The organism is Polaromonas sp. AER18D-145, from assembly GCF_002379095.1.
Classification (GTDB): Bacteria; Pseudomonadota; Gammaproteobacteria; order Burkholderiales; family Burkholderiaceae_C; genus Polaromonas.
On the sequence record NZ_NBZV01000029.1, the window covers coordinates 1 to 54450 of the forward strand.

The 54450-nt window shown below is 65.8% G+C and carries 57 protein-coding genes (1 of these 57 only partly in view); 19 read left to right on the top strand and 38 right to left on the bottom strand.

Annotated elements, in window-relative coordinates:
- Positions 1 to 302: 302 nt before the first annotated feature.
- Positions 303 to 635: a hypothetical protein gene (locus B7G52_RS14645; protein ID WP_096698295.1), complete on the bottom strand. Its 333-nt coding sequence runs from the start codon at positions 633 to 635 to the stop codon at positions 303 to 305.
- Between the two features lie 187 nt (positions 636 to 822).
- Complete coding sequence (locus tag B7G52_RS14650) at positions 823 to 1674, bottom strand: M14 family murein peptide amidase A (RefSeq protein ID WP_096698296.1); 852 nt, start codon at positions 1672 to 1674, stop codon at positions 823 to 825.
- Positions 1675 to 1747: 73 nt separating this feature from the next.
- On the opposite strand from B7G52_RS14650, the gene B7G52_RS14655 reads away from it, so the two are divergent.
- Both B7G52_RS14655 and B7G52_RS14660 read left to right on the top strand, forming a co-directional pair.
- Complete coding sequence (locus B7G52_RS14655) at positions 1748 to 2266, top strand: flavin reductase family protein (RefSeq protein ID WP_096698297.1); 519 nt, start codon at positions 1748 to 1750, stop codon at positions 2264 to 2266.
- A 28-nt stretch (positions 2267 to 2294) separates the two neighbouring features.
- The gene (locus B7G52_RS14660) at positions 2295 to 3191 is read left to right on the top strand and encodes a DMT family transporter (RefSeq protein WP_096698298.1); all 897 of its coding nucleotides are present in this window, start codon (positions 2295 to 2297) and stop codon (positions 3189 to 3191) included.
- A 262-nt stretch (positions 3192 to 3453) separates the two neighbouring features.
- On the opposite strand, the gene lipA is transcribed toward B7G52_RS14660, so the two are convergent.
- From lipA to B7G52_RS14735, 15 genes are all read right to left on the bottom strand, one after another.
- Complete coding sequence (gene lipA, locus B7G52_RS14665; protein WP_170954777.1) at positions 3454 to 4449, bottom strand: lipoyl synthase; 996 nt, start codon at positions 4447 to 4449, stop codon at positions 3454 to 3456.
- An 82-nt stretch (positions 4450 to 4531) separates the two neighbouring features.
- Entirely contained in the window at positions 4532 to 5194 is a 663-nt protein-coding gene (locus tag B7G52_RS14670; protein ID WP_096698299.1) for a NifU family protein, read from the bottom strand.
- On the bottom strand, positions 5187 to 6434 hold the full coding sequence (locus tag B7G52_RS14675; RefSeq protein ID WP_096698300.1) for a P-loop NTPase: 1248 nt from the start codon (positions 6432 to 6434) through the stop codon (positions 5187 to 5189). The genes B7G52_RS14670 and B7G52_RS14675 overlap by 8 nt, the downstream gene beginning before the upstream one ends.
- A gap of 49 nt (positions 6435 to 6483) precedes the next feature.
- The gene (locus B7G52_RS14680) at positions 6484 to 7104 is read right to left on the bottom strand and encodes a TenA family protein (RefSeq protein WP_096698301.1); all 621 of its coding nucleotides are present in this window, start codon (positions 7102 to 7104) and stop codon (positions 6484 to 6486) included.
- A gap of 64 nt (positions 7105 to 7168) precedes the next feature.
- The gene (locus tag B7G52_RS14685) at positions 7169 to 7729 is read right to left on the bottom strand and encodes a NifU family protein (protein ID WP_096698302.1); all 561 of its coding nucleotides are present in this window, start codon (positions 7727 to 7729) and stop codon (positions 7169 to 7171) included.
- Positions 7730 to 7785: 56 nt separating this feature from the next.
- Entirely contained in the window at positions 7786 to 8106 is a 321-nt protein-coding gene (gene grxD / locus B7G52_RS14690; protein WP_096698303.1) for a Grx4 family monothiol glutaredoxin, read from the bottom strand.
- 13 nt (positions 8107 to 8119) lie between these two features.
- Complete coding sequence (locus B7G52_RS14695) at positions 8120 to 8368, bottom strand: BolA family protein (protein WP_096698304.1); 249 nt, start codon at positions 8366 to 8368, stop codon at positions 8120 to 8122.
- 36 nt (positions 8369 to 8404) lie between these two features.
- Positions 8405 to 8854: a Fe-S cluster assembly sulfur transfer protein SufU gene (gene sufU, locus B7G52_RS14700; RefSeq protein ID WP_096698305.1), complete on the bottom strand. Its 450-nt coding sequence runs from the start codon at positions 8852 to 8854 to the stop codon at positions 8405 to 8407.
- Positions 8854 to 10116, bottom strand: a complete 1263-nt coding sequence (locus B7G52_RS14705; protein ID WP_096698306.1) for a cysteine desulfurase — start codon at positions 10114 to 10116, stop codon at positions 8854 to 8856. Before B7G52_RS14705 ends, sufU begins: the two co-directional genes overlap by 1 nt.
- The gene (gene sufD, locus B7G52_RS14710; RefSeq protein ID WP_096698307.1) at positions 10113 to 11438 is read right to left on the bottom strand and encodes a Fe-S cluster assembly protein SufD; all 1326 of its coding nucleotides are present in this window, start codon (positions 11436 to 11438) and stop codon (positions 10113 to 10115) included. The genes B7G52_RS14705 and sufD overlap by 4 nt, the downstream gene beginning before the upstream one ends.
- Positions 11435 to 12244 (bottom strand): Fe-S cluster assembly ATPase SufC, encoded by an 810-nt coding sequence (sufC, locus tag B7G52_RS14715; RefSeq protein WP_096698308.1) that lies wholly within the window; start codon positions 12242 to 12244, stop codon positions 11435 to 11437. Before sufC ends, sufD begins: the two co-directional genes overlap by 4 nt.
- Positions 12241 to 13677: a Fe-S cluster assembly protein SufB gene (gene sufB / locus B7G52_RS14720; RefSeq protein ID WP_096698309.1), complete on the bottom strand. Its 1437-nt coding sequence runs from the start codon at positions 13675 to 13677 to the stop codon at positions 12241 to 12243. Before sufB ends, sufC begins: the two co-directional genes overlap by 4 nt.
- A 72-nt stretch (positions 13678 to 13749) precedes the next feature.
- Positions 13750 to 14109, bottom strand: a complete 360-nt coding sequence (locus B7G52_RS14725) for an iron-sulfur cluster assembly accessory protein (protein WP_096698310.1) — start codon at positions 14107 to 14109, stop codon at positions 13750 to 13752.
- 592 nt (positions 14110 to 14701) lie between these two features.
- Positions 14702 to 16726, bottom strand: coding sequence for an acetoacetate--CoA ligase (locus B7G52_RS14730; protein WP_096698311.1), 2025 nt, complete (start codon positions 16724 to 16726; stop codon positions 14702 to 14704).
- 180 nt (positions 16727 to 16906) lie between these two features.
- Complete coding sequence (locus tag B7G52_RS14735; RefSeq protein ID WP_096698312.1) at positions 16907 to 17368, bottom strand: hypothetical protein; 462 nt, start codon at positions 17366 to 17368, stop codon at positions 16907 to 16909.
- Between the two features lie 177 nt (positions 17369 to 17545).
- On the opposite strand from B7G52_RS14735, the gene B7G52_RS14740 reads away from it, so the two are divergent.
- From B7G52_RS14740 to B7G52_RS14750, 3 genes are all read left to right on the top strand, one after another.
- Positions 17546 to 18148, top strand: coding sequence for a TetR/AcrR family transcriptional regulator (locus B7G52_RS14740; protein WP_096698313.1), 603 nt, complete (start codon positions 17546 to 17548; stop codon positions 18146 to 18148).
- A 213-nt stretch (positions 18149 to 18361) separates the two neighbouring features.
- Positions 18362 to 19246, top strand: coding sequence for an alpha/beta hydrolase (locus B7G52_RS14745; protein WP_096698314.1), 885 nt, complete (start codon positions 18362 to 18364; stop codon positions 19244 to 19246).
- A gap of 79 nt (positions 19247 to 19325) precedes the next feature.
- The gene (locus B7G52_RS14750; protein ID WP_096698315.1) at positions 19326 to 20624 is read left to right on the top strand and encodes a solute carrier family 23 protein; all 1299 of its coding nucleotides are present in this window, start codon (positions 19326 to 19328) and stop codon (positions 20622 to 20624) included.
- A 42-nt stretch (positions 20625 to 20666) separates the two neighbouring features.
- Here the strand turns inward: B7G52_RS14750 and B7G52_RS14755 are convergent, their stop codons facing one another.
- Entirely contained in the window at positions 20667 to 21014 is a 348-nt protein-coding gene (locus B7G52_RS14755) for a hypothetical protein (RefSeq protein WP_096698355.1), read from the bottom strand.
- 191 nt (positions 21015 to 21205) lie between these two features.
- A complete protein-coding gene (locus B7G52_RS14760) occupies positions 21206 to 22498 on the bottom strand; it encodes a glycine zipper domain-containing protein (protein ID WP_096698316.1) in 1293 nt (430 codons plus the stop codon).
- A gap of 133 nt (positions 22499 to 22631) precedes the next feature.
- Between B7G52_RS14760 and B7G52_RS14765 the strand changes: the two genes are divergently transcribed.
- Complete coding sequence (locus tag B7G52_RS14765; protein WP_096698317.1) at positions 22632 to 23054, top strand: hotdog fold thioesterase; 423 nt, start codon at positions 22632 to 22634, stop codon at positions 23052 to 23054.
- A gap of 70 nt (positions 23055 to 23124) precedes the next feature.
- Here B7G52_RS14765 and B7G52_RS14770 read toward each other — a convergent pair whose 3' ends face one another.
- Positions 23125 to 23691 carry a cob(I)yrinic acid a,c-diamide adenosyltransferase gene (locus B7G52_RS14770; RefSeq protein ID WP_096698318.1) on the bottom strand — a complete coding sequence of 189 codons (567 nt, stop codon included), beginning with the start codon at positions 23689 to 23691 and terminating at the stop codon, positions 23125 to 23127.
- Positions 23692 to 23838: 147 nt separating this feature from the next.
- On the opposite strand from B7G52_RS14770, the gene B7G52_RS14775 reads away from it, so the two are divergent.
- The 3 genes from B7G52_RS14775 to B7G52_RS14785 all read left to right on the top strand — a co-directional run bounded on the left by B7G52_RS14775 (position 23839) and on the right by B7G52_RS14785 (position 27911).
- Positions 23839 to 24192: an acid-shock protein gene (locus B7G52_RS14775; protein WP_096698319.1), complete on the top strand. Its 354-nt coding sequence runs from the start codon at positions 23839 to 23841 to the stop codon at positions 24190 to 24192.
- A 248-nt stretch (positions 24193 to 24440) separates the two neighbouring features.
- The gene (locus tag B7G52_RS14780; protein WP_096698320.1) at positions 24441 to 25865 is read left to right on the top strand and encodes an FAD-binding oxidoreductase; all 1425 of its coding nucleotides are present in this window, start codon (positions 24441 to 24443) and stop codon (positions 25863 to 25865) included.
- A 153-nt stretch (positions 25866 to 26018) separates the two neighbouring features.
- Positions 26019 to 27911, top strand: coding sequence for a patatin-like phospholipase family protein (locus B7G52_RS14785; RefSeq protein ID WP_096698321.1), 1893 nt, complete (start codon positions 26019 to 26021; stop codon positions 27909 to 27911).
- A gap of 41 nt (positions 27912 to 27952) precedes the next feature.
- On the opposite strand, the gene B7G52_RS14790 is transcribed toward B7G52_RS14785, so the two are convergent.
- The 6 genes from B7G52_RS14790 to mnmG form a co-directional block, all read right to left on the bottom strand.
- Positions 27953 to 28888: a ParB/RepB/Spo0J family partition protein gene (locus B7G52_RS14790; protein WP_096698322.1), complete on the bottom strand. Its 936-nt coding sequence runs from the start codon at positions 28886 to 28888 to the stop codon at positions 27953 to 27955.
- A 54-nt stretch (positions 28889 to 28942) separates the two neighbouring features.
- The gene (locus B7G52_RS14795) at positions 28943 to 29482 is read right to left on the bottom strand and encodes an alpha/beta hydrolase (protein ID WP_096698323.1); all 540 of its coding nucleotides are present in this window, start codon (positions 29480 to 29482) and stop codon (positions 28943 to 28945) included.
- A gap of 90 nt (positions 29483 to 29572) precedes the next feature.
- Positions 29573 to 30343, bottom strand: coding sequence for a ParA family protein (locus tag B7G52_RS14800; RefSeq protein WP_096698324.1), 771 nt, complete (start codon positions 30341 to 30343; stop codon positions 29573 to 29575).
- 31 nt (positions 30344 to 30374) lie between these two features.
- Positions 30375 to 31001: a LysE family transporter gene (locus B7G52_RS14805; protein WP_096698325.1), complete on the bottom strand. Its 627-nt coding sequence runs from the start codon at positions 30999 to 31001 to the stop codon at positions 30375 to 30377.
- A gap of 110 nt (positions 31002 to 31111) precedes the next feature.
- Complete coding sequence (gene rsmG, locus B7G52_RS14810; RefSeq protein WP_096698326.1) at positions 31112 to 31771, bottom strand: 16S rRNA (guanine(527)-N(7))-methyltransferase RsmG; 660 nt, start codon at positions 31769 to 31771, stop codon at positions 31112 to 31114.
- Positions 31771 to 33774, bottom strand: a complete 2004-nt coding sequence (gene mnmG / locus B7G52_RS14815; RefSeq protein ID WP_096698327.1) for a tRNA uridine-5-carboxymethylaminomethyl(34) synthesis enzyme MnmG — start codon at positions 33772 to 33774, stop codon at positions 31771 to 31773. The genes rsmG and mnmG overlap by 1 nt, the downstream gene beginning before the upstream one ends.
- Before the next feature lie 329 nt (positions 33775 to 34103).
- Here mnmG and B7G52_RS14820 point away from each other — a divergent pair, with 329 nt between their 5' ends.
- Positions 34104 to 34682 (top strand): NADPH-dependent FMN reductase, encoded by a 579-nt coding sequence (locus tag B7G52_RS14820; RefSeq protein ID WP_096698328.1) that lies wholly within the window; start codon positions 34104 to 34106, stop codon positions 34680 to 34682.
- A 63-nt stretch (positions 34683 to 34745) separates the two neighbouring features.
- On the top strand, positions 34746 to 35018 hold the full coding sequence (locus tag B7G52_RS14825; RefSeq protein ID WP_096698329.1) for a YkgJ family cysteine cluster protein: 273 nt from the start codon (positions 34746 to 34748) through the stop codon (positions 35016 to 35018).
- A 386-nt stretch (positions 35019 to 35404) separates the two neighbouring features.
- Here the strand turns inward: B7G52_RS14825 and B7G52_RS14835 are convergent, their stop codons facing one another.
- The 6 genes from B7G52_RS14835 to B7G52_RS14860 form a co-directional block, all read right to left on the bottom strand.
- On the bottom strand, positions 35405 to 36859 hold the full coding sequence (locus B7G52_RS14835) for an aldehyde dehydrogenase (protein WP_096698330.1): 1455 nt from the start codon (positions 36857 to 36859) through the stop codon (positions 35405 to 35407).
- Positions 36860 to 36877: 18 nt separating this feature from the next.
- Complete coding sequence (locus tag B7G52_RS14840) at positions 36878 to 37744, bottom strand: ABC transporter ATP-binding protein (RefSeq protein ID WP_096698331.1); 867 nt, start codon at positions 37742 to 37744, stop codon at positions 36878 to 36880.
- Positions 37741 to 38496, bottom strand: a complete 756-nt coding sequence (locus B7G52_RS14845) for an ABC transporter ATP-binding protein (RefSeq protein WP_096698332.1) — start codon at positions 38494 to 38496, stop codon at positions 37741 to 37743. The genes B7G52_RS14840 and B7G52_RS14845 overlap by 4 nt, the downstream gene beginning before the upstream one ends.
- A complete protein-coding gene (locus B7G52_RS14850; RefSeq protein ID WP_096698333.1) occupies positions 38489 to 39466 on the bottom strand; it encodes a branched-chain amino acid ABC transporter permease in 978 nt (325 codons plus the stop codon). The genes B7G52_RS14845 and B7G52_RS14850 overlap by 8 nt, the downstream gene beginning before the upstream one ends.
- Positions 39467 to 39668: 202 nt before the next feature.
- Positions 39669 to 40544: a branched-chain amino acid ABC transporter permease gene (locus B7G52_RS14855; RefSeq protein ID WP_096698334.1), complete on the bottom strand. Its 876-nt coding sequence runs from the start codon at positions 40542 to 40544 to the stop codon at positions 39669 to 39671.
- A 100-nt stretch (positions 40545 to 40644) separates the two neighbouring features.
- The gene (locus B7G52_RS14860) at positions 40645 to 41844 is read right to left on the bottom strand and encodes an amino acid ABC transporter substrate-binding protein (protein ID WP_096698335.1); all 1200 of its coding nucleotides are present in this window, start codon (positions 41842 to 41844) and stop codon (positions 40645 to 40647) included.
- 287 nt (positions 41845 to 42131) lie between these two features.
- Between B7G52_RS14860 and B7G52_RS14865 the strand changes: the two genes are divergently transcribed.
- Together B7G52_RS14865 and B7G52_RS14870 are read left to right on the top strand one after the other, a co-directional pair.
- Positions 42132 to 43112 carry a helix-turn-helix domain-containing protein gene (locus B7G52_RS14865; RefSeq protein WP_096698336.1) on the top strand — a complete coding sequence of 327 codons (981 nt, stop codon included), beginning with the start codon at positions 42132 to 42134 and terminating at the stop codon, positions 43110 to 43112.
- Positions 43113 to 43290: 178 nt separating this feature from the next.
- Entirely contained in the window at positions 43291 to 44061 is a 771-nt protein-coding gene (locus tag B7G52_RS14870) for a class II aldolase/adducin family protein (RefSeq protein WP_096698337.1), read from the top strand.
- A gap of 43 nt (positions 44062 to 44104) precedes the next feature.
- Here B7G52_RS14870 and B7G52_RS14875 read toward each other — a convergent pair whose 3' ends face one another.
- The 4 genes from B7G52_RS14875 to B7G52_RS14890 form a co-directional block, all read right to left on the bottom strand.
- The gene (locus B7G52_RS14875; protein ID WP_096698338.1) at positions 44105 to 44947 is read right to left on the bottom strand and encodes a transglutaminase family protein; all 843 of its coding nucleotides are present in this window, start codon (positions 44945 to 44947) and stop codon (positions 44105 to 44107) included.
- Positions 44928 to 45233 carry a hypothetical protein gene (locus B7G52_RS14880; RefSeq protein WP_141397473.1) on the bottom strand — a complete coding sequence of 102 codons (306 nt, stop codon included), beginning with the start codon at positions 45231 to 45233 and terminating at the stop codon, positions 44928 to 44930. Before B7G52_RS14880 ends, B7G52_RS14875 begins: the two co-directional genes overlap by 20 nt.
- A 27-nt stretch (positions 45234 to 45260) precedes the next feature.
- Positions 45261 to 45446 carry a DUF1328 domain-containing protein gene (locus B7G52_RS14885; RefSeq protein ID WP_096698340.1) on the bottom strand — a complete coding sequence of 62 codons (186 nt, stop codon included), beginning with the start codon at positions 45444 to 45446 and terminating at the stop codon, positions 45261 to 45263.
- Positions 45447 to 45690: 244 nt separating this feature from the next.
- Positions 45691 to 47016, bottom strand: a complete 1326-nt coding sequence (locus B7G52_RS14890) for an AsmA family protein (protein WP_096698341.1) — start codon at positions 47014 to 47016, stop codon at positions 45691 to 45693.
- A 307-nt stretch (positions 47017 to 47323) separates the two neighbouring features.
- On the opposite strand from B7G52_RS14890, the gene B7G52_RS14895 reads away from it, so the two are divergent.
- Positions 47324 to 48427, top strand: a complete 1104-nt coding sequence (locus B7G52_RS14895; protein ID WP_096698342.1) for an alkene reductase — start codon at positions 47324 to 47326, stop codon at positions 48425 to 48427.
- A gap of 30 nt (positions 48428 to 48457) precedes the next feature.
- Positions 48458 to 49027: a hypothetical protein gene (locus B7G52_RS14900; RefSeq protein ID WP_096698343.1), complete on the top strand. Its 570-nt coding sequence runs from the start codon at positions 48458 to 48460 to the stop codon at positions 49025 to 49027.
- A 174-nt stretch (positions 49028 to 49201) separates the two neighbouring features.
- Here the strand turns inward: B7G52_RS14900 and B7G52_RS14905 are convergent, their stop codons facing one another.
- Positions 49202 to 49783 (bottom strand): hemerythrin domain-containing protein, encoded by a 582-nt coding sequence (locus B7G52_RS14905; protein WP_096698344.1) that lies wholly within the window; start codon positions 49781 to 49783, stop codon positions 49202 to 49204.
- A gap of 44 nt (positions 49784 to 49827) precedes the next feature.
- The gene (locus B7G52_RS14910; RefSeq protein ID WP_096698345.1) at positions 49828 to 52218 is read right to left on the bottom strand and encodes a cation-translocating P-type ATPase; all 2391 of its coding nucleotides are present in this window, start codon (positions 52216 to 52218) and stop codon (positions 49828 to 49830) included.
- Positions 52219 to 52375: 157 nt separating this feature from the next.
- On the opposite strand from B7G52_RS14910, the gene B7G52_RS14915 reads away from it, so the two are divergent.
- The 4 genes from B7G52_RS14915 to B7G52_RS14930 form a co-directional block, all read left to right on the top strand.
- Complete coding sequence (locus tag B7G52_RS14915) at positions 52376 to 52570, top strand: heavy-metal-associated domain-containing protein (protein ID WP_096669951.1); 195 nt, start codon at positions 52376 to 52378, stop codon at positions 52568 to 52570.
- Positions 52567 to 53007: a Cu(I)-responsive transcriptional regulator gene (gene cueR / locus B7G52_RS14920; protein WP_096698346.1), complete on the top strand. Its 441-nt coding sequence runs from the start codon at positions 52567 to 52569 to the stop codon at positions 53005 to 53007. Before B7G52_RS14915 ends, cueR begins: the two co-directional genes overlap by 4 nt.
- 99 nt (positions 53008 to 53106) lie before the next feature.
- Positions 53107 to 53658: a Spy/CpxP family protein refolding chaperone gene (locus tag B7G52_RS14925; RefSeq protein WP_096698347.1), complete on the top strand. Its 552-nt coding sequence runs from the start codon at positions 53107 to 53109 to the stop codon at positions 53656 to 53658.
- Between the two features lie 273 nt (positions 53659 to 53931).
- Positions 53932 to 54450: the 5' end (the start) of a flavodoxin family protein gene (locus B7G52_RS14930; RefSeq protein WP_096698348.1), read on the top strand. It continues 552 nt past the right edge of the window; only the first 519 of its 1071 coding nucleotides appear in the window; it begins with the start codon at positions 53932 to 53934; its stop codon lies off the right edge, out of view.

Consider the following 54450-nt stretch of genomic DNA (forward strand, 5'->3'; position numbering starts at 1 on the left):
GCCTGTATGAAATCCTACAGATCTTGAACCTGTCCATGTTTGAAACTATCCCTATAAATCAACTACTTACGCCACCATCGCCGGATTCAGACCCGGATTTCGAGCCCGATCAGCTCGCTCTCCTCTGAAGAACGTTGGGACACTACTGACCTAATTTGGTGTTATTGATTCCGCAGTGAGTCGGGAAAGTGCTACATCTTGCAGCAATATTAGCAATATTCATAATTTACAGTGTTTGATCGGAATGACGCTCAGCTCATGACCGGCTGATATCCATCGGGCACACGTGCGCCCCTGCATCGTCACACGCATGCCAACCAGGCAGGGCCTCCGCAGGCCGATTTGCAGTCGCCGCTTCCCAAGCCCGACAGCCCACGCAGCTGGAGCGATTCCGCCATGCGGTTGAAGGTTCTGGCCAGCTGCTCCAGTTCACCCTGGTAAACCGGTCCGGCTTCGACCCGGGCCGCCAGGAGGGTGACGTTGCGGTCGATCAGCACCATGCCGGCGCGTTCGGAGGCGGCGACCGCGGCCTGCAGGACACCGACAAGAGCCCGGCGATGGACAGCACTTACCAGCAACTCAAGCGCCGCTGAGCGCAGGGTGGCCTCGCAGTTGCTATCTTTTTCATAGCGCATTACCCCTGTTTTTAAAGGACTAAAGACGTTTTACTGTCATCCCGAACCCCGGATCAAGTCCGGGGCAGGCTCTGATCCGGCATCCATGACCGCGCGGGCATGGATTGCGGGTCGAGCCCGCAATGACGGTTAAACGAACAGTATTGGGGCTGAAGAGCGATTTTGCGTATATTCCGGGCTGAGAAACTCACGGGACCCGTGGCAAGCGATCGGGCATGCCGGGGCCGATGCGCTCGCTCATCCAGCGCAGCAAGTCCAGCCACATCTGGCGCATCTCTGCGTCCAGCGGCGTGCGCATTGCATTGGGCAGTTCGATGGTGACCACCGGCACCCCCTTGTGCACACCGCCGTAGTTGCCGAGCGAGCCCGGGAAAATGCCGACCTGGTCCAGGTACAGCCGCCCCAGTTTGGATGGCGGGACCGACGGCCCGTCGAAGTCAAGCACCCCGTACGGTGCATGGATGCTGACAATCAGGTGGGGCTTGAAGCGCTGCATCTCCTGGTGCAGAAAGCGCGACTCCGGCTCGGACAGCGGTTTGGTGCCCGGCCAGCGGCGCGGGTCCTTGCGGGTGCGTTTTTCCCAGTACACCTTGGCGTCACGCTCCCAGAACGGCGTGGGAAAGTTGCGGTTCAGATCGACGCCGTTGGCGTTGACGCGGCGCGGCGGGCTGGCCAGCAGCCCGTCGGGATTGAGCGCCGGTATAAAACGCCAGTGGATGGCTTGCGACCAGGGCGCCGTGGTTTCCTCGGCCAGGCGGATCCAGTGCAGGGCCACCGAGGCCGACGACAGCTCGTCGCCATGAATCGCGCCCAGCACCAGCACGCGCTGGCGCACATCCTCGGGCTTGACATCGCGCATCCACAGTGTCTGCCCCTTGACCGAACGGGCAGCCGTGGCCTGCAGCTGGGCGGCCTCGCAGAGGCTGCGCCTGAGATTCGGAAGTTTGCGAACAAAATCATCACAAGGCCCCGCAGCTTGTGCGCCAGTCGCTATCAAAAAAGAAGCTGCCAGAAGGGCCACGGTGCAGGTTAAACGCATGCCACGATTTTACGCGCGGCGCCTGACGGCCGGGGCGCCCGCCTGACGCGGGGCATTGGGGTAAATTACCCCCATGACGCCTCCCACTGCCTTGCGCCGGGCCAGCCACCCCAGTTTTTCCCCGCGCGAATTCCGCGCCTGCCTCGGCATGTTTGCCACCGGCGTGACGATCGTCACCGCGCGTGCAGCCAGTGGCGAGCTGGTCGGGCTGACGGCCAACTCCTTCAACTCGGTTTCGCTGGAGCCGCCGCTGGTGCTCTGGAGCCTGGCGCAGGCGGCCGGCTCCATGCCGGCACTGAGTACCGGCTCGCACTACGCCATCAACATCCTGGCGGCCGACCAGAAAGAACTGGCCGAGCGTTTTGCGGCCAAACGCGAAGGCCGCTGGGAGGGTGTCGCCTGGACCGAAGGTGCCAGCGGCTCGCCGTTGCTGGCGGGTGCCGCGGCCACCTTTGAATGTTTCAACCGCAGCCGCTATGAAGAAGGCGACCACGTGATTTTTGTCGGCGAGGTCGAACGTTGCGCCCACCGCGCCGGCGCGGCGCCGCTGCTGTTTCACGGCGGGCGCTTCTACACCGAGCACCCGCTCTGACGGCACCTGCTGCCCCCCCCCGCCACGCATGACGCCACGCAAGACCCATCTCGACACCCTCGCCGTCTCGCTGCTGCTGGCCTGCAGCCTGTTCTGGGGCTTCCAGCAGGTGCTGGTCAAGGCCACGCTGCCCGAAGTGGCACCGGCCTTCCAGGCCGCCATCCGGTTTGCCGGCGCCACCGTGCTGCTCTGGCTGTGGTGCGCCTGGCGCGGCGTCAAGCTGTTCAGCGCGGATGGTTCGCTGCGCGCGGGGCTGCTGGCGGGCTCGCTGTTCGCGGGCGAGTTTGCCTGCCTGTATGTGGGCCTGCAATACACCAGCGCGTCGCGGCTCACGGTGTTTCTGTACACCTCGCCGTTCTGGGTGGCGGCCTTGCTGCCGATCTGGGTGAAGTCCGAAACGCTGCGTCCGGTGCAGTGGGCGGGCCTGGCCTGCGCTTTTGCGGCGGTGGCCTTTGCGCTGCGCGAGGGTTTCAGCGCCGTCGGCGCGCCGACCTGGGTTGGCGACGTGATGGCGCTGGTGGCCGGCATGTTGTGGGGCCTGACCACGGTGGTGATCCGGGCCTCGTCGCTGACCCGGGTGTCGGCCGAGAAGCTGCTGTTCTACCAGGTGGCGGTCAGCACGGCGGCGCTGCCCCTGCTGTCGCTGGCCCTGGGCGAGCGCTGGGTCTGGACCTTCAGTCCGTTTGCCCTCACCTCGCTGCTGCTGCAGACGGTGGTCGGTGCCTTTGCCAGCTACCTGGCCTGGATGTGGATGCTGGGGCGTTACCCAGCCACCAAAATTTCAGTGTTCGTGTTTCTCACGCCGCTGTTCGCCCTGTTGTTTGGCGCGTTGTGGCTGAAGGAAGCCGTCACGCCGAGCCTGCTGGCGGCGCTGGTGCTGGTGGCGCTGGGCATTGTGCTGGTCAACCGCAAGCCCGGCAGCTGAGATGGGCCCGGTCCGGCCGGTGGGGGCCGAGCGCCCGTCGATGATGCAGACTTCGTCGCCCTGCGCCTTCGTGGCGATGCGCTGCCCGACGCGGCCAGGCGATCGGCCCTGGCCGGGCGGGTCGGCGCCGAACGAACTGGCCAAATAGCGGGCGTTGTCTCTCACGCCCCGCAACAACCGATGTTCCCCAAGACAGTGCCCCAGCCGATAGTCTGCGGGTTCTGGCGGCCCTGTCGCAGCAACGGGCGTTGCGGGACGGGACTCAAAACACGCCGGCCGCCTGCGCCTGCTGGTCGGCATGGTAAGAACTGCGCACCAGCGGGCCAGAGGCGGCATGCAAAAAGCCCATTGCGTAGGCGGCGTCCGCATAGCGCTTGAAGCTGTCCGGATGCACATAGCGGCGCACCGGCATGTGGCCGCCGGACGGCTGCAGGTACTGGCCGATGGTCAGCATGTCGACATGGTGGGCACGCAGCGCGCGCAGCACCTCCAGGATTTCGTCGTCGGTCTCGCCCAGCCCGACCATCAGGCCGGACTTGGTCGGGATGGCCGGGTGCCGGTCCTTGAAGCGCTGCAGCAGGTTCAGCGTGTTCTGGAAATCCGCGCCAGGCCGCGCTTCCTTGTACAGGCGCGGCACGGTCTCGATGTTGTGGTTCAGCACGTCCGGTGGCGCAGCGCCCAGAATATCCAGCGCCAGGTCCAGCCGGCCGCCAAAGTCGGGCGTCAGGATCTCGATGGTGGTGCTGGGCGCCAGCGCGCGTATGCGCTGGATGCAGTGCACAAAATGGCCGGCGCCGCCGTCGCGCAAGTCGTCGCGGTCGACCGAGGTGATGACGACGTAGTTGAGCTTCATGAGCGCAATGGTCTGGGCCAGGCGCTCCGGCTCGTCCCGGTCCAGCGGGTCCGGCCGGCCCGTGCTGACGTTGCAAAAGCGGCAGCGGCGCGTGCATTTGTCGCCCATGATCATGAAGGTCGCCGTGCCCTTGCTCCAGCACTCGCCGATGTTGGGGCAGGAGGCTTCTTCGCACACGGTGACCAGTTGGTGGGCGCGCACGATGTCCTTGGTCTCGCGAAAGCGGCCCGTGGGGATCGCCGCCTTGACGCGGATCCAGTCGGGCTTGGGCAGGCGGTCGCCGGGGTCGGCCGCGTCGCGCTTGGTCTTGAGGCTGCCTCGTTGCTGGTCCGGCCGGTCGGACATGGCGGGGGCCTGCGGCAGCACCGACACGATGTTTCTGAAGCGGATGGTCTCAACGGTCATGGTGCAGGGGTCCTGGTTAGCGGTGCCACGCGCGGGGCGTTGAAATGGCGCTTGAAATAAGGGTTCGTCTGCGGGGCGGCCATCAGGCGGCCGATGGCGCGCCGGGCGCGGCCCGAGGGTAGAACGGCTGACGGCCCGCCGCGTGGTCCGTCGCATCGACGATGGCCGTGATTTCAGGCGCCACCCTTTTCACCATGACTTCAAAACCCTGGCGCAGCGTGACCTGCGACGAGGCGCAGCCCTGGCAGCCGCCGCTCATGGTGATGAAAAGCCTGCCGTCCCGCACCTCCAGCAGCGAAATCTTTCCCCCGTGGCTGGCGATGGAGCGGTTGACCTCCCGGTCCAGCAGTTCCTGAACCGCAACGCCCAGCTCAGCGTCTGACCTGGCTGGCGTGCCGCCGGGGGCGGCCGTCTCCAGGATCGCCGGCAGGCCGCTGAGCAGCTGCGCGCGCAGGGCCGCGCCGATGGCCGCCTTGAGTCCCGTCCAGGCAGCACCCGGCGCCTTGCCAATGGTCACCACGTTGCCGGCGATCAGCACGCTGGCCACGCCGCCCAGCGCAAACAGCCGCTCGCCCAGCGGCGAGCCGGCAGCCGCTTCCGGGCTGGCAAAAAACCAGGGCCCGCCCGGATGCAGGCTGCTGCTCAGCGTGAACTTGCAGCTGTCGGGATCGGCGAGCGAGGCCTCGGCGCGGATGCTGACCGGCTGATCCGCCCGGCTCAAGGCCAGCGCAGGGGCGTCAGACATCTTCGGCGCCTTGCAGAGCAGCGCGCTCGCCGAGGTCGCGCAGGTCGCTGAAGGCATAGATCCCGCTGTTGTGGCCGTCGCTCCAGTCGAACTGGATCGCGTAGTTGCCTATGCTGGCGATCCGGCGCGGGCTCACATCCGCCCGCACCGTGCGGGGGTCGAGCAGCGGGCGCCCGCTCATCTCCTCGACGCAAAGCGCGCAACGGCAAGCCAGGCGCAGGTCGCGAACATCCAGGTCGTCGCGGTGGCCGTCTTGCCACAGCAGCGACAAGGTGCGCGGGTCGCGGCGCAGCAGGCCGACCGGAATGTTGCGCGCGCCGGACGGCAGCACGGCAGCTTCCCGCCAGGCCGGCGCGCCCTCGTTGCTGTCCCAGTTCCAGACAAAGGGCTTGAGCCCCGTGTCTGCCGTGTCGAGCTGCGCCACCAGCGCGCCGGCGATCGCCCCATAGACGCGGGCGCTGGCCGACTTCGGCTGGTCAACGACGATCGGGCAGCCCTCGTCACCGCAGGTCACGACCTCGGCATCCAGGGGCAGGGCACCGAGGAACGGCACGCCGAGCTCCTGGCTCATCTGCTCGCCGCCGCCGTGCCGGAAGATGTCCGTGGTTTCGCCGCAGTGCGGGCAGGTGAAGGTGCGCATGTTCTCGACGATGCCGAGAATCGGGACCTGCACCTTCTCGAACATGCGCAAGCCCCGGCGGGCGATCTTCAGGCTCACGGCCTGGGGCGTCGTCACGATCACCACGCCCGACAGCGGCATGCTCTGCGCCAGCGTCAGCTGGGTGTCGCCGGTGCCGGGTGGCAGGTCCAGGATCAGGTAGTCCAGCTCACCCCACTGCACGCCAGCGACGAACATCTTGAGGTACTTTCCCACCATCGGCCCGCGCAGGACGGCCGGCTGGTCGTCGCCGGTCAGCATGCCCATGGACACGACCTTCAGGCCGTGGCGCTGCGCCGGGATCATCCGGCTGTCCGCCGTCATCTCGGGCGGCTCTCCGGTCGGGATGCCCAGCATGCCGGGGATGCTGGGGCCCAGGATGTCGGCGTCCACCAGCCCGACGCGCGCCCCGCGCTGCGCCAACGCAAGCGCCAGATTGACGCTCACCGTGGATTTTCCGACGCCACCCTTGCCGCTGCCGACCGCGATGAGGTGACGGATACCCGGCAGTTTGCCGGGGCCGGCGGCCGGCGGGGGTAATGCGCCTGGCGCGGGCTGTTGTTTGTGGTCAGTGGTCTGCATGGCGAAGTTCCTTGCCGTTTGAGGTCAGGGGAAATAGGTGAATGTCATGTCATGCATGCGTCAACATGGCGGAGAAAAAATCCAATTCGCAATGCATGGCGTGCGCGTAGGCGTCCCTGACCGCCACGCTGTCTTCTGCCATCGAGTCCAATAACGATTCAACTTGCTTGACAAGGAACTGAAAATCAGGACCGCTGTAAGTGGCAATCCAGGGTTGGTAGGGATTGCCGGCGAAAACCGTCTCCGCCAGATGGTTGCCCAGATAGCCGTAGAGACGCATGCAAGGGGTCATGGCCGCCATCGTCTCGCCCGGCTCGCGCTGCCCGGCGGTCGCAAGCAAGAAGTCGGTGTAGACGGCAACTGCCGGATACGGTTGCACGCGATCCAGGTCGATCTTGAGCGCTTTCGCGAAAGCGGCGTGTAGCTGAAGTTCCCGCAAGACCCCATTCAACAGTTCGCAGAGCTGGGCGAAAGTCGCCATGTCCGGGCTGCGGGCGGCAGCGAACGCGTAGGCGCGGGCAAACGCGTTGAGAAAAAACGCGTCCTGGGCAACGTAACGCCGGAAGGTTTCGGAATCAAGGGATCCGTCGGCCAGCCCACGCATGAAAGGATGATGCAGGCACGCCTCGGCCAGGCGCACATTCTGCTGCCAGAGGATGTCGTGAAGCATCTAGCCCGACCAGGAGGTCATTTGCCAGAACTCACTTGCGTGGGCCATTGCGCTGCACAGCAAGCTACACCGCCACCACGGCGAGGTCCGGCTCGATCGTGCGCACCAGGTTCTGGATCGCGGCCAGCGTGCCGGAGATGGAGCTCGGGCAGCTGCCGCAGGCGCCCTGGTAGTGGATGCTGAGGTAGTTGCCGGACAGGCCGACCAGATGCAGGTCGCCGCCGTCGGCCTGCAACGACGGCCGAATGCGCTCGTCCAGCAGGTCGCTGATCACGTCCAGCCGCGCCTGGTCTTCCTCGCTCATGTCGTCGATGGACGCACGCGCGGCAAACACGGTGGCGGCCGACTGCGCGGCAGCGGCCGGTGCCGCGCGCAGCGGCACGGCAATCAGCCGCACCAGCTCGGGCCAGTCGGCGCCGCCGTCCTGCGTCACGGTGAGCCAGCGGTCCACGTAGAACACATTGCTGACATGGGCAATGGCGAACAGCGCCGAGGCCAGCGCGTCGCCTTGGGCCTGCTCTGCGCTCTCGTAGGAATGCGAAACCCCCCAGGTCAGCGGCTCGTGGAGCGTGAACTTGACCGCGTTCGGGTTCGGGGTGTCGTCGATTTCGGCAATTTTCGGCATTCAAGCCTCCTGAAAAAACAGCGCCTGGCGTGCGCCGCGCGGGCGCGATGGCAAGGTCATGACGACCCTGCCGGGTTGACCAACGCCTGCAGTTCGCCCAGCTCGTACAGCTCGCGCACGATGTCGGCGCCCCCCACCAGCTCGCCATTGACGTAGAGCTGCGGAATGGTCGGCCAGTTGGCATAGGCCTTGATGCCAGCCCGTATCTCCGGGTCAGCCAGCACGTCGACGGCGGCAAAATCCCGCAGGCCGCAGGCCTGGAGCATCTGCACCGTGGCGCCTGAAAAGCCGCACTGCGGGAACTGCGGCGTGCCCTTCATGTAGAGCACCACGGCGTTGGCGTTGACCTGCGCGTAAATTTTTTCCTGGACGTTCATGGAGGTTCCAAAGTTATTGAGGGATCGATTTAGCCCAGGCCTCGGGCGTGAAGGTTTGCAGCGACAGCGCGTGGATTTCCGCGCGCATGCGATCGCCCAGCGCCTGGTAGACCTGCTGGTGCTGCTGCACCCGGGTTTTTCCGGCAAACAGCGGGCTCACGACCACCGCCTCGAAGTGCTGGCCGTCATCGCCCCGCACCTCCGCGTGGTCGCAGGCCAGGCCGTTGACGATGTAGTTTTTCAGTTCATGGGCAGTCAACATGGGATCCTTTATGGGGGTCGGCAGTCATCAATAACATCACGCTTCGGTGCTGGCCGTGCCTTGCGAATGGAAGGCAGCCTGCAGCGTGTGCCACGGCAAGATCGCGCACTTGACGCGCGTGGGCAGGTCGCGCACGCCGGCAAACACCGCCAGCCGCCCAATCTGGTTGGGCTGGCTCAGGTCGAGCTTGCCGGTGGCCATGGCCAGGAACTCCTGGGTCAGCGCCTGGGCCTGTTCGCGCGTCTTGCCCTTCACGGCGGACGTCATCATCGAGGCCGAGGCCTTGCAGATGGCGCAGGACTCGCCGTGGAAGGCGATCTGGTCGATGGTTTCACCCTGCAACTGCAGCGCCACGCTGAGGTGGTCGCCGCACAGCGGGTTGTGGCCCTCGGCGTGGTGGCTCGGGTGTTCCAGCGTGCCGTAGTTGCGCGGCTTCTTGTTGTGGTCCAGGATGACTTCCTGGTAGAGCGCCTTGCAGCCGGCCATCACGCAAACACTTGTCGAACGCTGCGGATGCCGGCCACCAGCGCATCGACTTCCGCCATGCTGTTGTAGAACGCAAACGAGGCGCGCGTGGTGGCGGGCACCTTGAAGCGCGTCATCACCGGCTGCGCGCAGTGGTGGCCGGTGCGCACCGCGATGCCGTCCTGGTTCAGCAGCGTGCCCACATCGTGCGGGTGGATGCCGTCCAGCGTGAAGGACAGCACCGCCGCCTTGTCCTGTGCGGTACCGATGAGGCGCAGGCCGGGCAGGTCGTTCAGCAGGCCAGTGGCGTACTGCAGCAGCGCATGCTCATGCCGGGCGATGGCGTCCATGCCAAGGGCAGACAGGTAATCGACCGCCGCGCCCAGCCCGATGGCGGCGGCAATCGGCGGCGTGCCGGCCTCGAACTTGTAGGGAATCGTGTTGTAGACGGTTTTCTCGAACGACACCGACAAAATCATGTCGCCGCCGCCCTTGAAGGGCTGCATTTTTTCCAGCAGCGCGGCCTTACCGTAAAGTACGCCAATGCCGGTCGGCCCGCACAGCTTGTGGCCCGAAAAGGCATAGAAGTCGCAGTCCAGGTCCTGCACGTCTACGGCAAGGTGCGGCGCGGCCTGCGCACCATCGACCAGCACCGGCACGCCGCGCTCGTGCGCCAGCGCAATCATCTGCCTGACCGGGTTGATGCTGCCCAGCGCGTTGGAGACATGGCTCACGCCGACCAGCTTGGTGCGCGCGTTGAACAGCGGCTCGAACTGGTCCAGGCATAGCTCGCCGGCGTCGCTGATCGGCAGCACGCGGATGATGGCGCCGGTCTCCTCGGCCAGCATCTGCCACGGCACGATGTTGGAGTGGTGCTCCAGCGTGGTCAGGATGATCTCGTCACCGGCTTTGATGAACTTGCGGCCGTAACCGTGCATGACCAGGTTGATGGCCTCGGTGGTGCCGCTGGTGAAGATCACTTCGCGCGCGTCGGGCGCGTTGATGAAGCGCTGCAGCTTGACGCGCGCTTCCTCGTAGGCGGCGGTCGCCCGTTCAGACAGCGTGTGTACCGCGCGGTGGATGTTGGCGTGCTCCGTGCTCTGGTAGCGCACCAGCCGGTCGATGACGGGCTGCGGCATCTGGCTTGACGCGGCGTTGTCGAGGTAGACCAGCGGCTTACCTTCGACCTCGATATGCAGGATGGGAAAGTCGGCGCGCACGCGCTCGACATCGAAGGCGGGCGCGACTGCAGCGGGGATCACCGCGTTCAGGCAGGCGTTCATGGCGGGTTGCCGGTTTGCGCCAGCATGCGCTGCTGCAGCTGGTGCTTGAGCGAGGGCACGGGAATGCGCTCGATGATCTCGGCGCCGAACGCGTAGGTCAGCAGCTGGCGCGCGGCGCTCTCAGACAGGCCGCGGCTCTGCAGGTAGAACACTTCTTCGGCATCGAGCTGGCCAATGGTGGCGCCATGCGTGCATTTCACGTCATCGGCAAAAATCTCCAGCTGCGGCTGGGTATCCACTTGCGCCCGACTGCTCAGCAGCAGGTTGCGGCTGGACTGCGCGGAGTCGGTGCGCTGCGCGCCGGGGCGCACGATCACCTTGCCGTTGAAGACCGCATGCGCGCTGCCGTCGGCAATGCACTTGTGCAGCTGGCGGCTGGTGCCGTGCGGCTGGGCGTGGTCGATGCAGCTGTGGGTGTCGGCCAGCTGGCTGCCAGCCAGCAGCGCGAGTCCGTCGACCGCGCACTCGGCGCCCTCGCCCAGCACCACGCTCAGGTGGTAGCGCGACAGCTGCGCGCCCATCGCCACGCTGACCGACTGGTAGTTCGCCGAGCGCCCGACCGACACCGCGCAGTTGGCAATGTGAAACGCCTGCCGGCCGTCGCGCTGAACGCGCACATGCGTGAGCTGCGCGTGGTCGGCCAGCACGATTTCCGTCACCGGATTTACCAAATAGGCCAGGTAGGCCGCATCCTGCAGCGCCACATAGTCTTCAATCAGCGTCACGCGGCTGCCCGCTTCAGCCAGCACCAGGCAGCGCGGATGGCTCAGCGCGCCCGCCTGCGTCGCCACGAACAGCAGATGCACCGGCGCGGCCAGCGCCACATCACGCGGCACCATCACGACCGCCGCATCCTGCAAAAAAGCCGTGTTGAGCGCTGCGAACACGTTGTCGCCCAGCATCTGCCGGGCGCCCAGTTGCGCCTGGAGCGCGGCGGCGTGCGTGGCCATGGCGGTCGGCAGATCGGTCACGATCACGCTGCCCTCGGTGGCCGGGCTGGACAGCTGCTGCGCGTAAACGCCATCGACAAACACCAGCCGGCAGGCGGCGTCGTCAAGCCTAAACGGCGCGATGTCTTGGGGCTGCAGCCGGCCGGCCGCGAGCACCGGCTGGAAGGTCAGCCGGTGCAGCGGCGCCAGATCGGTGAAGCGCCAGGCCTCGTCGCGCAGCGTGGGCATGGCGAGCGCGCCCAGCGCCGTCTGCGCCTGTTCGCGCAGCGCGTTGACGTGTACCCACGGGCTGGGCGCCAGCAGCGACTGGCCGGCCAGCAGCGTGCCCAGGTGGTCCACCGTGGGCGGGCGAAGGGCGGTGGCGCTGCTCATGCGCTGACCTCTTCGGCTCTCGCCGCGCCCGCCGCTTCGTGCTCGGCGCTGACCCAGTCGTAGCCGCGTTTTTCAAGTTCCAGCGCAAGCTCCTTGCCGCCGGTCTTGATGATGCGGCCGGCCTCCATCACATGCACGAAGTCGGGCACGATGTAGTTCAGCAGCCGCTGGTAATGCGTGACCAGAATGACGGCATTGTCGGGCGTGATGAGCTGGTTCACGCCCTGCGACACGACGCGAAGCGCGTCGATGTCCAGGCCGGAATCGGTCTCGTCCAGAATCGCCAGGCGCGGCTCCAGCAGCGCCATCTGCAAAATTTCGTTGCGCTTTTTCTCGCCGCCCGAAAAGCCCTCGTTGACGCTGCGGTCCAGAAAATCGGGGCTCATCTCGAGCAGCAACATTTTCTCGCGCACGAAGTCGTCAAACTCCAGCGGGTCCAGCTCTTCGCGGCCGCGCTGCGCCTGCTGCGTGTTGTAGCTCAGGCGCAAAAACTGGCTGTTGGCCACGCCGGAGATTTCAATCGGGTACTGAAAGCCCAGGAACACGCCGGCCAGGGCGCGTGCTTCGGGCGCCAGCGCCAGCAGGTCCTGGCCTTCAAACAGCACGCTGCCGGCGGTGACCGTATAGGCCGTGTGGCCGGCCAGTACCTTGGCAAAGGTGCTCTTGCCCGAGCCGTTGGGGCCCATGATGGCGTGGATCTCGCCGCGCCTTACCGTGAAGTTCAAGCCCTTGAGGATGTTGATGCCGTTGACGCTGGCGCACAGGCCGCGCACTTCCAGCAATGCCGGGCTATTTGGGTTGATCATCCGACCGCTCCTTCGAGTTTGAAGCCGAGCAGCTGGGTCGCTTCGACCGCGAACTCCATCGGCAATTGTTGAAATACCTCCTTGCAGAATCCATTGATGATCATGGACACCGCCGCTTCGGCGCTGATGCCGCGCTGGGCAAAATAAAACAGCTGGTCCTCGCCGATCTTGGAGGTCGAGGCCTCGTGCTCGACCTGGGCGGTCGGGTTGCGCACCTGGATGTAAGGAAAGGTGTGCGCGCCGGACTTGTCGCCAATCAGCATCGAGTCGCACTGCGAATAATTGCGCGCCCCGGTGGCCGTGGGCGCCACCCTGACCAGGCCGCGGTAGCTGTTGCTGGACTGACCGGCCGAGATGCCTTTGCTGACTATGGTGCTGCGCGTGTTCTTGCCCAGGTGGATCATCTTGGTGCCGGTGTCGGCCTGCTGGTGGTGGTTGGTCACCGCCACCGAATAGAACTCGCCGACCGAGTTGTCGCCGCGCAAAATCACCGACGGGTACTTCCAGGTGATGGCCGAGCCGGTCTCGACTTGTGTCCAGGAAATGCGCGAGTTCACGCCCTTGGCCAGGCCGCGCTTGGTGACGAAGTTGTAGATGCCGCCCACGCCGTTTTCATCGCCCGCGTACCAGTTCTGCACCGTCGAGTACTTGATGTCGGCGTTGTCCAGCGCCACAAGCTCCACCACGGCCGCATGCAGCTGGTTGCTGCTGAAGGCGGGCGCCGTGCAGCCCTCCAGGTAGGACACGGTGGCACCCTCTTCGGCCACGATCAGCGTGCGCTCAAACTGGCCCGACTCCTCGGTGTTGATGCGAAAGTATGTCGACAAATCCATCGGACATTTCACACCTTTGGGAATGAAGCAGAACGAGCCGTCGGTGAACACCGCCGAGTTGAGCGCTGCGTAGTAGTTGTCGCTCGTGGGCACAACCGTGCCCAGGTACTTTTTCACCAGTTCCGGGTGCTCCAGCACGGCTTCGGACATAGAGCAGAAAATGATGCCGGCCTCGGCCAGCTTGGCCTTGTAGGTGGTGGCCACTGACACGCTGTCAAAGATCACATCGACCGCCACACCGGCCAGCGCCATGCGCTCGTGCAGCGGCACGCCGAGCTTTTCAAATGTGCGCAGCAGCTCGGGATCGACCTCGTCCATGCTCTTGAGCTTGGGCTTTTGTTTGGGCGCGGCGTAGTAGCTGATGGCCTGAAAGTCAATCTTCGGGTAATGCACGTTGGGCCAGGCCGGCTCGGTCATCAGCAGCCAGCCCTGGTAGGCTTTGAGCCGGAAGTCGAGCAGCCACGCAGGCTCGCTTTTCTTGGCCGAAATCATGCGGATGGTTTGCTCGCTCAAGCCCTTGGGCGCGACATCGGATTCGATGTCGGTGACAAAGCCGTGCTTGTAGGGCTGGTTGACGAGTTGCTGCAGTACTGCACTCATGGTGATCCTTCTGGCTGGTGATATGGCTTGAAGAAAGCGCGGCCGGTGAGGCCTTGACGTCGCTTGCGTCGATTACGTCGCTTGCGTTGGGGCGGGACCGGCTTTTTTCTTGACGTTGAAACTTTCGCCGCAGCCGCATTCGTTTTCAACATTGGGGTTGTCGAACTTGAAGGTCTGCTTCAGGCCTTCGGTGACGAAATCGATGCGCGAACCGTCGAGGAATTCAAGGCTGGCCGCGTCGACCACGATGCGCGCGCCATGCGACTCGAAGCTGTGGTCGCCCGGGCCGAGCTCGTCGATCAGCTCAAAGGTGTGCGCCAGGCCGGTGCAGCCGACTTTTTTGACGCCGATACGCAGGGCAATGCCCTTGCCGCGTTTTTCAAGCCGGCGCTGGATCTGCAGGGCTGCGTTCTCGGTCAATGTCATGGTCATGGCTCAAACTCCTGGGTTGCTACCGGGCCGCCGTCTGCGACCGCCTGGTTATTCTTTCGGGGAGAGATATCCCTGATGAAAGAGCGGATACCCAACTAATTTAGTCAACTATAAATATTCCGACAAATTTAGTCAACCATAGACTTTTTTGCCATGAAGGAGGAGGGGGGACTTGGCCCGACAGTGCGCGGCATGGCGCGCTGGAGTAGAGGCCGGTGACCGCCCTGATCGCAGTCGCCACACAGGACGAGCACGCCCGAGCCACGGCCCAACCCGGTTGGGGCCGTCGTGTCGGAGCTCAGGGTCGACTCGCTTCAGGTTGCCGGACCCCGGTTTGCGCGATCGGCGGCGGGCAGATGCTGGCGGAGTTTTTGCCAGCTACCTGACCTGCATAGGGATGCTGGGGCGCTTGCCTGCGAGCCTGATTCCAGTTTTCTTATTTTTTGACGCCGCTGTTGGCGCCGTTGTTTGGCCGGCTGTCGCTGCAGGAAGCGGCCGCGCCCAGACTGCTGGCGGCGCTGGTGCGGGGGCGCGGGGCATCGTGCTGGTCAACCGCAAGCCGGCCTGAGCCGGCCGGCGTTCGCAGGGAGCTTCAGGCAGCGCTGGCACGGCGCTGCGCAAACGCGACGTACCAGTCCAGGCAGCCGGGGTTGGCCATCGCATCGCGATTGACCACTTTCTCGAGCGGCTGACCCAGCAGCAGCTTCTTGATCGGCAACTCCTGCTTCTTGCCCGACAGGGTGCGCGGGATCTCCGGCACCTGGAAAATCTCGTTGGGCACAAAACGCGGGGACAGCGCCGTCTTGATGGCGTTGTTGAGCCTGGCCTTCATCGCATCGTCCAGGGCCACGCCTTCGCGCAGGGCCACAAACAGCGGCATGTAGCTTTCGCGCCCCAGGTACTCCAGGTCCACCACCATGGAGTCGATCACTTCCGGCAGGGCCTCGACCGCGCTGTAAAGCTCGCTGGTGCCCATGCGCAGGCCGTGGCGGTTGATGGTGGCGTCGGAGCGGCCGTAGATGATGCAGCTGCCCGAGGGCGTGATGTTGAGCCAGTCGCCGTGGCGCCAGACGTTGGGGTACATGTCGAAATAGCTCGACAGGTAGCGCTTGTTGCCCTCGTCGCCCCAGAAGTACAGCGGCATGGACGGAATCGGCTGGCTGCAGACCAGCTCGCCGACCTCGCCGATCACCGGCTGGCCCTGCTCGTTCCAGGCCTCGACGGCGCAGCCGAGCAGGCGGCACTGCATCTCGCCCGGCACCTGCGGCAGTTCGCGGTTGCCGCCAATGAAGGCGCCCGCGAAGTCCGTGCCGCCGGAAATATTGCACCACCAGATGTCCTGTTGCGCTCCGGTTTTGGCAATGCGCCTGAACTGCTCCGTGCCCCAGGTCTGCGCCTCGGGCGACAGCGGTGAGCCCGTGGTGCCCAAGGCGCGGACGGACGACAGGTCACCGCAGGTCGACAGGTCCACGCCGGCCTTCAGGCAGTTGGCAAAAAATGCCGCACCGGCCCCGAAAAACGTCACGCCCATGTTGGCACCGAAGCGCCACAAGGTGGTCCAGTCCGGCTTGTCCTTGCTACCACCGGGGTTGCCGTCGTAAATACAGCAAGTCGTGCCGTTGAGCAGGCCGCTGACCTGCGCGTTCCACATGACCCAGCCGGTGGAGCTGTACCAGTGGTAACGCTCGCCGAAGGAGTTGGCCTCGTAGCTGCAGCCGATGTCGTTGTGCAGGGTCTTGAGCGCCAGCGCCACCAGCACGGTGCCGCCATGGCCGTGCACGATGGGTTTGGGCAGGCCGGTGGTGCCACTGGAATAAACGATCCACAGCGGATGGTCGAACGGCAGCCACATCGGCTCAAAGGCCGCGGTGTCAGCATCGCGTCTAGCTGTAGCCCTTTCAAACCTTGCGCTGTCCGCTATTGAATTGCCGGCATCCAGGTTGTAATGGACGATCACGTGCTGCAGCGAAGGCAGGGCCGCGCGGATCTCCGCCACCACCGCCGTTCGGTCGATGTCGCGCCCGCCGTAGGTCACGCCGTCGCAGGCGATCAGCACCTTGGGTTCGATCTGCCGGAAGCGGTCCAGCACGGCATTCGTGCCCATGTCGGGCGCGCAGATGCTCCACACGCCGCCTATGCTGACCACCGCGAGGAAGGCCACCATGGCCTCGGGAATGTTGGGCAGGTAGGCCGCCACCCGGTCGCCCGGCAACACGCCCTGGGCTTTCAGGTGCAGCGCAAGCGACGCCACCTGGCGGCGCAGCTCGGGCCAGCTCAGTTCGCGCGCCGGGGCACTGTCCAGGCTTTTTTCGTTGTGGCTGAGCAGTGCGGGAAAGCCCGCCGCATGGGCGCTGTCGACATGCCGGAACACCTGTTGCGCGTAGTTGAATTGCGCCCCTGGAAACCAGCGCGCACCGGGCATTTTTGCCTCGACCAGCACGTCCGCAGGGGGCGTGGGCGACTGCAGTTCGAAATAGTCCCAGATGCTTTGCCAGAAGGCGTCCAGGTCCGTCACCGACCAGCGCCACAACGCGTCGTAATTGTCAAATGACAGCTGGCGCGTGTCGCGCAGCCAGTTCTGGTACAGGCGGATTTGGGGGATGTAGGGGGCGCTCATGAGGCGAAAGCTTAGCAGGCCCTCCCTCGCGCACGCATCCACCTTTGCGACAGGCACGGGGCTCCCGCCACTGCAAAAACAAAAGGCCGCCCGCAGGCAGCCTTGGGGCGGGTCAGGACCCGCTGCATGGCAGCACCGGGCGTGGGTGACGCCCGATGCAACCGGCGCAGTGCACGTCCCTTATTTGGGCGTGCCCATCATCATTTCAACGTCGGTCATGGGCACCATGCCGTTTTTGCTCGGCTTCATGCTTTTCCACATGGCAGTTTGATAACGATTCCACTCCCTGGAGGAAATCATGCCGTCGCCGTTGGCGTCCATGCTGTTCATGGCGGTGTTGTTCAATTTGGCGTCAACCTTCATCTCGGCCTTGGCGGCAGGCGTGCCACCGGAAGCGGAGGGGTTGATCTGTGCGCTGGCAGCAGCGCCGCCGGAACCGGCCACCGGGTTGGGCGCGGACAGGGTGGAGCCATTGGCCTTCTTGGTGTCGACCTTCAGCTCGGCCTTGGCCGCAGGGGTGCCGCCGGAAGTGGCGGGGTTGGCTTGTGCAGAAGGCGTTGCAACCACGCCGGCAGGTGCCTGGGCGAAGGCAGCGGTACAAGCCAGGGCGGCCAGGGTCAGTACAAGGGATTGCTTTTTCATGGGGTCTCCAAAAATGTGAGAGCGATGTGCTCAAGGTCATCTTTGTCCGGCCGCCCCGACCCGGCTGTAGGATGAACACCGCGCCGACCGTCAGGGTCTGTCGGCTCCTCGGCGTCGCTTCTCGGCCCAAAAAAGGTACCGACACATAAATCGCACAGTCGTGCTAATATTTGCACCATGGATGCCAGAACCCAGAAAAGCGAGATGACCCGCGCCGCCATTGTCGGTGCGGCGCTGGACCTTGCCTCCGCCGAGGGACTGGAGGCCATCACGCTTCAGGCCGTGGCCGACCGCCTTGGTCTGTCCAAGAGCGGGGTGTTTTCACGCATCGGTTCGCGCGAGGCCCTGCAGAAAGCCGTGATTGACGAGTTCGGCAGGCGTTTTCTGGCCGACGTGTTTGTACCCGCCGTGCAGCAACCCAAAGGCCTGCCGCGGCTGGACGCGATTGTGCAGCGCTGGATTGTGCGCACGCGCGACGTAGAGGCGCATACCGGCTGCGTGTACAGCGCCGGCGCCTTTGAGTTGGACGACCGCGAAGGCCCTCTGCGCGACCACCTGCACGGCGAGATCACGCGCTGGCGCGCCGCCCTGCGCCGCACCATCGTGCAGGCCGTCGAGCGGGGCGACCTCCGCTCCGATACCGACCCCGAACAGCTCGTGGCCGAAATCTACGCCCTGATGCTGGGCCTGATTCACGACACACGCTTCCTGCGCGACCCCCGCGCCGCCGAACGTGCGCAGGTCAGCTGGCAGCGCCTGGTCAAAAGCTACCAACCATGAGTTTTGTCAGCCCCACCAGGGCTTTTTGTCGGTCCATATTTCGCACGATCGTGCGAAGAAAGGGAAATGCCATGTTGTTCCTCCTGCTCGCCATTGCCGTGGTTGCAGCGGCCCGCGCCGCGCAATCCGCCCTCGCATCGCTGCGCTCCCTGCCGCGCAGCAATGAAGACTGGATCTGGTACTGATCCGCAAAAATGCACCAAGGAGCCTCTCATGACACGCACATCACTGGAAGCCACCGCCGCCTACTACAACGCCAGCCCCGTGACCCGGCTGTTCCGCTGGGGCCTGGGCGCGTCGCAGCACGTCTGGCCGACCCTGGCCGTTCGCGCAGCACATCGCCTGTTCGGCACCCCCTTGCCTCCCAAGTGGCTGAACCGGCGCAGGACCTGGTCGCCAGACTGGCGCATCAGCCACTGGGCCTTCGAGCACGCCAGCCTGACCGTCTACGAACGTCCCGTGGCGCCGCATGGCCCGCTGGTGCTGCTGGTGCATGGCTGGGGCGGCCACGCCGGCCAGATGCTGGCACTGGCCGACACCCTGCAGGCGCAGGGCCTGCGGCCGGTCATTCTTGAAATGCCGGCCCACGGGCGCAGCGCGGGATCGACCAGCAACCTGCCGCAGTTTGCACGCGCCATCGACTACACCGTGGCACGCCTGCGGCAGGCCGGCCACCAAGTGCAGGCGCTGGTCGCGCATTCGCTGGCCGCCAACGCCGGTGCCTACGCGGCCAGCCGCGGCCTGCCAGTGGACAAACTGGTGCTGCTGGCCCCGCCGGCATCCCCCTATGAATACACCCGGTTGTTCGCGCATGTGTTCGGCCTGCGCGAGTCCACACGTGCGGCCATGCAGCAACGCATTGAAGCGCGCGAGGGCATCCTGATGCCGCAATTCGAACCCGCCGCCGTCGGCCCGCGCATCACCCAGCCCACGCTGGTGGTGCATGACCGCAGCGACAGCATCAACCGCTTTGCCGACGGCGTGGCCTACAGCCAGGCCATCACCGGCGCCCGGCTGCTGGCCACGCAGGATCTCGGGCACCGGCACATCCTGAAAGACGCCGGCGTGCTGCGCGAACTCGCCGCTTTTGTCGCCTGAACATCACGCCCGCACTGCAACACCCCTTGTGCGGCATGGCTATTGCTTCTAGGATGGCGCCACTTACAAGGAGCGGTTGATGGGAAATTCAAAAGGCGGTTTCAGCTGGACAGAAAAAAGCAGCGCGGTATTGCAGCAGGGCGGCGTGATCGGGCCCGACGAGCGCCTGCCCTGGCCGCAAACGGCGGTGATGGGCGTGCAGCACGTGATTGCGATGTTCGGCGCCACCGTGCTCGCGCCCATCCTGATGGGCTTTGACCCCAACATCGCGATCCTGATGAGCGGCGTCGGCACGCTGATTTTTTTCCTGATCACCGGCGGCAAGGTGCCCAGCTACCTAGGGTCCAGCTTTGCCTTCATCGGCGTGGTGATCGCCGCCACCGCCTACGCCGGCAAGGGGCCCAACCCCAACATCGGCGTGGCGCTGGGCGGCATCATTGCCTGCGGCGTGTTGTACACCGTCATTGGCGCCATCGTGCAGGCCGTCGGCACCGGCTGGATCGAACGTTTCATGCCGCCGGTGGTCACCGGCGCCGTGGTGGCGGTGATCGGCCTGAACCTGGCCGGCATCCCGATCAAGAACATGGCCGCGAGCAACTTCGACTCCTGGATGCAGGTCGTGACCTTCGTCAGCGTGGCGCTGGTCGCCGTGATGACACGCGGCATGGTGCAGCGCCTCTTGATCCTGGTCGGCCTGGTCGTCGCGACGCTGGTGTATGCGGTGCTGACCAACGGGCTGGGCCTGGGCAAGCCGGTGGACCTCTCGCCGATTGCCAATGCCGCCTGGTTCGGCCTGCCCGGCTTTGCCGCGCCGGTGTTCAGCGCCAATGCCATGCTGCTGATTGCGCCGGTGGCCATCATCCTGGTGGCGGAAAACCTCGGCCACATCAAGGCCGTGACAGCCATGACCGGGAAAAACCTCGACCAGTACATGGGCCGGGCCTTCATCGGCGACGGCGTGGCCACCATGGTGTCGGGCGCCTCGGGCGGCACCGGTGTCACCACCTATGCTGAAAACATCGGCGTGATGGCCGCCACCAAGATTTATTCGACGGCGGTGTTTGTGGTCGCCGGCCTGATCGCGGTGGTGCTGGGCTTCAGCCCCAAGTTCGGCGCATTGATCCAGGCGATTCCGCTGCCGGTCATGGGCGGCGTCAGCATCGTGGTATTCGGCCTGATTGCGGTGGCCGGCGCGAAGATCTGGGTCGACAACAAGGTCGATTTTTCCGACAACAAGAACCTGCTGGTCGCCGCCATCACGCTGGTGCTGGGCACCGGCGACTTCACGCTGAAGTTCGGCCAGTTTGCGCTGGGCGGCATCGGCACCGCCACCTTTGGCGCCATCCTGTTGTACGCCCTGCTCAATCGCAGGAAGTAAAAAAGGCAGCAAGTGCCCCGCCTGACCGGGGCCTGGCGGGGCCTATTTCGCCTGCGCTTTGGCGAGCGCCGCCTTGGTGGTGGCAAGCTCGCGTTCCACATCGGCACGTTCGCCGATTTCCTGCTCCAGCAGCTCGTTGACATGCGCAAGGTCGGCGGCAGACTCCTGGATCTTGCCTTCGAGTTCGCCGGTCTTTTGCAGCGCCTGGGCCACATCGCCGGTTTGAATGTGGTCAGGGATTTCCTGCTTGAGCACCGCATTGATCACAAACAGCTCGGCGCCGGACTGCTTCACGGTTTCCTCGACGGTTTCGTTCCGGTCAAGCGCACGTTCCAGTGGCGTGTCTGCAGAGGGGGCGGACTGCGGGGACGGTTGGGATGACTTGGACATGGTGAACACCTCGGGGGAAACGGGAATGATCTGACGGCACCAGGCGCCTGGGGGGGGACGCAGGGCCGCCCGACGCCTGAAACCCCTATGGTAACCAAGTGCCCTTCCCGGGGCCACCCATGCCCCCACAGCCAGCAGGTCTCAGGCTCGGGCGCCGGCAGAAAAGGGCGGGCGCGGCGGGCCGGGGCCGCTCAAGGGGCCGTTCCCGGCGCTGCGGGTGTGGCCTTGCCGGGCTGGCGATCCGGCCCGGAATCGAAAATCCTGCCCAGGGTGGCGCCCACACGCGCACCAATCGCCGTCCCGATGCCGGGCAGCACCGCCGTGCCCAGTAGCGCCCCGGCCACAGCGCCCCTCGGCACCGACACGGCCACCTTGTCCACCGGCCCGCTGAGCACCAGCGGCACCCCGACGATGCCGTCCACCAGATCCACCGCGAATTCGGCCTCGATCCGCCGGTTGGCCAACCGGGCCTGGCCGGACGCACTCAGGGCGCCCGAGCTTGTCTTGATCCCCGTGAATTGCGTGACCATGCCGCGCGGCGTGTTCTGGGTGTCAAGCTGGCCGGACACCGCGTCGAGTGCTGTCTGCCCCGCATGCTCCTTGCCAAGGCTGCGAATGGCCTTGTCCAGGTCGAAGCGCAGCAGGGTCGAGGCGCCCATGGTGAACACGGTTTTTGTGTGCAGCGACTGCGCCAGTTCGAGCAAGGTGTCTCCCTGGGCCGACAGCACGGTGTGGCCCGAGGCCTTGCCGGCGATGACCTGCTTGCGGTTGAAGGCGGCCACCGCGCTCGCCACCTCAACCCCGCTGGGCCGCAACTGGCCGTCCAGCGCCAGGCGGCCGTCGGCACGGGCCTGAAACTGCACCTCGCCATGGGCCGTGCCGCCACCCACCTGGATGCGGGTGGCCCAGCGGTCTTCCTGCCCTTGCCGGGTCAAGGTCAGGTCGGTGGCCGGCGTGAAACCGGGGCGCCGCAACACGGCCTGGCGGGGCCGCCAGCCCGGGTCAAAGTCGATCTCCCCGTCATACACCACCGGCACGCCATGGCGCGACAGCCAGGTCAGGTCGCGAAACACGAAACGCGCCAGCGGCGTGGCCCCAGCTTCCGCGGGGGCGCCGCGTGAGGTCGCGTCGAGCGCCCGCAAGGACAGTTGCGGCACCACCGCGCCGTCGAGTTCCACACGGTCCAGGATCACGCGCCGCTGCAGCAGGGCCAGCAGATCCGGATAGGCCGTGAGCTTTTTGACCGTGATGGCCTGCGGCTGGTCGGTCGCCACGTCCTCCAGCACGATGGCCGGTACCGGCAGCAGGCGCCAGTGCAGCGCGCCCAGCCGCACCGGTACCCCGAGCCGGCCCTGCAGTTCGCCGGCGGCGTGGGCGGCCAGATCCTCGTCACCGGGGATGAGCCACACCAGCGCCAGCCACAAGGCGCCCAGCAGCGCCGCCAGGCCACCTGCGGCCACCATCCATGTTTGTCTGCGTGCCATGCTGCCTTCCGCCGTTGTTGCACTGTCTGCCATCTGCCTTGACTGAGCTTAGGAGGCTGGCTGCGCGGCACTTGTAGGCCGCAATCTCTTTATAGTCTGGGTACAAGCCCTTTTGAAGCCCTGTGGAACCGCGATGCCAATCTGGAAACAACCAATTTCTGTCGAACTGCTCACCCTCAACAACGCCAACAGCGCGGTGACGCACCTGGGCATCGAATTCCTGGAGGTCGGCGACGATTTCATCCGGGCCCGCGTGCCGGTCGATGAACGCACGCGCCAACCCTATGGCCTGCTGCACGGCGGGGTGTCGGTGGTGCTGGCCGAAACGCTGGGCTCCTGCGGTGCCGCCTTTGCGGCACCCGAGGGCCACCGCACGGTGGGCCTGGACATCAACGCCAACCACCTCAAAGGCGTCACCAGCGGCTGGGTCATCGGGACCACCCGGCCGGTGCACATCGGCCGCAGCACCCAGGTCTGGGCCATCGAGCTGACCAACGAGGCCGGCGAGCTGACCTGCGTCTCGCGGATCACGATGGCGATGCTGGTCCCGCGTTAACCACAAAATAGGCCATCAGCCCTTATAGGACGGGCACAAACAGCTATCAATACAATAGCAATTGTGCGATTCAATCCGCGGCCGACCGGGCCATACGTTCGCTTTTCCAGTACACGTCGTCGCCGCCGTTCATGCGGTTGAGCACGCGCGACAGCACGAACAGCAGGTCGCTCAGGCGGTTCAGGTACTGGCGTGGCGACTCGTTCAGCGTCTCGGCCTGGTCCAGGGCCACCACCGCGCGTTCGGCGCGCCTGGCCACGGTGCGGCAGACATGCGCCAGCGAGGCGGCGCGCGAACCGGCCGGCAGGATGAACTCCTGCAGACGCGGCAGGGTCGCGTTGTATTTTTCGAGCGCCGCATCAAGCAGCGCCACCGCCTCGGGCTTGAGCAGTTCAAAGCCGGGAATCGACAGCTCGCCGCCCAGGTTGAAGAGTTGGTGTTGCACCTCGACCAGCAGTTCGCGCACGTCGTCCGGCATCTCCTCGCACAGCAGCACGCCGATCTGCGAGTTGAGCTCATCGACATCGCCCATGGCATGCACGCGCAGGCTGTCCTTGGACACGCGGGTGTTGTCACCGAGCCCGGTGCTGCCGTTGTCGCCCGTGCGGGTGGCGATCTGTGTGAGTCGGTTGGCCATGGGTAAATGTCCGGCAGGTTACGCCGGGAAAGAATATGTTGTGGAACGACCGATGATGTCAATGAGGCAACAGCGTGCAAGAGTGCTGGCCGGCGCGGGCTCACTGCGTTGCAATGACAGCTTCTTCAACTTCAAGGACCTGTCTCGATGACGTCTGCTTTTCATTTTATTCCCAACTTCGAAATTCGCAGCGTTGCGCTGCTCACCGCGCTGACGGTCGGCGCCGCGCTGGGTGCGCATGCCCAGGGCGCCGATAGCGGCGGCTTGAAAGCACCCAGTGGCTCGGGTACACCCTCCACCCAGAGCGCGCCCTCGCCGTCCGGCCCCACCAACCAGGAGGTGGGCGCGGCCTTCATCCGCGCGGATGCCAACAAGGACGGCAAACTCAGCCGGCAGGAGGCCGTGCGTTTTCCCGCCGTGGAGCAGCGTTTTGACCAGATAGACACGAACAAGGACAAATTTGTGTCGCGCGAAGAGTTTGAAATCGCGCTGAAGTCCTGACGCCAGGAGCCTGTCGGGCTTGGGGCGTCGAAAGCGAAAATCGGCCCCAGCGAGGACAGTTTTTGCCGGATTTGCAGGCCCATAGCCCAGCTATGGGACAAAAAGACGGTGAAAAATGGACCGTTGCGGTCGATTTGCAGCCGACGATTCCCAAGTCCGGCAGGCTCCTAGAGTCCGTGGGGTGGCGCCGGGTGGCCCCCCACGGGCTCTGGACTCGTCGTAAACTGGGGCTTCCGACCGGAGACACCATGAACGCCCCCACCCACCCCGACCACCTGTTGCCCCAACTCAATCTGCGCGCTGTGCCGCAGGCCCTGATCGAGGCCCTGAAAACAAGGTTTGCCGAGCGCTGTTCCACCGCCCTCGTGGTGCGCGAGCAGCATGGCCGCGACGAGTCCTCGTTTGCGGCGCCGCCGCCGGCGGCCGTGGTGTTTGCCGAAAGCACGGCCGACGTGGCCGATGCGGTCAGGCTCGCCGCGCAGTACCAGGTGCCGGTCATTCCCTTTGGTGTCGGCACCTCGCTTGAAGGCCATCTGCTGGCCGTGCAGGGCGGCATCAGCATTGACGTGAGCCGCATGAACAAGGTGTTGTCCATCAACGCCGAAGACCTGACCGTGACGGTGCAGGCCGGTGTCACGCGCAAACAACTCAACGAAGAGGTCAAGAGTACCGGCCTGTTTTTCCCGATCGACCCCGGCGCCGATGCCACGATAGGCGGCATGAGCGCGACGCGCGCCAGCGGCACCAACGCCGTGCGTTACGGCACCATGCGCGAAAACGTGTTGGCGCTGGAGGTGGTCACCGCCAGCGGCGAGATCATCCGCACCGGCACCCGCGCCAAGAAATCATCAGCCGGTTACGACCTCACGCGTCTGATGGTGGGCAGCGAAGGCACACTGGGCGTGATCACCGAAATCACCGTCAAGCTCTACCCGCTGCCCGAGGCCATCTCGGCGGCGATCTGCTCGTTCCCGAGCATCGAGGCTGCGGTGCGCACCACCATCCAGATCATCCAGCTCGGCGTTCCGATTGCCCGCGTGGAGCTGATCGACAGCAACACCGTGCGCATGGTCAACGCCTACGCCAAGCTGGGGCTGCGCGAGGAGCCCATGCTGCTGATGGAGTTTCACGGCTCGCCCAACAGCGTCAAGGAACAGGCCGAGACCGTGCAGGAGATCGCGGCCGACATGGGCGGCAACGCCTTTGAATGGGCCAGCACCCCCGAGGAACGCACGCGCCTGTGGACCGCGCGGCACAACGCCTACTTTGCGGCGATCCAGTCGCGGCCGGGTTGCCGCGCGATCTCGACCGACACCTGCGTGCCGATCTCGCGCCTGGCCGACTGCCTGCTCGACTCGGTCAGCGAAGCCGATGCCAGCGGCATCCCCTACTTCCTGGTCGGCCACGTGGGCGACGGCAACTTCCACTTCGGCTACCTGATCGATCCGGACAAGCCGGAGGAACGCGTGGCCGCCGAAGCGCTGAACCACACGCTGGTGGCACGCGCGCTGCGCCTGGAAGGCACCTGCACCGGCGAGCACGGCGTCGGCCTGCACAAGATGGACTTTCTGGTGACCGAAGCCGGCAATGGCGCGGTGGACATGATGCGCACCATCAAGCGCGCACTGGACCCGCACAACATCATGAACCCGGGCAAGATCTTCACGCTGTGAAGGCCGCGGCGGCCTGACGCCGGCCCTGGCCCCTTTCATGGTGGGCAAAGCAGAAGGGATGCGGAAGTACCAGGGGGCCTCCCCTGATGTGAGGTTGCGCGCCGCGCGTTTTGTCGTTAGGGTGATCGTCCTCCCGCACACACCGAGGACGCCATGAACGAACACCCCCTCCCGCCCAAAGACCGGTTTTGCGACCTGGTGATGAAAGGCGGCGTCACCAGCGGTATTGTTTACCCCAAGGCCATCAGCCGGCTGGCGGCACACTACCACTTCAAGAACATCGGCGGCTCCTCGGCCGGCGCCATTGCGGCGGCCGTGACCGCCGCCGCGGAGTACCGCCGGCGGCACACCGGCAGCATGGCCGGGTTTGAGCGCCTCGCCCGCCTGCCGGACGAACTCGGACAGCGGCCGGACAAGCAGGGGCCCAGCCGTCTGCTGCGCCTGTTCCAGCCGCAGCAGACGACGCAGCGGCTGTTCTCGGTGCTGGTGCTGGCGCTGAACCGCGGCGGCACCTGGCGCCGGGTGTTCCACATCGTCCGCGGGCTGCTGCAGGCCTACTGGGCGGCCAGCCTGGCCGCGCTGGTGCTGGCCGTGGCGGCCGGCTGGAACAGCGGCCTGCTGGCCGGCGTCCTGGCTTTCATGCTGGCGTGTACCGGCCTGGTGCTCTGGGGGGTTTACCGCGATGTCACGCGCAAGGTCACGGCCAACGGCTTTGGGCTGTGCACGGGCATGAACGAGCCCGGTTATGCCGACCCTGCCCTCACGCCCTGGCTCCACGACACCATCCAGCAGGCCGCGGGCCGCGCGCCGGGCGATCCGCCCCTGACCTTCGGCGACCTCTGGAGGGCCCCCGGCTTTCCGCCGGAGGGCAGCACGCTGCAGCCGACCGTGCCGCCCAAGTCCATCCATCTGCAGATTTTTACCACCAACCTGTCGCATGGCCGGCCCTACGTGCTGCCCTTCGAGGAAGGTGACCCACAGCGCAACCAGGGCCAGCATGCCGCCACGCGGCAGCGGCTGTTCTATCGCCGGGAGGAGCTGGCGCGTTACCTGCCCGCTGATGTGCTCGCCTGGCTCACTGAGCACAGCCGGGCCTACGAGCTAAGCCCGGGCCGTGCGTCATGGGACCCGGCCACGACCGACGGCCAAGGGCTGCTGGAACTGCCGGCACCGGAGGACTTCCCGATCGTGCTGGCAGCCCGCATGAGCCTGAGTTTTCCGCTGCTGTTTGCGGCGGTTCCCCTGTGGGCCATCGACTATGACGCGAAGGAAGGCGTGGGCAGGCGAAGCTTCAAGCGCTGCTGGTTCTCCGATGGCGGCCTGTCGTCCAACTTTCCGATTCACATGTTTGACGGCCTGGTGCCGGCCTGGCCCACGTTTGGCATCACCCTGGAGCCCAAGCTGCCCGGGCGGGCCAACATGACCTTTCTGCCCACCCACTACTACTACGGCTACGGTGAACGCTGGCAGCGTTTTGACGAGCAGGGCAACCCCGGCAGCCGCATGGGCGGTTTCCTGTCCGCGCTGGTCAACACCATGCAGGAGTGGAACGACAACACCCTGTCGCGCATGCCGGGCGTGCGCGACCGCGTTGTGCGCCTGCGGCTGCATTCGCAGGAAGGCGGGCTGAACCTGAACATGCCGGCGGACACCATCACGAGTGTGTCCAGCCGGGGCCTGGAGGCGGCCGACGACCTGATCCGGCGCTACCTGCCGGCTGCCAACGCCGCGCGCATCACGGGCTGGGACGAGCAGCGCTGGGTGCGCCTGAACGTGTTCCTGCGCATGCTGGAAAAGCGCCTGCCCGGGGTGCGCGCCGCGCTGGAACACAGCCCGGCGTCCACCGATTGGGATGCGCTGATTGACCTGGCCGGCCTGGACAAGGTCGCGGGCTTTGACCGTCCGATCACGGCCGACGAAGCGCAGGCGCTGCGCGCCATGTGTACCTTGCTGAAACAGTTTGCCGATGACTTCATGCCGCTGGCCCGACGGCTGGCCTTTGTTGCCATTCCCGAACCGGAACTGCGGGTCCGGCCGGCGCTATAAAATTTATAGCTGTTCACGCCCGGTCAACGGGGGGGCTGGGCCTATTTGTTGCCGCGCAGACGCTCGATCAGCCCGTTGAGTTCGTCCATGGAGGCAAACTGGATGGCGACTTCGCCGGTGTCCTCGCGCCGGCCATTGCGTTTGACCTGCTTTTTGACGCGGACCTCGACGTCGGCCATCAGCAGGTCGGCCAGCTCTTCTTCCACGCGGCGGGTGTCGCGCGACTTTTCCTTGGTGTTTTTTTGCGGCTTGAGCGAGAACTCGGCACTGAGTTTCTTGACCAGGCTTTCGGCCTCGCGCACCGACATTTTTTTGGCCGAAATCTGGTTGCCGGCGGTGATCTGCGTGGCCCGGTCCAGCGCCAGCAGCGCCCGCGCATGGCCCATGTCGATGTCGCCGGCCATCAGCATGGTCTGCACCGGCTCGGCCAGGTTGAGCAGGCGCAGCAGGTTGGAGGCGGCGCTGCGCGAACGGCCCACGGCCTGCGCGGCCAGTTCGTGAGTGAGCCCAAACTCCTTCACTAGCCGTTGCAAACCCTGGGCTTCTTCCAGCGGGTTGAGGTCTTCGCGCTGGATGTTTTCAATCAGCGCCATGGCCGCGGCCGACTCGTCGGGCACGTCGCGCACCAGCACCGGCACGCTGTCCAGGCCGGCGATTTTCGCGGCACGGAAGCGGCGCTCGCCGGCAATGATCTCGTACTTGCCGTCGTTGGCGCCGCTGGTCAGGCGCCGCACCAGAATCGGCTGCATGATGCCCTGCACCTTGATGGACTCGGCCAGTTCGTAGAGCGCGCCCTCGTCCATGCGGGTGCGCGGCTGGTACTGGCCGGCGACCAGGTCGGTGAGCCGGAGCGAGGCCGGCTGGCCGGGACTGGTGGCGCTGCTGTTGCCCTGGTCGGCGTCGCCAGCTTCGCTGACTTTGGGGCCCAGCAGGGCTTCGAGTCCGCGGCCCAGGCCTTTGGGTTTTTTGGTGACCATGGTTCTTGTCTTTCTCTGGTTCAGATTAGAAGGGGCTGATGCGTCTGTGATGCATCACAGACGCATCAGCCGCAGGAGTTGTTCGTGGGCTTCGGGCCAGTCGGCCAGGCCGCTGTCGGCATTGAGGTGGCCGCGGGGGCCGGCGTCAACCATCGTTGCACCCCAGGCGGCGGCGAACTGCGCCGCCCGCGCTGGCACGCAAAACGGGTCGTTGTTGCTGGCAAACACCACGGCCGGAAACGGCAGCGGCTGCAGCGGCACCGGCGCCCAGCTGCTGAGCATGGGACGGATGTCCTCACGCTCCACATCGGGCGGTGCGACCAGCAGCGCGCCCTTGACGCGCTGCGTGTTTTTCGAATGGGCGGCCCAGGCCGCCGTGTGCACGCAGCCCAGGCTGTGCGCCACCAGCACGGCCGGCTCGTCGCAGGACAGCAGCACCTCTTCGAGCCGCGCAATCCAGTCGCCGCGCAGCGGGTGCATCCAGTCGTGCTGCTCGACACGCTGGTAACCGTGCGCCCGCTCCCAGCGGCTTTGCCAGTGGTCGGGGCCGCTGTTTTGCCAGCCGGGAAGGATCAGGACGTTCGAGGACTTCATGCCGGAAAAAGCAGATGGACTATGATTTTGATAGCTGCCGGCGCAGGTGGTACCTGGGCTGGAGGCCGATTTGGCTTGAAACCCGGGCCATCACATGGCCTTGATGCGCTGCACCATCTCTTCGGCGAAGGTGACGAAGGCCTGGGCGCCTTTGGACGACGGGTCAAACACCACGCCGGGCAGGCCGTAGCTCGGCGCTTCAGCGAGCCGCACATTGCGCGGGATCACGGTGTTGAACACCTTGTCGCCGAAATGCTCCTTCAGCTGGTCGCTGACCTGCTGCTGCAGGGTGATGCGCGGGTCGAACATGACACGCAGCAGGCCGATGATGGCCAGGTCCTTGTTGAGGTTGGCGTGCACCTGCTTGATGGTGTTGACCAGATCCGTCAGGCCTTCGAGCGCAAAGTACTCACACTGCATGGGCACGATCACGCCATGGGCACAGCACAGGCCGTTGAGCGTCAGCATGGACAGCGAGGGCGGGCAATCGATCAGCACGAAGTCATAGTGCTCGCCGACATCCGCCAGCGCCAGCTTGAGCCGCTTTTCGCGGCGTTCGACATCGACCAACTCGACCTCGGCGCCGGCCAGCTCGCGGTTGGCACCGAGCACGTCGTAGCCGCATTTCTCGCTGCGCACCCGCGCCTCCAGCACCGACGCGGATTCGAGCAGCACGTCGTACACCGTGAGTTCGAGTTTGCGCTTGTCCACGCCCGACCCCATGGTGGCGTTGCCCTGTGGGTCCAGGTCGATCATCAGCACGCGCTGGCCGACCTTGGCCAGCCCCGCCGCCAGATTGACCGTGGTGGTGGTTTTGCCCACTCCGCCCTTTTGGTTGGCAACGCAGAATATTTTGGCCATGTTGTTCTTTGGGTTCTGGAGATCGGAAGGTTTACTTGGAGATGGCCAGCTTGATGCCGAAGCCGATTAAAAACACGCCGGCCGCCTTGTTCAGCACCGCGGAGATTTTCGGGTTGGCGCGAATGCGCGCGGCCAGAAAGTAGGTGATCAGCACCGAGGTCAAGCCGTACAGAAAGGTCAGCCCCGCAATGGTGGCGGCCATCACCGCAAAGGTTTTCAGGCCCTGGTGCTGTGCCGGGTCAACAAACAGGGGAAAGAACGCCATGTAAAAAACGATGGCCTTGGGATTGAGCAGGGTGATCAGGAGGGCCTGGCGGAAATAATGGCGCGGCTTGATCTGCAGGATGGGCGCATCGCCCGGTTTGGCCATCAGCATCTTGAACCCGAGCCAGGCCAGGTAAACCGCACCGGCCCACTGCACCGCATGAAAGGCGGTCGGGTAGGCGGCCATCACGGCCGACACGCCAGCCACCGCAGCCCAGAGCAGCACCTGATCACCGGCGATCACGCCCAGGGTCGCACCTAGGCCGCCAGCAATACCGCCCTTGCTGGTCGAGGTGATCAGCGCCAGGTTGCCGGGACCGGGAATCAGCAGAAAAACAATGATGGCGACAACAAAAGCGCCGTAGTCAGCGACGCCGACAAATGAACCCAACATGGAGACCTCCGGAAAACAGGGGTTTTGAGTTTACGTCAGCGCACAGGCTGAAAATCTCCCGACGCCTGTCATACGCGCCCGATGTGCAGATTTTTTGCCCGGGCTGTGGCTTAAACCGCTGCTTTGGGGCGCAGCCAGAGCATGCAGCGCTCGGCCGCCAGCCCGGGCACGGCCAGTTGTTCCACGTGAAACACCTCCACCGTGGCCGGCAGGGCGGCGATTTCGTCCGCCGGGTGTTTGCCCTTCATGGCCATCCAGACACCGTGCGGCGCCAGCGCCCCGGCCGACCATTGGGTGAAATCGGCCAGCGACGCAAAGGCGCGCGCGCAGATCACGTCAAAAGGTTGGGCTATCGTCTCGACCCGCGCATGCAGGCCGGTCAGGTTGGGCAGCTTCAGGGCCAGCGCCGCCTGCTTGATGAACGCGGCTTTCTTGGCCACCGTGTCCACGCAGCTCACGGCCACGGCCGGGCAACAGACGGCGATGACCACGCCCGGCAAACCGGCACCCGAGCCGACGTCCAGCAGGCTGGCTCCCTGCGCCAATCCGGCCTGCTGCAAATGACGCCGCAGCGGCGCGATGGCCGCCAGGCTGTCGAGCAGGTGATGCGTCATCATTTCCGCCGGATCGCGCACGGCCGTCAGGTTGTAGACCTTGGTCCATTTGGCAATCAGGTCCAGGTAGTCCAGCAACTGCCCCACCTGGTGATCGTTCAGGTCCAACTGAAGCGCCCTCAGGCCGGCGCGCAAATCCTGTTCACCGCTGCGCATCAGGCTTCGGCTTGCTCGGCAGGTTTCAGGGGAACCGTGTTTTTCCAGAGGTTCTTCTTCAGGTGCACGAGCAACAGCGACACGGTTGCCGGTGTGATGCCGGAGATGCGCGACGCCAGGCCCAGGGTTTCGGGCCGGTGTTTGGCCAGGGTTTGCCGCGCCTCGAAGCTCAGCGCCGAAACCTGCAGGTAATCCAGGTCGGCCGGCAGCTTGAGGTTTTCGTAGTGCGAGGCACGCTCCACTTCCGTCTTCTGCAGGTCAATGTAGCCGGCGTATTTGACGGCAATCTCGATCTGCTCGATCACGCTGGTCGCCATGTCGGCCGCCTCTGTTTCACGTGAAACACCCTCGGCGGGCGGCGCCAGTTCGGGGTTCGCATATTTGCCGCCGTCCAGCGACATCAGCGCGGCGTAGTTCACGTCGGGGCGGCGCAGCAAATCGAGCAGGGTGTACTCGCGTTCGATGGCCTTGCCCAGCACGCGCTCAGCCTCGGCCAGCGGCAGACTGCGCGGGTTGACCCAGACGGAGCGCAAGCGTTCTGTTTCACGTGAAACAGCGTCGCGCTTGCGGTTGAAGGCATCCCAGCGGGCATCGTCCACCAGCCCGAGCTCCCTGCCCTTTTCGGTCAGGCGCATGTCGGCATTGTCTTCGCGCAGCATCAGGCGGAACTCGGCCCGGCTGGTGAACATGCGGTAAGGCTCGGTCACGCCCTTGGTGATCAGGTCGTCCACCAGCACGCCGAGGTAAGCCTCGTCGCGCCGTGGCAGCCAGGCCTCTTTGCCCTGGCATTGCAGCGCGGCATTGATGCCGGCGAACATGCCCTGGGCCGCCGCCTCCTCGTAACCCGTGGTCCCATTGATCTGCCCGGCGAAAAACAGGCCGGCGATGGAACGGGTTTCAAAGCTGGTTTTCAGCGCGCGCGGGTCGAAGTAGTCGTATTCAATCGCGTAGCCGGGCCGCAGGATATGGGCATTCTCCATGCCCGCCATGGAGCGCACCAGGTCGTACTGGATGTCAAACGGCAGGCTGGTCGAGATGCCGTTGGGGTAGATCTCGTGTGTGCTCAAGCCTTCGGGTTCGAGGAAGATCTGGTGGCTTTCCTTGCCGGCAAACCGGTTGATCTTGTCCTCGACACTCGGGCAATAACGCGGGCCCACGCCGTCGATCTTGCCGGTGAACATCGGGCTGCGGTCAAACCCGGAACGGATGATCTCGTGGGTACGCTCGTTGGTGTGGGTGATCCAGCACGGCATCTGCTTCGGGTGCTGGATCCGCCCGCCCATGAAGCTGAACACCGGCACCGGCCCGGGCGTGCCACCCGGCATGCCGTCGCCCGGCTGCACCGTGCATTTGCTGAAGTCGATGCTGCGCCCGTCGATGCGCGGCGGCGTGCCGGTTTTCAGCCGGCCCTGCGGCAGCTTGAGCTCTTTCAGGCGCGCGCTGAGCGACACCGCCGGCGGATCACCCGCCCTGCCCGCCGCATAGTTGTTGAGCCCGACATGGATCTTGCCGTCCAGAAAGGTGCCGGCCGTCAGCACCACGGTGCGCGCGCGAAACCGGATGCCGACCTGCGTGACCGCCCCGACGACCCGGTCGCCCTCGACCATCAGGTCGTCGACCGCCTGCTGGAACAGCCAGAGGTTGGGCTGGTTTTCCAGCCGGCGGCGAATCGCCGCCTTGTACAGAATGCGGTCGGCCTGCGCCCGGGTGGCACGCACCGCCGGACCCTTGGAGCTGTTGAGGATGCGGAACTGGATGCCGCCCTCGTCGGTGGCCAGCGCCATCGCACCGCCCATGGCATCGACCTCCTTGACCAGGTGGCCCTTGCCGATGCCGCCAATCGAGGGGTTGCAGCTCATCTGGCCCAGGGTCTCGATGTTGTGCGAGAGCAGCAGCGTCTTGCAGCCCATGCGGGCAGCAGCCAGCGCGGCCTCGGTACCGGCATGGCCGCCACCGACCACAATCACGTCAAATTCTTGCGGATATACATAAGGCGAGTGCATCACGCCTCCTTCAATAAAGCAGTCGTCAGGCGAGATGCCTGCGCGCCCTGGAAAAGACCGGCCGGGCCGGAGAAGTCAGCAAACAGCTTGCCGCTCTCACAGGACGAAAAGCATGATTTTATCAGGGTGCCTCTTTTTTGTGCTGCCGGCGCCCAACCAGGCCAGCGCCGCTCTGTCTGCCGGCCAGGCCGACGGTTTGCTATGTTTTTAATAGCTACAGGCGCTTGATCCATAAGGGCTCATGGCCAAAATCGCTGATGACACCTACCGGCAGCAGCATCCCGGCCAGCCAGACGGCGAAGGCACCGGCAGGCAAGCACAATAGGGGCATGAAACTTCTGATCTTCGCCGGCAGCACCCGGCTCGCCTCTTTCAACCGCAAGCTGGCCCAGGTGGCCGCCGGTCTCGCGCGCACCAGTGGCGCCGAAGTCACCCATATCGAGCTGGTGGATTTCGACATCCCGATGTACAACGCCGACCTCGAAGCCCAAGGCACGCCGGCCGACGTCATGAAGCTCAAGCAGCTCATGTTCGAGCACCCGGGCTGGATCATCTGCTCGCCCGAATACAACGGCAGCTACACCGCCCTGCTGAAGAACACCATCGACTGGGTCTCCAGCCCGGTCAAGACCGACCCGGCCTGGCAGGACGGCTTCAAGTCCTTCAGCGGCAAGGTCGTGGGCATGCTCAGCGCCTCGCCCGGCGCGCTGGGCGGCCTGCGCTCGCAAAGCCACCTGGTGCCGCTGCTGCTCAACGCACAATGCTGGGTCGCACCCAAGGCCTTTGCGCTGGGCCACGCCGGCGATGCGTTTGACGCGCAGGGCCAGCTGGTCAGCGAGGCGCATCGCAAGAACGTGCAGGCGGTGATCGACCAGGTGCTGTTTGCGAGCAGCCGACTTCATGCCTGAATCGACCGCTGGCCCTTGTTCCATGGGCGCCAACAACTCTCTATTTGATAGCAAGAGATCTCAATGAACTGCCGTCCCGGCTGCGGCGCCTGCTGCATCGCGCCGTCCATCAGCTCGCCGATTCCCGGCATGCCGCAGGGCAAACCGGCCGGGGTACGTTGTGTGCAGCTGGATGAGGCCAATGCCTGCCGCATCTTTGGCCGGCCTGAGCGGCCGGCGGTGTGTGGGCAGTTGATGCCTTCGGTGGAAATGTGTGGTGATGGTGCGCCGGCTGCGCTGGCCTGGCTCACTTTGCTGGAACAGGCTACGACGCCCGGTCTGTCATCCGGGACTTGATCCGGGGTCCATGTTTGCTGACTACTCCCGCTTTGTTCAAGGTTCGGTAGCTTGCCTGCAAGCCGGGTCTCGCCCCGGCGGGCGACTTACTTTTCTTTGCTTCGCCAAAGAAACCTAAGGAAAAGAAAGGCGACCCGATGGTCTGGGTCCCTCCGCTTCGCTACGGGCAACCTGCGGTGCTCGCCGAAAGTGGGGTCGAGCTCGAACTCGCTTCGCTCAGACAATCGCTCGCCCTGATCCACTTTCGGCTGCGCTCCTCGGCCCAGCCCGACGGGTGGGGAAACGGGTTCGGGTACGAATGCGGGGAGTTACGCCTACTGTCAACAATAAACCCGAGGCGTAGCGTGATGCAAAGAATCCCCGCCCCCCACTGGCTGATCGCCAGATCAGAACGGATAGTGCCGCGGCGTCGTCTGAATCGTGATCCACCGCAGCTCGGTGAATTCCGCCACACCCGCTTTGCCGCCAAAGCGCCCGATGCCACTGCCCTTGACGCCGCCAAACGGCATCTGCGCCTCGTCGTGCACCGTCGGCCCGTTGACGTGGCAGATGCCGGAGTCGATGCGCCTGGCCACGTTGAAGGCCCGTGCGATGTCGCCACCAAACACCGCAGCCGACAGGCCGTAGGCGTTGTCATTGGCACAGGCCACGGCCTCCTCCACCCCGCTGACACGCACCACACACTTGACCGGGCCGAAGGTTTCCTCGTGGTAGATGCGCATGGCGGGTGTCACGTGGTCCAGCACGGTCGCCGGCATCAGTGTGTTCTCGGCCTTGCCGCCACAGGCCAGCTTGGCGCCCTTGGCCAGCGCGTCGTCGATCAGCGCGTTGCAATGCTCGACCGTGCCCATGCCGATCACCGAGCCCAGCACCACCGGCTCGGGCTTGCGCGGGTCGCCGAGCGGCAGGGCGCTGGCCTTGGCCGCGAACTTCTTGACAAACGCGTCGGCGATCTTCTGATCCACGATGATGCGTTCGGTCGACATGCAGATCTGCCCGCTGTTGGCGAAACTGCCGAAAGCGGCGGCGTTGACCGCGTCGTCGATGTTGGCGTCGTCGAGGATCACCAGCGGCGCCTTGCCGCCCAGCTCCAGCACCACCGGTTTGAGGTATTTCGCGCAGGTCATCGCGATGATCTTGCCGACCTTGGTCGAACCGGTGAAATTGACGCGCCGCACCGCCGGGTGCGCCACCATGGCTTCGACCACCATGCCTGCATCGGCCGGCGCGTTGGTGATGTAGTTGACCACGCCGGGCGGAAAGCCGGCATCGGCAAACGCCTCCACGATCAGCTGGTGGGTGCGCGGGCAGTTCTCCGAACCCTTGAAGATCACGGTGTTGCCGCAGGCCAGCGGCGTGGCGATCGCACGCACACCCAGAATGACCGGCGCGTTCCATGGCGCGATGCCGAGCACCACACCGGCCGGCTGGCGCACACCCATGGCCAGGCTGCCGGGCACGTCGGACGGAATCACCTCGCCGCTGATCTGCGTGGTCAGCGAGGCCGCCTCGCGGATCATGCCGGCGGCCAGCATCACGTTGAAGCCGGCCCACATGCCGGAGGCGCCAGTCTCGGCGGCGACCGCTTCGATGAATTGCGGCGTCTTGGCCTCCAGCGCATCGGCCGCCTTGAGCAGCAGCGCCCGGCGCGCGCTCGGGCCGGTTTCGCTCCAGGTCTTGAACGCTTCGGCGGCGGCTTCGACGGCCATCACCGCGTCGGCCGGCGAGGCCGCCGGTGCACGCGTGGCGACGCTGCCATCGAGCGGGTTGCGGCGTTCAAACGTCGCGCCTTTTTCAGCGGTGACCTTCAGGCCGTTGATCAGCATGGACATGTCAGACATGGAAATACTCCTTGAGAACTACAGGGTCCGTTCGCCCTGAGCTTGCCCTTCGACAAGCTCAGGACGATCGGATGGAAGGGCTTCGACAGGCTCAGCCCGAACGGTGGTTTTTGCGGCATGTGTGGCCGTGGTGGAAACGGCGGCGCCCGCACCCAGATAGGCCTCGCGAATGACGGTCGAGCGCGCCAGCAGCGCCGCCGGCCCGCTGGCCACCAGCGTGCCGCGCTCCAGCACATAACCGCGGTCGGCCACGGCCAGCGCCTTCTTCACGTTCTGCTCGACCATCAGCACGGTGGTGCCGCTGTCGGCGATGCGGCGCGTGATCGCCAGCAGCTCGTCCACCATGCGTGGCGCCAGGCCCAGCGAGGGTTCGTCCAGCATCAGCAGGCGCGGCGCACTCATCATGGCGCGCGCCACCGCCACCATCTGCTGCTCGCCGCCGCTCATGGTGCCGGCCAGTTGCTGCGCGCGTTCGCGCAGCTTGGGGAAATCATTGAAGGCCTGCTCGAGACGCCGCGTGCGTTCGGCCTTGGCGACCAGCCAGCCGCCGAGCTCGAGGTTTTCGGTGACCGTCATCTGCGGAAACAGCTGCCGGCCCTCGGCCACCAGGGCCATGCCGCGCTGCACGATCTCGCTGGTCTTGACGGGCAGCGCCTGGTCATTGAGCAGCACCTCGCCGCCACGCGGAATCAGGCCGGACAGGGCCTTGAGCAAGGTCGTCTTGCCGGCACCGTTGGGGCCGAGGATGACGGTCAGGCCGGGTTTGATTTCCAGCGTCAGATCGCGCAGCACCAGGAAAGCGCCGTAACCTGCGCTCAGGCCTTGGACCTTGAGGTGCGCATGGCTTGACGCGCCGAGCACAAAAGACGGGGCGTACCACATCATGCCGGCACTCCCGTTGCTTCCACCATCTCATCACCCAGATAGGCTTCAATCACTTCGGCATTGCGCACCACCTCGGCCGGTGTGCCGTCCGCAATCTTGCGGCCCTGGTGCAGCACGATGACGCGCTCCACGTGGCGCAGCAGCGTGGTCACCGCATGTTCGATCCACACCACGGTCAGGTCCAGCTCGTCACGCATGCGGCGTATCAGCTGCGCCATGTTTTCAATCTCGGCTTCGGTCAGGCCGGCCGCCACCTCGTCGAGCAGCAGCAGGCGCGGCCGCGTGGCCAGCGCCATGCCGACTTCGAGCAGGCGCTGTTGCGACGGCGTGATGGCGCCCGCCGGCAAGGCCGCCTGGGCGTGCAGGCCGATCAGTTCGAGAATGCTGGCCTCGTCGCGCAGATGCCAGGAGCCCTTGCGCGTTCGCCCGGCAAACTTCAGCCCGAAGTCGATGTTGGCGGCCACGCTCATGTCGGGAAACACGCGCGGCGTCTGGAAAGTGCGCGCCACACCGGCCGCGGCATAACGGTGCGGCCCCTGGCCGGCCAGGTCACGCCCGGCCGCCAGCAGCTGTCCGCCGGTCGGGGCGATCACGCCGGAGATCGCATTGAAAAACGTGGTCTTGCCGGCGCCGTTCGGGCCGATGATGCCAACGAGTTCGCCGGCATGGAAGTCGGCGCTGACGGCGTCGACCGCCGTCAGGCCGCCAAAACGCACCGTGATGTCACGCGCCTGCAGCAGCAACTCAGCCATTCTTGCGCTCCTTGCTGTTCAGGCTGCGCAGCCAGCCCCTGCTGCCCTGCCACCAGCCGCTGAAGGTGGCCCAGCGCAGCGAGGCCAGCCCGCCCGGGAGGTAGAGCACGCTCAAAATCAGCAGCAGGCCCAACGACATCATGTAGACCTGCGGCGCCTGCAGGCGCAGGGTCTCGGCCAGCACGCTGAACACAATCGCGGCGATCAGCGGACCCCACAGCGTGACCGCGCCACCGATCAGCGCGATCAGCACGGTCTGGAAACCGATGAAGGGGTTGAACACCGTGTGCGGGTCGATATAGGTCCAGCGCACGGCCATGGCCGCGCCCACGGCGCCGGCAAACGCGGCCGTCATTGCAAAGCCGGCCACCTTGATCAGCCGCGTGTTCACGCCCAGGGTCTGCGCGCGCTGCTCGTCGGCGCCTATGCCCATCAAGGCCAGGCCGAAGCGGCTGCGCCGCACGATGATGGACACCAGCACCGCCAGCACGGCCAGCGCCAGCACCGTCAGGTAAATCGTGTCGCGGTCCGGCACCACGGTCAGCACCCGGCCCACCGTGCCGGTGACTTTCTTTTCAAAGTAGGTCACCGCATGGCGAATCAGCTCGGTCATGCCGAAGGTCAGCACCGCAAAGTAAGTGCCGCGCAAATGCAGCACGGCCGCCCCCATGACGACAGCCACCACGGTTGCAATGCCGGCGCCCAGCGCAATCGACTCGAGCCAGGCCATTTTTTCCAGCGCAATCGCACTGGTGTAGGCGCCGATGCCGAAGAAGGCCGAGGTCGCCAGCGACAGGTAACGCGTGCTGCCGCAGAACAGGCCCCAGCTCGAGGACAGCGCCACATACATCAGGCAGGTCAGCGCCATCGAGACGACAAACTCGCTGCCGTAATGCGGCAGCGCCAGCGCCCAGCCGGCAAAGGCCAGCAGCAGCAGCAGGTCGCGCACAAGAATCTGTTTGTCTTTCATTTCTTGTCATCACCCGGGTCGTATGCGCCGGTTGGACCCCCTCTCCCTCCGGGAGAGGGCGGGGGTGAGGGCTGCGGCCTGCACAGGGATCCACGGGAGCTTGTGGCTTGCCGCTCACCCTCACCCCAACCCTCTCCCAGCGGGAGAGGGAGCAAGAACAGCGTGTTGCCGGCAATGATCTGAGTAGTGGACATTTGTTTTTCTATTTGGCAAACAGGCCGCGCGGCCGCAACAACAACACCGCAATAAACACGCTGTACGACAGCAGCGCTTTCAGCGAAGGATTCGTGAAATGCATGCCCAGCGCTTCCACCACGCCCAGCAGCAAACCACCGGCCAGCGCGCCGCTCATGCTGCCGAAACCTCCCAAGGTGATGACGATGAGCGCGGTGACGGTGTAGGGCTCGCCCATGGACGGCGTGATCGTGTAGGCCATGGACAGCAGGCAGCCGGCCACGCCCGACAGCCCCAGGCCGATGCCGAACATCAGCGGGTGCAGGCGCTGGGTGTCGATGCCGACCAGCTGCGCGCCGGTCGGCGACTGCATCAGCGCACGCACACCCTTGCCGAGCAGCGTGAAACGCAAAAGCGCGATCAGCGCACCACTGAACAGCAGCGCCAGGCCGAACACCAGCAGCTTGTTGCCGGCAAACTGCGCCTCGCCGATCTTCACTGGCTCGGCCAGGTAGTCATAGCCGCGCAGGTCGCCGCCCCACATGAAGGAGGCAAAGTTCTGCACCAGGAACATCAGGCCGAAGGCCACCATCAGGCCGCGCGCCTCGAAGATGTCAAGGTTGGGCGAAGTCACGGTCAGGCGCCGGAAACACAGCTTGTGAATCACCAGGCCGAGTGCCATCAGCGCCAGAAAGGACACCGGCACCATCAGCAGCGGCGAGATGCCGAGCGTGGTGTGTGCCATCCAGGTCAGGTAGGCGCCCAGCATCAGGAACTCGCCGTGCGCGATGTTCAGGATGCGCATCAGCCCGTACTGCAGGTTCAGCCCGAGCGCGACCAGCGCGTAGATGCCGCCGGTGATGAGCCCGGAGGCAATCAGTTCAAGCCAGGAAAAAAGTGACATGGTGAAAAGGGCAGCCCCGTTCGCACCGAAGCTGTCGAAGTGCGCCGTGCGGCTTCGACAGGCTCAGCCTGAACGGGGTGGTGTTGACAGGTCGGAGAACTTATTTCCAGGCGGGCTTGACGAGGCTGAGCTTGGCAGTGGCCACCTTCTGGGGCCACACCACCTCGAACTCGCCGTTTTGCCACTGGCCCACGGTGCCCGGCGTGGCGGTGTTTTCACTGCCGGTGAACTTGACGTCGCCGATGATGGTCTTGTGCGTGGTGCCGGCGATGTAGTCGCGGATCGCCTTGCGGTCCAGACCGGACTTGGCCACGGCCGCCTGCAGGATCTCCAGGCCGGCCCAGCAGTGGCCGCTGGCCCAGCGGTCCGGCTCCTTGCCGCCGAACTTCTTGGTGTGTGCATCGAAGTAGGCCTTGGCACCCGGGCTGGTCTTGCTGTTCCACGAGCCCATGCCGAGCACGCCTTCGGCGCCGGCCGGTGTCATCACGTTGCGGTAAAGCTGGAAAGCCGTGCCGACCGAGGCATAGTAAAAGCGCGGGTTGAAGCCGATTTCCTTGGACTGCTTGCTGGCCAGGATGGTGTCGGGCGGGTAGCTCAGGCCGATGAAGGCCTCCGGGTTCTTGTCCTTGATGGAGCGCAGCACCGGCGACAAGTCCTTGATGTCGCCGGGATAGCTTTTTTCTTCCACCACCTGGATGCTGGTGCTGCGCAGCGCGACCTTGAGCGCCGAGAAATTCTCCAGGCCGAACAGGTCGTCCACGTAAATGACGGCCACCGTCTTCACGCCATTGGCCACCAGCATGTCCACCAGCGCGCCGACCATGCGGTCGGGCTGCTGCAGCAGCAAAAAGAAGTTCGGCAGCTTCAGCTCGACCAGCTTGCGCGACAGCGCTGTCGGCGCCAGCACCGGGTAACCCATGCGGTTGGCCAGCGGCGCAATCGCGAAGTTGGCATTGCTGCCCCAGGGCGGCAGGATCAAATCGACCTTGTCGCTGCCCATCAGTTTTTCATACGAACGCACGCAGGTCTCGATGTCGCTGCGGTCGTCGGAGCTGATCAGCTCGATCGGGCGTTTGGTGCCCTTGACGTCCAGCCCGCCGGCCGCGTTGACCTGCTCGGCCCAGAGCAGGTAGTTGGGCTCCTGGCTGACCTGCGCGCCGCCGGTCCACGGGCCGGTGCGGGCAATGGCGTAGCCGATGCGCACCGGGCCCGCCTGGGCAAAAAGGGAAGGGGCCAAGGCGGCGGCCCCGACGGCGGCTGCGGCGCCCTTGAGCAATTGACGCTTCGATGACTGGACCATGGTGTCTCCTGTGTAGTCGCCCTGAAGGGCTGTTGGAATCCGCATGATAGGCAGACACCGGGCCGGGCGCTTTGCTTTGCGCGCACAAAGCAGTTGACGGTCAGCGCACGGCGATCCGGGTTAACCCTTGACCGGTAACTGCAACAGGACATGGCACAACACCCATAATCTTTGCCATGGGCCGAGCCCACAAAAACCGGAGACATCATGAACCCCCACGCTCACTTTGGTTCGCTGCCCCCCGAGGGGGAGCATGCCTCCTTTGAGGCGGCTCGGCAGGAGGCATCATGACCGCGGCCACACTGGTATCCACCGACAATTTCGCCCCGCGTGAACGCGCACCCGTCTGGCGCGAGTGGGTATGGAAACATTTCGGTGGCCTGGAATCCGACCTCTACGGCGACACCGACTTCGACGGCGAAATGATGTCTGCCCAGGCGGGCGACGTGGTGCTGACCCGGCTGGAAGCGAACCGCCACCGCGTCGTGCGCACCCCGGACATGGTGCGCGCCAGCGATGCCGGCTACCTCAAGATCGTGGCGCCGCTGCAGGGCCGCGCCGGTGTCGAGCAGATGGGCCGGCGCGCCTGGGTCAGCCCCGGTGCCTGGACCATTTACGACACCACCGGCTCCTACGCCGTGGACAACCCCGAACGTGTGGAACACCTGATCGTGATGCTGCCCAAGGCGCAGATCATCGAGCGCGGCCTGCCGCTGGAGAACTTGATGGCACGCCACGTGGGCGGCGCCAGCGGCATCGCCCGGGTGGCGCTCACCACCATGCGCAGCACCTACCAGGAGCTGCCCAACATGAGCGCGGCCGCCGCCCGCGGTGCCGGCGAACTGATCGCCCAGCTGGTGCGCCTGTCGCTGATCGAGCTCGCCGGGCAGGCCACGGCCGTGACGCAGCGCGAGGCCCTGAAGGACCGCATCCGCGCCTATGTCAGCACCCGGCTGCGCGACCCGGCCCTGTCCATCGAGCAGATTGCCCACGCGCTCAACTGCAGCAAGCGCCACCTGCACAACGCCTTCGCCGGCGAAACCGACACCCTGGCCAGCTACATCCTGCACCTGCGCCTCGAGGCCTGCATCCGCGAACTGCAGCAAAGCGGGCCGCAGGCGCGTCCCATCACCGACATCGCGCTGTCCTGGGGTTTCAGCAACCTCTCGCACTTCAGCCGCGTGTTCCGCGGGCACACCGGCCTGAGCCCCAGCGAATTCCGGCAGGCCTGGCTGCTCAACGCGGCCGCCGGGTTGCTCAGGCACTGAAGCGGACCCGATTCAGCATCAAATCGACCCTTGGCCCTTATGGAACATGCGCTGGCAGCTCTTCTTTTTATAGCAACCCGGGATCAGCCCAGGACCGGCCGGCGATTGTCAAACGGGTGACCGTCGCCGCCACTGCGCTGGCGTATCGTGCAGCATCACCCCATTCAGGAGACCCCTCATGCATATTCCCTCCCTCAAGGAAGTTGTCAGTGCCGAAGAATGGCAATTGCGCTGCGACCTGGCCGCCTGCTACCGGCTGGTGGCGCTGTACGGCTGGAGCGACCTGGTTTTCACGCACATCAGCGCCAAGCTGCCCGAATCGGTCAGCGGCGCCGGCGCGCACCACTTCCTGATCAACCCCTACGGCCTGATGTTCGACGAGATCACCGCGTCCAGCCTGGTCAAGGTCGACGAGCAGTGCAACAAGGTCATCGACTCGGCCTTCCCGGTGAACCCGGCCGGCTTCGTGATCCACAGCGCGGTGCATGAAGCCCGTCCTGACGCCGGTTGCGTGCTGCATACCCACACCCGCGCCGGCGTCGCCGTCAGCGCGCAGAAATGCGGCGTGTTGCCGATCAGCCAGCAGTCAACCTTTGTGCTGGGCTCGCTGGCCTACCACGCGTACGAAGGCGTGGCCTTTCGCGACGACGAAAAGCCACGCCTGCAGGCGGACCTGGGCACGGCCAACTTCCTGATGCTGCGCAACCACGGCCTGCTGGTGGTCGGCAAGACGATTGCCGACGCTTTTCTCTCCATGTACACCTTCGAGAACACCTGCCGCATCCAGCTCGACGCCCAAGCGGGCGGCGAACTGATTCAGGTGAACCCGCAAATCGTCAAGGGCGTGGCTGAGGCCATGCGGGTGCAGACCGGCGGTCTGGGCGGCGCCTTTGCCTGGCCCTCGCTGATCCGCAAGCTGGACCGGATCGACGAGGGTTACAAGTCCTGAAACCCTGAAACCCTGAAGCAATGAAGCGCTGAACGGCCGGCATTCAGGCGGCCATGGACAGGCCCGCGGGCAAGGCGTCGGCCGCCTGGCCCGCGGGCCTGTCGCCCTGGTCCACCACCAGCTCCTTGCGCAGCATCTGCACGTTGCCGAAAATCGTGGCAAACGCCACGTCCTTGGCATCGCGCCCGGTACCGACCCGCACCAGGCGATCGTTGGGCGCCATGCGCGTCGCATCAAACAGCACCCAGCGGCCATCGAGCCAGGCCTCGAACACCGCGTGGAAGTCCTGGGGCGGCTCGTCAAAATAAACATAACCGACCACCAGCCGCGCCGGAATGTTCAATGCGCGGCAGAGCGTGATGCCCAGGTGCGCAAAGTCGCGGCAGACACCGGCGCGCTGCACAAACACCTCCTGCGCCGTGGTGGTTGAATTGCTGAAGCCCGGCAGGTAATGGATGGAATCGTGGATCCAGCTTTCAATGGCCCGCACCCGCGACAGACCCGGCGAAAGGTGGCCAAACAGCTGCTGCGCGGCGCGGCTCATGATGTCGGACTCGCAGTAGCGGCTGGGCATCAGGTAACGCATCACGTCGTCGGGCACCGCCGTCACCGCCTCCTCCTCCAGGTGCAAGGGCACCGGCGCGTGCTGCAGTTCCACCTGCGCGTGGTAGTTCACCGACAACTGGCCGCGCGAGGCGTCCAGCCGGAAAAACCGGTTGCCGCTGCGCTCGTCACAGAAATGGCGCACCTTGACGCTGGGCGTGACGGTCAGGCGCTCCTCCACCACGCGGTGGGCCTCGTGAAAGGCCGCCTCGATGCTGAAGCAGAAATGCGTGGGGCTGGCGACGTCGTAGTCCAGCAGGCAGTCAATCGTGGCGGTGTGCATCAAGGTCCTTGTTGTTGTTGTCGGAGGGCGGTGAAACCGGCACGCCGGTGGCCGCCGGGGGCACCTGCCCGTCGCGGTCCGGCGACGGCAGAAACCAGCTCTTGCAGGTCACAAAAATCACGTGGGCGGCGCGTTCCAGCAAATCCACCGCCAGGTCGCGCCGGGTGCGGGCCCGCAGACGCGCCACCAGCAGCAGTTGCGCCAAGCTGGCCCGCAGGCGGTCCACCCGCCTGACTTCTGCGTGGCGACCCTTGGCGGGAGGTTCGGTCGGAGGCACCCGGGACATGACGCCAGCATTCAGTGACAGCGGCATTTATTTGAGCGCCTTCCTGGCCGCACCCACACCGAGCGCTGCCAGCACGATAAACACCACGGCCAGGATCAGGAACAGGCCGAACAGGATTTTGGCAATGCCGGCCGAGCCAGCGGCAATGCCGCCAAAGCCCAGGGCTCCGGCAATCAGCGAAATGATGGCGAAAACAATGGCGTACTTCAACATGGTTTTTCTCCCTGAAAGGATAAAAAGGCGCCAGGCAAGGGGATGCCAGGCAAGTGCCTCTCAACAGTAAGGAAGATGGTAGGCGGCGAACCGCGCGCGCCGAATCAGCAGCCGGCGCACACCGCTGTAGGACAAACCGGACAGCCCGGCGTACTCCTCTTTTCATAGCTACCAGCGCAGGCAGGAAAAGGGCCGGTGCCGGTTTTAACCACACACCCGGCGGCCGCTCGGGGCGCGGCCGGCCCTACTTGCCGAAGAGCTTGCCCAGGCCCTGGCCCAGCCGGTCGCCGAGTTCCATGCCGGCGCCGGTTCCGACGCCGGGCATCACCACCGTGCCGAGGGCCGCGCCCAGCAGCGCCCCGCGGGTCAGCGTGACCTCGGGTGCCGCCAGCGTGCCGCCCACCACCAGCGGCACCCCGACGGTGTTGCCCAGGCTCACACTCACGCGCCCGCTCAGGGCCTGGCTGGCTGATACGGCGACGTTGCCGGTGGCGCTCAGCGCCCCGGAACTGGCCACCAGGTTGTTCAGCTGCGCGGCCCGCCCCTGCGACTGGACCTGCCCGGCCAGCGTGTCCAGCCGCGTCTGCCCGCCGCGGCTCAGGCCCACGGTCTGCACGGCCTTGACCAGGTCCATGCCGTTGAGCACCGCGTCCTTCACGGTGAACCGCGTCTGCGTCTGCAGCGCGTCGACCAGGCCGGCGGTCGTTGCCGCAGCGGCCTTGAGCGTGGTGGACGCCTCCAGCCGGCCGCTGAGCGGGCGGTTCGGCGCGGTCAGCGCCGACACCTCCACCCCGCGCGTTTCCAGCTGGCCCTGCAGCACCAGCGCCTGGCCGCCCTGTGCCGACGGTGCGCGCTGCATGCCCAGCCGGCCCGCGACCGTTCCGCCGCCGACCTCCACACGCAGCGCCCACTGGCCGGCCTCCTCGCGCCGCAGGCTGCCGTTGAGCCCCCGCAGATGGCCTTGCGTGACCTTGAGCGACGCTTCCTCGGGCAGGCTGTCCGCGCCCAGGCGCATCCCGGCATCCACCGTGGTGCGCGAACCCTTGAGGCTGACCCAGCTCACGTCCTGCAGCAGCGCGCGGCGCGGCAGCCAGCGGTCCACCGCCGTCTCATCCCCCGCAGCAGCCGCACTCGCGGGCTGGAGATTTAAAGCCATCTTCGGCTGCAGCCCAGGAGAAACAAGCGCGGACTGCATCTTTTTTTGTAGCGACAGCAAAATCGCGTCGATCGCCTGCTGCGGCAACACCACTTCCCGCAGCACCAGCGTGGCCACCTCGAGCCGGCCCTGCAGCAGCGCCGCCCAGCCCGGGCGCAACTCCAGCCGCGCCAGGGTCAGAGGCGGCCGGCTTTGCACCTCGATGCCGCTCAGCGCCACGGCCGGCAGCGGCCACAGCGCCACGTCGATGCCGCCCACCCGCACCGGCAGGCCCAGCGCCGCGGAGGCCTCCTGCTGCACACGTTGCCTGAAATCGTCGCTGCCCACCCAGCCATGCAGCGCCAGCGCCACCCCGGCCAGCAACAGCACGGCAGCCAGCGCCAGCCACAGAACCCCTCTGAAAATTCTTGCCATGCCCGTATTGTGGCGAGTCCCTGCAGGGCGGTGCGCCCGGCGGTGCAAACAGCGATGAAACACGAAGGCCTGCTGAAATAAACCGCGGCAGGACGGCCGTCCACCTGCGCCAGGCCGGCCCCATGACCGCTTCCTTGGGCCAGATCAAGAGATGCGTGGCCAAGCTGCGGTAACTTGTCCGGCGTACGCCATCGCGGCTAGCACGAATCCAGCAGCCCGTGTTGCACAAGCCATTCGATTTCGGCCCACACTGCAGCCTGTTGTCCTGTTGTTGTCCTGTTGTCCCTTTTTTCATCGGAACCCTTTCATGCCTACTTTGTTCGACCCCGTCCAGGCCGGTGACCTGCACCTTGCCAACCGCATCGTCATGGCGCCGCTCACGCGCAACCGTGCGCCCGATGCGATTCCGACGCCGCTGATGGCCGAGTACTACACCCAGCGTGCCACGGCAGGACTGCTGATCACAGAAGCCACCGCCATCAGCCACGAAGGCCAGGGCTATTCGGACGTTCCGGGCCTGTACGGTACCGAGCAGCTCGACGGCTGGAAACGCGTGACCCAGGCGGTGCACAAGGCCGGCGGCAAGATCGTGGTCCAGCTCTGGCATGTGGGCCGTGTCTCGCACAACGAGCTGCAGCCCCACGGCGGCAAGCCGGTGGCGCCCTCGGCCATCACCGCCAAAACCAAGACCGTGCTGATCAAGGACGGCGTGCCGACCTTTGTCGACACCTCCGAGCCGCGCGCCCTGCAGGCGCAGGAACTGCCCGGCATCGTGCACACCTACCAGGCGGCGGCGCGCAACGCGGTCGAAACCGCCGGCTTCGACGGCGTGGAGATCCACGGCGCCAACGGCTACCTGCTTGACCAGTTCCTCAAGAGCGGCTCCAACCAGCGCACCGACGACTACGGCGGCAGCATCGAAAACCGCGCCCGCCTGCTGCTGGAAGTGACCCGCGCCATCACCGGCGCCATCGGCGGCGGCCGCACCGGCATTCGCCTGTCGCCGGTGACACCGGCCAACGACGTGTTCGATGCCGACCCACAGCCGCTGTTCGACCATGTGATCCGCGAACTGGCCACGCTGAACCTGGCCTACATCCACATCATCGAAGGCGCCACAGGCGGCCCGCGCGAGCTGCCCGACCGGCCGTTTGACTACGCCGCGCTCAAGGCGGCCTACCGCGCTGCAGGCGGCAAGGGCGCGTGGATGGTCAACAACGGCTACGACCAGGCCCTGGCCGACCAAGCCGTGCAGGACGGCGCCGACCTGGTCGCCTTCGGCAAGGCCTACATCGCCAACCCCGACCTGGCGCGCCGCCTGCGCGAGGGCGCGCCACTGAACACCCCCGACAAGGCGACCTTCTACGGCGGCGACGCCAAGGGCTACACCGACTACCCGGCACTGGCCTGAGCCGCCTTGAGGTGACATAAACTCGGCGGCATGTGGACCCCGCCGCTTTTTTCATGCCGCCTGGCCCTGGTGGCCGGCCTCCTGGCCAGCAGCAGCGCCCATGCCGGGCGCCCGCTGACGGTGGACGATGCCAACACCGACGACGCGGGCACCGGCCACGTCGAGGGCTGGTACGCGCGCCTGCCGGGCCACGCCCACACCTGGACGGTGGCACCGGCTTACGCGCCGGTTGATGGCCTGGAGCTGGGCGCCTCGGTCACACGCGATCGCACCGCCGCCAACACCAGCCAGGCGCTGCAGGCCAAGTGGCGCATCACGCCGTCGCAAGAGGCCGGCTGCCATACCGCCGCCGTGCTGGGCGCCACGCAAACCCGCGGCCAAGGCGGCACCACGCCCTACCTCAACGGCCTGTTGAGCTGCAACAGCGGTGGGGTGCAACACACCTCAATCTCGGGGGACAGCGGCCGTCGGGCGGACCGGGGGTGGCGACCTGGGGGCTGGCCCATGAACGTGAGTTTGGCATGGCCACCGTGCATGCGGAGGCTTTCGGCCAGCAGCTGGCCAAGCCCACCTTCCAGGTCGGCGCACGCAGCAACCTGACCCACCGGCTTCAGGTCGATGCGACCGTGGGCCGCAGCAACCGCGAGACACTGGTCAGCGTCGGGCTCAAGCAGTCGTTTTGAGGCCGGACGGCAGCGTCGGGGCCTGCGTTGCTACAAAATAAATAGCTATTTGCGACCGCCCGCCGCGGATTGCTGGCATTTTTGAGGGAACTCAGGCGGCGCCCACGCCGATCGGGGCAGGCGCGGTCAGCACGATGCGTGTGAACAGCCGGTCGTAACACGGGTCGCGCAGACCGCCGGCGAGCGGGTCGCGCTCATGCTGGAAAGCCGCGTCCAGCTGCACCCAGTCCTCGGCGGTCAGGGCCTTCTGGGCGGCCGGCAGGATCTGCGTTTCCTCGGTGCGCATGTGGTCGAGGTAAAAGCCCACATAGGCCTGCGCCGCCTCGGTGAACGCGGCGCGCCGCGTCTCGCCGATCAGCTCCCAGGCCAGCAGCAGGTGCTGCAGTTCGCGCACCTTGCCTTCGCCGTTCATGTGGTCGGATTCGAGCCGGCGTATCACCGGCATCAGTTCGGGCGCCACGCGGGCCAGCCGGGGAAACAGCAGGTCCGACTCCTTCGGGTGATGCAGCCTCTCGGGAAACTCGTCGATGTAAAACAGCATCGCACGCACCACGTCAAAAAAGCGCTCGGGCTCGTCGCCCGGGCCACGCTCCATCATCATGACGAGCGAGCGCAACACGGCGGCCACGGCCGCGTGCTCGTCGCGGATGATTTGCAGTGAGGAATGAGTCATGGTGGCAGCTTGTCACAGGCCCCGGCGCCAAACCTTGATCCAGGTCAATCCCGGCGCAGCCGCCAACGCTTGAGCAGCAGCGCGTTCGAGATCACGCTGACGCTGGACAGCGCCATCGCCGCGCCGGCCACCACCGGACTCAGGAAACCCAGCGCCGCCAGCGGGATGCCGGCCACGTTGTAGGCAAAGGCCCAGAACAGGTTCTGCCGGATCTTCATGACCGTGCGGTGCGAGATGTCGAGCGCGCCGGCGACCAGCGCCACGTCGCCGCGCATCAGCGTGATGCCGGCCGCGTGCATGGCCACGTCGGTACCCGTGCCCATGGCCATGCCGACATCGGCCGCCGCCAGCGCCGGCGCATCGTTGACGCCGTCGCCGACCATCACGACGGTGTGACCCCCACGCTTGTCACTGCGTGAGCCTACGGCGGTGCGCTGCCCCTTGAACGAAAAAGAGGGGCGCTGCGCCTGCGGCCCGGCAAAGCCGGTTCCGCGGCCCCGGCTGGTAAATACGGCCTCCTCCCGCTTGAGTTGTGCCACTGCGGCCGCCTTGTCGCCGGGCAGCACCTCGGCCATCACCTCGTCGGCGCCCAAGCCCAACCGCGCGCCCATGGCCAGGGCCGCACCCTGGTTGTCACCGGAGATCATCACGATGCGGATGCCGCGCGCACGCAGGGCCGCCAGCGCTTCCCTGGCACCGGCCTTGGGTTCGTCGGCAAACGCCATCAATGCGCGCGCAATATACCGTTCGCCCTGAGCTTGTCGAAGGGTTTCGTCACGCGTCCCAGAGACAGCTTCGACAGGCTCAGCCCGAACGGGTACCCGTTCCACCAGCAGCGCCAGCGTCGCACCTTCGCCCTGCAGCCGCTGCGCCTGCGGCGCCAGCGCGCCGAGGTCCACACCGAGCTCGTCCATCCAGCGCAGGCTGCCGATCAGGTAGCTGCGCACGCCGACCTCGCCCTCGCTGCCGCGGCCGGGCACCGCGCGCAGTCCGTCGGGCTGCGCCACCGTCATGCCGCGGTCCTGCGCGGCGGCCACCACGGCCCGCGCCAGCGGGTGTTCGCTGCCGCTTTGCAGGCTGGCGGCGACCGCCAGTTGCGCAGCTTCGTCTGCGTCCGGAGACACGACAAATGCCACCAGCCGCGGCCGCCCGACCGTCAGCGTGCCAGTCTTATCAAAGGCCACCGTATCGACCTTATGCGCGAGCTCCAGCGCCTGCGCGTCCTTGATCAAAATGCCGTTTTTTGCCGCCACCCCGGTGCCCGCCATGATGGCCGCCGGCGTGGCCAGCCCCAGCGCACAGGGGCAGGCAATCACCAGCACGGCCACCGCGTGGATCAGCGCCGTCTCCATACCGGCGCCGGCCCACAGCCAGCCCAGCAAGGTGAGCAGGCCAATGGCCAGCACCACCGGCACAAACACGGCCGAGACCTGGTCCACCAGGCGCTGGATAGGCGCTTTCGCGGCCTGCGCATCCTCCACCAGGCGAATGATGTGGGCCAGCACACTTTCGCTGCCCACGGCACTCACCTGCAGCACCACACGCCCGTCACCGTTGATGCTGCCGCCGGTGAGCCTGTCGCCGGGCTGCTTGCTCACCGGCAGCGGCTCGCCGGTGAGCATCGATTCATCCACCTGGGTCTGCCCTTCCTGCAGCAGGCCGTCCATCGGAATGCGCTCGCCCGGCCGCACCACCAGGCGGTCGCGCAGCAGCACCTCGGCCACCGGCAGGTCGGCTTCCTCGCCCGAGCCCTGCAGCACGTGCGCGACCTCGGGCCGCAAGGCATGCAGCGCGCGTATCGCTGCCGTGGTCTGGCGCTTGGCGCGCGCCTCCAGCCACTTGCCCAGCAGCACCAGCGTCACCACCACGGCCGAGGCCTCGAAATAAAGATGCGGCATCGTGTCGGCCTCGGCACTGAGCCACAGCCATACCGACAGGCCCCAGCCCGCGCTGGTGCCGATGGCCACCAGCAGGTCCATGTTGCCGGTCAGCGCCTTCAGCGCATGCCAGCCCGCCTTGTAAAACCGCGCACCCAGAATGAACTGCACCGGCGTCGCCAGCAGGAACTGCTGCCAAGCAGGCAGCATCCAGTGTTTGCCCAGCAGGTCGCCCAGCATGGGCACGACCAGCGGCGCCGAGAGCAACAGGCCGATGGCCACCGGCGCGAAACCGGCCCACGGAGAAAGCTCTTCCGGCGCGGCTTCCTCAGCCGCGCGCGGCTCGTAGCCGGCGTTGCGCACGGCGCGGCGAATCTGCGCGTCCATCTGCGCCGAAGGGGCGTAGACCACACGCGCCGATTCGGTGGCGAGGTTCACGATGGCGTCTTGCACGCCAGGGATTTTTTTCAGGGCCTTCTCAACACGCGACACACACGACGCACAGGTCATGCCGTCAACGCCAAGGTCCAGGGTAGAGGGGGAGAGGGTTGTGCTCATAAGCGAATGGTCAACCTTGCCATCATGGCAAGGTCAAGCCTTGATCGAGATCAACCTTACGCGACGCAGGGATTTGGTGCCGGACCGGTTGACCTTACCATTGTGGCAAGGTTGAAGCTTCAGGCTTCTTCCATTCAACCCCCGAAAGGACAACCCCATGGACCAGACCTTCAACGTGCAGGGCATGACCTGCGGCCATTGCGAACGCGCCGTGACCCAGGCCGTCAAGACCCTCGATCCGCAGGCCGAAGTAAAGATAGATCGCGCAGCAGGCAAGGTGGAGGTGCGGTCGGACCAGCCCCGCGAGGCCATCATTGCTGCGATTTCCGAAGAAGGATATGCCACCGCATGAGCGCACCCGTGAACATCGGTGAGGCGGCGCGCCAGTCCGGCGTGTCGGCCAAGATGGTGCGGCACTACGAGTCGCTGGGGCTGCTGCCGCACGTGCACCGCAGCGACAGCGGCTACCGCCAGTACAGCGATGCCGAGGTCCACACGCTGCGCTTCATCAAGCGCTCGCGCGAGCTTGGTTTTTCCATGCCGGAAATCGCCGAGCTGGTCAGCCTGTGGCAAAACCGCCGCCGCGCCAGCAAAAGCGTGCGGCGCATTGCGCAGAAACACGCCGACGACCTGGCCCAGCGCATCGCCGCCATGCAGGCCATGCAAAAAACGCTGGGTCACCTGATCCACGGCTGCCAGGGCGACGACCGGCCCGACTGCCCCATCCTCGACGACCTCGCCGGCGCAGCCCCGCGCCCGGTTCTGCAAAGAAACTTTACGAAATCCTGACGCGAGCGTCATGGCGCCCTTACACAGGCGGCGCAAACTTCCTTTCAACCTGACGCCACTCCCGGCCACAGGCTTGTCTTCTACCGAAAGGAAGCTTTCATGACCTCCATGTTCAAACCCCTGAAATCTGTTCAAAGCCTGGTGCTCGCCGGCATCATGGCCACCGCGGCCCTGGCCGCCACGGCACAAACCGTTGCGCCCGCGGCACCCGCCACCGCAGGCGCGCCGGCCAAAGCCGGCGGCCACCATGGCGACCACATGGGCCGCCATGATCCCGCTCAGATGCAGGGGCGCATCGCCAAGCACCAGGCCGAGCTCAAGGCCAAACTCAAGCTCACGCCGACCCAGGAAGGTGCGTGGACGGCCTTCACCGCCTCCAGGCAGCCGCCGGTTCACGGCGCCCGCCCCGACCGCGCCGCCATGAAGGCCGAGTTCGACAAACTGACCACGCCCGAGCGCATCGACAAGATGCGTGCCCTGCGCGCCCAGCGCATGGCCGAGATGAGCGCCGCCATGGACAAACGCGGCGAGGCGACCAAGACCTTCTATGCCGCGCTCAGCCCCGAGCAGCAAAAAGTCTTTGACAGCCAGCGCATGGGCCGCGGCGGCATGGGCCATGGCGGACACCACGGCCAGCATCACAAAGGCTGAGCCTGCACGGTCCCGCGCCACAGGGCGGCCCTCAGCGCCCTGAGCGTCGCCTGACCCCAGCCTGCGCCGCGTCCCTGTCGGGCGTGGCGCAGGCTTTTTTGATGGCGGGCCGCGCTTGAAACGCTATGTTTTCAGGAGCTGGCTGCGTAGACAGGTCGGGGGCTGGACGCACTTTTTACTCACTTTTCTGCCTCGCCAGACACCGTCGCTTTCCCGCGTAGGACGAGGTGCAAGCTTCGCTTTTCCACCTGACTGCCTGCCTAAACTGGCGCCATGACCCCGATCCGCAAAGGCCAGGCGCCGGCCGCTTTATCGCGCAGCGTGTTCCATGAGCGTTTCATGGAATCCTTCATGGACCCGGCCTTCCAGGCTGAAGCCGAGGCGATCTCCCGCGTGGAGGCGATTGCCTGGGACGCCTACCAGGAAGGCCGCAAGGCGCCCCGCACGCGCAAGGCCGGCCCGGGTTACGCCGACCCGGACTACGACCTCTCCGTCGAGTGGCTGGCGACCAAGGCGCGTATTGAGCAGGCCCAGGCGGCGTGGCAGGACCCGGCGACACCCTCACGCGTGCTGCTGGTCTGCGGCTCGGCACGCAACGACGGCACCTGCCCCGGTGAGATCTCGAAAACCTTCCGCATGGTGCAGTGGGCCGAAGAAACCCTCGTGCAGGCACAGATCCAGACCGATGTGCTCGACCTCAGCCTGCTGACCTCCAGCTACCACCTGAACATCCACCCCTGCAAGGGCTGCGTGGCCACCGCCATGCCGCTGTGCCACTGGCCCTGCAGCTGT

Bases quoted from the DNA above. Each gene is read 5' to 3' on its own strand.
- B7G52_RS14645 (WP_096698295.1), bottom strand. From the start codon at position 635: ATGCGCTATGAAAAAGATAGCAACTGCGAGGCCACCCTGCGCTCAGCG.
- B7G52_RS14650 (WP_096698296.1), bottom strand. From the start codon at position 1,674: ATGCGTTTAACCTGCACCGTGGCCCTTCTGGCAGCTTCTTTTTTGATA.
- B7G52_RS14655 (WP_096698297.1), top strand. From the start codon at position 1,748: ATGACGCCTCCCACTGCCTTGCGCCGGGCCAGCCACCCCAGTTTTTCC.
- B7G52_RS14660 (WP_096698298.1), top strand. From the start codon at position 2,295: ATGACGCCACGCAAGACCCATCTCGACACCCTCGCCGTCTCGCTGCTG.
- lipA (WP_170954777.1), bottom strand. From the start codon at position 4,449: ATGACCGTTGAGACCATCCGCTTCAGAAACATCGTGTCGGTGCTGCCG.
- B7G52_RS14670 (WP_096698299.1), bottom strand. From the start codon at position 5,194: ATGTCTGACGCCCCTGCGCTGGCCTTGAGCCGGGCGGATCAGCCGGTC.
- B7G52_RS14675 (WP_096698300.1), bottom strand. From the start codon at position 6,434: ATGCAGACCACTGACCACAAACAACAGCCCGCGCCAGGCGCATTACCC.
- B7G52_RS14680 (WP_096698301.1), bottom strand. From the start codon at position 7,104: ATGCTTCACGACATCCTCTGGCAGCAGAATGTGCGCCTGGCCGAGGCG.
- B7G52_RS14685 (WP_096698302.1), bottom strand. From the start codon at position 7,729: ATGCCGAAAATTGCCGAAATCGACGACACCCCGAACCCGAACGCGGTC.
- grxD (WP_096698303.1), bottom strand. From the start codon at position 8,106: ATGAACGTCCAGGAAAAAATTTACGCGCAGGTCAACGCCAACGCCGTG.
- B7G52_RS14695 (WP_096698304.1), bottom strand. From the start codon at position 8,368: ATGTTGACTGCCCATGAACTGAAAAACTACATCGTCAACGGCCTGGCC.
- sufU (WP_096698305.1), bottom strand. From the start codon at position 8,854: ATGGCCGGCTGCAAGGCGCTCTACCAGGAAGTCATCCTGGACCACAAC.
- B7G52_RS14705 (WP_096698306.1), bottom strand. From the start codon at position 10,116: ATGAACGCCTGCCTGAACGCGGTGATCCCCGCTGCAGTCGCGCCCGCC.
- sufD (WP_096698307.1), bottom strand. From the start codon at position 11,438: ATGAGCAGCGCCACCGCCCTTCGCCCGCCCACGGTGGACCACCTGGGC.
- sufC (WP_096698308.1), bottom strand. From the start codon at position 12,244: ATGATCAACCCAAATAGCCCGGCATTGCTGGAAGTGCGCGGCCTGTGC.
- sufB (WP_096698309.1), bottom strand. From the start codon at position 13,677: ATGAGTGCAGTACTGCAGCAACTCGTCAACCAGCCCTACAAGCACGGC.
- B7G52_RS14725 (WP_096698310.1), bottom strand. From the start codon at position 14,109: ATGACCATGACATTGACCGAGAACGCAGCCCTGCAGATCCAGCGCCGG.
- B7G52_RS14730 (WP_096698311.1), bottom strand. From the start codon at position 16,726: ATGAGCGCCCCCTACATCCCCCAAATCCGCCTGTACCAGAACTGGCTG.
- B7G52_RS14735 (WP_096698312.1), bottom strand. From the start codon at position 17,368: ATGAAAAAGCAATCCCTTGTACTGACCCTGGCCGCCCTGGCTTGTACC.
- B7G52_RS14740 (WP_096698313.1), top strand. From the start codon at position 17,546: ATGGATGCCAGAACCCAGAAAAGCGAGATGACCCGCGCCGCCATTGTC.
- B7G52_RS14745 (WP_096698314.1), top strand. From the start codon at position 18,362: ATGACACGCACATCACTGGAAGCCACCGCCGCCTACTACAACGCCAGC.
- B7G52_RS14750 (WP_096698315.1), top strand. From the start codon at position 19,326: ATGGGAAATTCAAAAGGCGGTTTCAGCTGGACAGAAAAAAGCAGCGCG.
- B7G52_RS14755 (WP_096698355.1), bottom strand. From the start codon at position 21,014: ATGTCCAAGTCATCCCAACCGTCCCCGCAGTCCGCCCCCTCTGCAGAC.
- B7G52_RS14760 (WP_096698316.1), bottom strand. From the start codon at position 22,498: ATGGCACGCAGACAAACATGGATGGTGGCCGCAGGTGGCCTGGCGGCG.
- B7G52_RS14765 (WP_096698317.1), top strand. From the start codon at position 22,632: ATGCCAATCTGGAAACAACCAATTTCTGTCGAACTGCTCACCCTCAAC.
- B7G52_RS14770 (WP_096698318.1), bottom strand. From the start codon at position 23,691: ATGGCCAACCGACTCACACAGATCGCCACCCGCACGGGCGACAACGGC.
- B7G52_RS14775 (WP_096698319.1), top strand. From the start codon at position 23,839: ATGACGTCTGCTTTTCATTTTATTCCCAACTTCGAAATTCGCAGCGTT.
- B7G52_RS14780 (WP_096698320.1), top strand. From the start codon at position 24,441: ATGAACGCCCCCACCCACCCCGACCACCTGTTGCCCCAACTCAATCTG.
- B7G52_RS14785 (WP_096698321.1), top strand. From the start codon at position 26,019: ATGAACGAACACCCCCTCCCGCCCAAAGACCGGTTTTGCGACCTGGTG.
- B7G52_RS14790 (WP_096698322.1), bottom strand. From the start codon at position 28,888: ATGGTCACCAAAAAACCCAAAGGCCTGGGCCGCGGACTCGAAGCCCTG.
- B7G52_RS14795 (WP_096698323.1), bottom strand. From the start codon at position 29,482: ATGAAGTCCTCGAACGTCCTGATCCTTCCCGGCTGGCAAAACAGCGGC.
- B7G52_RS14800 (WP_096698324.1), bottom strand. From the start codon at position 30,343: ATGGCCAAAATATTCTGCGTTGCCAACCAAAAGGGCGGAGTGGGCAAA.
- B7G52_RS14805 (WP_096698325.1), bottom strand. From the start codon at position 31,001: ATGTTGGGTTCATTTGTCGGCGTCGCTGACTACGGCGCTTTTGTTGTC.
- rsmG (WP_096698326.1), bottom strand. From the start codon at position 31,771: ATGCGCAGCGGTGAACAGGATTTGCGCGCCGGCCTGAGGGCGCTTCAG.
- mnmG (WP_096698327.1), bottom strand. From the start codon at position 33,774: ATGCACTCGCCTTATGTATATCCGCAAGAATTTGACGTGATTGTGGTC.
- B7G52_RS14820 (WP_096698328.1), top strand. From the start codon at position 34,104: ATGAAACTTCTGATCTTCGCCGGCAGCACCCGGCTCGCCTCTTTCAAC.
- B7G52_RS14825 (WP_096698329.1), top strand. From the start codon at position 34,746: ATGAACTGCCGTCCCGGCTGCGGCGCCTGCTGCATCGCGCCGTCCATC.
- B7G52_RS14835 (WP_096698330.1), bottom strand. From the start codon at position 36,859: ATGTCTGACATGTCCATGCTGATCAACGGCCTGAAGGTCACCGCTGAA.
- B7G52_RS14840 (WP_096698331.1), bottom strand. From the start codon at position 37,744: ATGATGTGGTACGCCCCGTCTTTTGTGCTCGGCGCGTCAAGCCATGCG.
- B7G52_RS14845 (WP_096698332.1), bottom strand. From the start codon at position 38,496: ATGGCTGAGTTGCTGCTGCAGGCGCGTGACATCACGGTGCGTTTTGGC.
- B7G52_RS14850 (WP_096698333.1), bottom strand. From the start codon at position 39,466: ATGAAAGACAAACAGATTCTTGTGCGCGACCTGCTGCTGCTGCTGGCC.
- B7G52_RS14855 (WP_096698334.1), bottom strand. From the start codon at position 40,544: ATGTCACTTTTTTCCTGGCTTGAACTGATTGCCTCCGGGCTCATCACC.
- B7G52_RS14860 (WP_096698335.1), bottom strand. From the start codon at position 41,844: ATGGTCCAGTCATCGAAGCGTCAATTGCTCAAGGGCGCCGCAGCCGCC.
- B7G52_RS14865 (WP_096698336.1), top strand. From the start codon at position 42,132: ATGACCGCGGCCACACTGGTATCCACCGACAATTTCGCCCCGCGTGAA.
- B7G52_RS14870 (WP_096698337.1), top strand. From the start codon at position 43,291: ATGCATATTCCCTCCCTCAAGGAAGTTGTCAGTGCCGAAGAATGGCAA.
- B7G52_RS14875 (WP_096698338.1), bottom strand. From the start codon at position 44,947: ATGCACACCGCCACGATTGACTGCCTGCTGGACTACGACGTCGCCAGC.
- B7G52_RS14880 (WP_141397473.1), bottom strand. From the start codon at position 45,233: ATGTCCCGGGTGCCTCCGACCGAACCTCCCGCCAAGGGTCGCCACGCA.
- B7G52_RS14885 (WP_096698340.1), bottom strand. From the start codon at position 45,446: ATGTTGAAGTACGCCATTGTTTTCGCCATCATTTCGCTGATTGCCGGA.
- B7G52_RS14890 (WP_096698341.1), bottom strand. From the start codon at position 47,016: ATGGCAAGAATTTTCAGAGGGGTTCTGTGGCTGGCGCTGGCTGCCGTG.
- B7G52_RS14895 (WP_096698342.1), top strand. From the start codon at position 47,324: ATGCCTACTTTGTTCGACCCCGTCCAGGCCGGTGACCTGCACCTTGCC.
- B7G52_RS14900 (WP_096698343.1), top strand. From the start codon at position 48,458: ATGTGGACCCCGCCGCTTTTTTCATGCCGCCTGGCCCTGGTGGCCGGC.
- B7G52_RS14905 (WP_096698344.1), bottom strand. From the start codon at position 49,783: ATGACTCATTCCTCACTGCAAATCATCCGCGACGAGCACGCGGCCGTG.
- B7G52_RS14910 (WP_096698345.1), bottom strand. From the start codon at position 52,218: ATGAGCACAACCCTCTCCCCCTCTACCCTGGACCTTGGCGTTGACGGC.
- B7G52_RS14915 (WP_096669951.1), top strand. From the start codon at position 52,376: ATGGACCAGACCTTCAACGTGCAGGGCATGACCTGCGGCCATTGCGAA.
- cueR (WP_096698346.1), top strand. From the start codon at position 52,567: ATGAGCGCACCCGTGAACATCGGTGAGGCGGCGCGCCAGTCCGGCGTG.
- B7G52_RS14925 (WP_096698347.1), top strand. From the start codon at position 53,107: ATGACCTCCATGTTCAAACCCCTGAAATCTGTTCAAAGCCTGGTGCTC.